This window comes from Pseudoalteromonas sp. GB43 (assembly GCF_054923805.1).
Genome location: NZ_JBPCHJ010000001.1, coordinates 2,893,431 through 2,951,101, shown reverse-complemented (window position 1 = coordinate 2,951,101; position 57,671 = coordinate 2,893,431). Strand labels below are relative to the sequence as shown.

Below are 57,671 nucleotides of genomic sequence, written 5' to 3'. Positions count from 1 at the left end.
TAAACGATATAACCGAAGTAGGTCAACAGCGCTTCATGTTAAATTGCAGCGATCATGCAATGGTACTGTACTATCAAGCACAAACGGATGACACCAGCGAAAAAGTGCAAATGATGGTACTTAACCATTTAATAAATCAAGATTACTTTAATGAGCTAAGAACAAAGCAACAACTCGGCTATTTAGTTGGCGCAGGCTATGCTCCGTTTAATACCCGTGCGGGTATCGCATTTTATGTGCAGTCACCTAAGCACAGTGCTGATGAGATACTTCAGCGTCACCAGCAATTTATTAATAATTATGTATCACAAGTAAACAGCATTTCTGAGCAGCAATGGTTAGATACCAAAGCGGGTCTTGTCACACATATTGCTGAAAAAGATAAAAATTTACGCTTACGCTCGCAACGTTTATGGTTGGCAATCGGTAATCGCGATACTGAATTTAATATGCAACGGCAGCTTTTAGAGGCACTTGATAAGTTAAGCCTTGCTCAAATGCAGCAGTATATTACCGAAACCTTTAGTGAAAACAGGCCAAGAATAGAACTTTTAAGTGAGCCAAAGGCCAAAAAGCAGCCAAAAACAACCCTTTCTTCGCATTCTCTTTGACTCGAACGCGAGCTTAGATTAGATTAATTGTTGCGAATTAAAGTAATGCATTAATGACAAAAATAATAAAAATGATTTCTGCTTTTTTAACAATAAGTATGGCTGGGGTTTTTTCTGCATCTGCCAGCCCCATAGAGCTTGAACAGAGCACATTGTTGCTTATTCCAAGTGCTATCATGATGCTGTTATTGCCATACTTATTATTCATAATTTTTAAACTAAAACGCTCTCGACAGCAACTTCGTATCTCAGAACATCGTTTAAAAAGTACCGTAGAAGGTAGTGGTGACACCCTCTGGGACTGGAATATTAAAACCGGCGAGGTGCTACGAATTAATGATAAATACACTTCAGATACAAATAGTAGCAGCGGCTTTCCCCCTAATCGCGAATTAATTCACCCACACGACTTACAACACGTCGAAACAGCTCTTAAAAAACACTTCGCCGAGCATACCGCTTTTTTTGAAGCGAGTTACCGCATTAAAGACAGCTTTGGTCGTTGGCACTGGGTACTAGATCGCGGCAAGATCATCGAAAAAGACGCAAACCTCAACCCTTTGCGTATGACTGGCACTGTAAGAGATATTTCTCAGCTGAAATCAACAGAAGCACGTTTAAACCTATTCGCTAAATGCGTTGAGTCGCTAACTGACGCCATCGCTATTTACGATAAAAACTTCAAATTGGTTGACTTAAACCCAAGTTTTTTAACACTGTTTGGTGGAACACGAGAGCAATACTTAAAGAAAGATTTTACCTTAAATGGCTATGACCAAAGCTATGTAGATGAAATTAAAGCCACCGTAAAAGCGACAGAACACTGGCAGCAAGAGGTAAAACTTCGCAATGCGAAAAGACAGCTGTTACCAATTGAAATTTCAATTGATGAAATCAAAAATGAGCACAACCAAATATGTAACTACGTAGTTGTTTTTTCAGATGAAACTGAGCGTAAAAAAGCAGAATCACAATTACATAACTTATCAAACCGTGACCGTACAACGGGCTTACCTAACCGAAACTTGTTTTTCACCAATCTGAAAAAGCTCGCTAAGCAAGATAATCATCACGCTTTGTTAGTGTTTGACCTAGATAACTTTAAGAAGATTAACGACTCTCTGGGTCACCAACTTGGTGATAGCTTATTGTCTAAGCTTGCGATGCGCTTGAATAAGTTAACCCGCGAAAAAGATGTGTTTTATCGTCTTGGCGGGGATGAGTTTGCGCTCGTAATGTCGGGCACCAACGATATTCATACTATCACTCGCATGGCTAAACTCTTTTTAGCCGCAATTGCTACACCTTTTAATATGGCAGGCCATGAACTAGTGATCACCTCAAGTGTCGGTATTGTGCTGTTTCCTGAAGATGGTAATACCCCCGAGTTATTACTTAAAAATGCGGATACAGCCATGTATCACGCTAAGAAAAAAGGTAATAGCTATCTGTTTTTCAACGACACAATGAACCGTGAAGCGGTTAAACGCTTACAAATCGAAAATTTAATGCGTTACGGTCTAAAAGAAGACCACTTTGAAGTGTACTACCAGCCAAAAATGAATATTCGTACAGGTAAACTAGATGGTATGGAAGCCTTGGTACGCTTCATTACCCCGAAAAAAGGTGTAATTAGTCCAGGTGTGTTTATTCCTATTGCTGAAGAAACTGGGCAAATTATCGAAATTGGTGAAGTTGTTTTAAACAAAGCATGCCGCGATGTAAAGGCGTGGATTGACCAAGGGTTATTCAACGGTCGTGTTGCAGTGAACTTATCCGCTAAACAGTTCAGCTTGCCCGATTTAACCACCCGTATTGATGTGATTTTGCAAAAGAATGAACTGCCCTCTTACTTCCTTGAACTTGAGATCACCGAAGGTACGGTTATGGACGACCCAAACGAAGCTATTTCTGTCATGCGCTCACTCAGTGCCCGAGGTATTCACCTTGCAATGGATGACTTTGGTACAGGCTACTCATCGTTAGCTTATCTAAAACAGTTCCCGCTTAATACTTTGAAAGTTGATAAAGCCTTTATTGACGACATGCAAACAGAACGTGGCCGGAATATGGTCGACTCGATTGTAACCATTGCTCATAACCTTGATTTACATGTGGTTGCAGAAGGCGTTGAACAAGCCGAACAAGTCATGATGTTAGAGCAGTTAAAATGTCAGACGGTACAAGGTTACTATTACTCAAAGCCACTATCACAGCCAGAATTTACCGCCTTCTTACAAAAGCAACTCGATAAATCTGCGCCGAGCCTACTAAAAACAGCAAAAGCTTAAGGTCGCCAGCCACACGATTGATGACCAACGTGACGCACAAATGCGCGGCGGTAGTGCATGTTAAATAAACACCAAGCAACAGGACCAAGCACACCGCCTAACAGCATCCAGCGCTTTACCGGCATTCCTTTAGACAGAGACTCTAAATACATCACCAAAATAAATACACAACTCAAAAAGATAAATAACACACAGCACCTCATAAAAATCAGCGGCAGTGTACATAATTTCAGCAAGCTTTAAAACTTCACTCATGCTATAACCTCTATAAGGCTTATTTATACTGGCCTTTATGTTACAAAGCTTTACTTTCTAGGCTGTTGAAATGATGTACAAAAAGCAACCTCACTGTTATTATCGATGCGTGCTATCAGCACAAAGGAATATAAAAAATAATTATGAGGAATCGTTATGTCTGAAGAATCAGCTAACATCTATGAAGCACCAGAAGCTGAGCTTACTCAGCAAAACAACGGTGGTAATAAACCTATTTTAAACTTTGACCGCTTCTCTGCTTGGGGCGTGTTCTTTTTATGCCTTTTCACATTTGGTATCTATAGTGTTTATTGGTTAGTGAGCCGAACTAATAAAGCCAATGCATTAGCAGAAAACCAGATAAGCCAAGGCTTAGTTTATGGCTATGTTGCTTTGTACATTGTGAATATTGTGTTGTCTTTTGCAGGAGTTTCACCTGAAATTGGTGGTATTGTGTCACTGATTTCGTTTGTTGTTGCCATTGTATTAATTTTCTCTCTTCGTACATCGATTAAAGAGTTAATTAATGAAGGTAGCAATGAACCAGTTCATTTAGGTGGTATTTTAACGTTTTTCTTTAACGTTATTTATTTCCAATACAAAATTAACGAAGCTATTGATAATCAAAAATAATCGTTTCGTTATTTAATAAAAAAGGCATTGAATTCAATGCCTTTTTTATTGCCGGTTGGTATTACAATGCCCCGGAGTGCTTCACATTTAAATAGGTGTTAAGCACATGCGGCAGTAGCTGCTCAGGGTTACAGTCTATGGCTATCACCCCCTGTTTTTTTAGCTTCGCCATATTGGCTTTATGTGAATTTAGTAGTGCTAATGCTGCACAGTAACTGGTTGCATCTTCGTACTTTTCAATAGGCTCATCGAGCACCTCATTTACAGCACGGTTATTAATATTAATAAGTGCCACTAAGTGGTGTTTTTGTAATAGCTTAATTGCAGGCATTAACTCATCAATGCTTTGCTCATCAAGGGTGGTAACTAATAACACTAAAGAGCGCTTACTGCGCTTGGCGATTAATTGGTTTACAGCCACTAAATAGTCACTGCTGCTCTTATCTGGGTATAGATCATAAAAGTGATTCATTACCCGTGATACATTCTGCGCACCCTTTACATCAGGTAACCAACGCAGATTTTGGTTAAAGCTTTGCATGCTAAACCAATCACCTTGCTTTAAAACTGTGTGCGACAGCAGTAATAATGCATTTAAAGCATGATCAAAGTGGCTGCCTTCATTAGCTTCAATGGCCATTTTTTTAGAAGCGTCTAGCATCACTATGACATGTTGATTTTGCTCTTCTTGATACTCACGAGAAATGAGTTTTCGGCGCTTACTGGTCGCTTGCCAGTCTATCTGTCTAACACTATCACCTTGGCGATATTCGCGTAATTGCTGAAATTCGATACCATCACCGCGCTTTTTAGTGAGCTTTAAGCCTGAAATAGGCTTATTCACTACGCCATTTAAATGCTGCTTTGAAGTCACACGGCTAAAATCGGGATACACTTTTAGTTGAATCGCTTGCGCAGCTAGCCAGTTTGTTTGCCAAGGTCAAATGGCGACCCAACTCTAAGTTCAATGGCACTGATCTGCGCATCGCCTCGCTTGTGAGCGCGTAATGTAAAGCTCTGCTTTGCTTGTTGCATTGCATCAATAAACACCGTTTGCTGTGGCTTTTGCAGCTCAATTGCATTGCTCAAATGAACACTGACATCTAGCATGGTCGCATGCTTCGCTTTGTTTTTAATCACTATCTGCAAGGGTTGGCGTCGATACAAAGCCATGTTGAGGTTCGTTTGTGCGCTTACTTCAAGTAAAGGCTCTGACTTTGCCGCCATATAATCGAAAAATGCGACCAATAAAGGCACTAGGAGCAAGGCCGTTAACACTAAGCTGTCAACCGATGCAATGGCACAGACAAACAACAATAACAGCAACAAAGCTGTTAATTGTACTAAGCGTTTTGCAGGTCTATGCTTGATGCGATTCATGAGCGCGGCGCTTCAACACTGGCTAAAATGGCATTGATCACTTCATCAAATGACACTCCTTCCAGCTCCAGATCAGCCGATAAAATTAATCGGTGCCTTAAAATATTCACTGACACTGACTTCACGTCATCTGGGGTTACAAAGTCACGACCATTCATTAATGCCATTACTTTTGCGGCTTTAATAATATTAATTGAGGCACGTAACCCTGCACCGTGCAACACGCCCTGCCAAGTTCGTGAACTACGCACGATATCAACGGCATAATTAAGTATTTGTTCATCGACTAAGATATCTGCACAAAGCTGTTTAATTTCCGCAATACGCTTAGCATCTAATACTGCTGGCAGCTGCTCTACTTTGGTTTCATTAGACACAATTTGTGTATTCAGTTTTAAAAGCTCAACTTCCGATTCATGAGAAGGAAAACCAAGCTCAACTTTCATCATAAAGCGGTCTAATTCAGCCTCTGGCAGTGGATACGTCCCCTCTTGATCTAATGGGTTTTGAGTCGCTAATACCATAAACGGTGAATCAATAGATAATGACTCCCCATCAATGGTGATTTGTTGCTCTTGCATCACCTCAAGAAGGGCTGATTGCGTTTTTGCGGGTGCACGGTTGATTTCATCAGCCAGTAAAATATTAGTAAATGCTGGGCCTTTTTTGATATTAAATTCACCTGATTTCATATCATACAAACTATGGCCAACAACATCTGAAGGCATTAAATCCGGTGTAAACTGCACTCGCGAAAAATCTACATTTAAGCTTTTTGCTAATGCTCTAACCAGTAGCGTTTTGCCAAGCCCTGGAACCCCTTCAAGTAACACATGACCACCCGCAAAGAGTACCGTAAGCACATCTTCAACAATGGCATCTTGACCGACTAACACACGCGAAATGTTATGCTTTACTTGTTTTACTGCATCAGCTGCCTCAACTAAGCTCATGCGATTAGTGTCTAATTCCGTGCTCATAAGGCATTCCTTAATTGTTTAAATCGTTTTATATATTCTGTTCGTTGTTCTTTTGACTCAGGCAACTTGCTAGCAAGCAACTCTGCCACCTGTTGTTTTTCAAAATGAGTTAAATTAGCGATGATCTGCGCCTGTTTTTCAGCACTAAGCATTTTAAAATTAGGTACTCGCGACTCAACTTTGGCGTAAAAATCTTTTTCTAGAGCAGTAAATAACACGGCTTCGTGACCATGCTCAGAATAAAAGTTTGCTACTGCTCGAATATGCTGATTAAAGCTGGTTTTTACATCGAAGTCAGGAGCATAAGAGCGGCCGATGCGACTACTGATATGCCATACTGCAAGCACAATTAATAACAGCAACGTCACCACACATTGCCAGCTCCAGTGCCATAATTTGGCAAACCAATTTGGGTAAGTCAGGTAAGGTACATAGGTTACTTTTTTAGCCCCTTTACTTAACCAAAGTAATAAGCTGCCATGATCAAGGTGGCGAAGTCGGTAATTAGTAAAAGGTAACAGCGATGGCATCACAATGACTCGACCTTGACCAAACGCAAAGTCACACATTAGGGTGTTACCGTTATCATTATTAGTACTCACACCGGGGCAGTTTTCAATAAAAAAGGCACGGCTTAGCTCAAGATCAAGCTGAGTGTTTTCATCAATTGAGAGCGTACTATTTTTATGCCCCTCTTTGAGCATTGCAAAATCATATTCAAACACATCTTCTTGGCTTTCTACATTAATACCAAGCTGACTAAAAAATACGGTGCTATCAATTGCCAGCTCATCACGTTGCCTGTTTAATACATAAATCAAGCGTCCGCCTTCAGCGACCCAATCAGCCAGCTGTACATCTAACAGGTAAGAATCAGCAAGCACTGCCTCATCTAAAATTAAGATACTTTGTGGGTCTATGTTTAACTCATCACTTTGAGCTTGCTCTGCCAAGCGCTTGTTTTTATTCCAATCGATACCATTGGCTTTAAGTAGCCGTTGAGCCATCGTAAAGTTATCTTTTGCGACATCACTATGAAAGCCAATCTCTATTTCTTTTTTCTGCCAATCTAAAGAGGCAATACCCGCAATAACAAATAAGCTAAACAATACGAGCGCCGCAATAAGCACAACCTTAAGCTTCATGGGCTTGCTCCTTAGTCTCTGCTGTCATAGCTGTAATTTGCTCAATCAGCTCGATAAAGTCGATATCAGGGGTTTTATGGCCCCAAGCGACCGTGACCCACGCAGAAAATAAGCGAGCAAAAATTGCTTGCCCTTGATTTGGCACCCTAGCATCAATTGCACGTTTACATTCGCGCTCAGTCATCGAGCGGTGTAAGCGCACTTCATGTCGTTGCTGCGCCCAACTCAGCGCATGATGAAGCAAATACGCCAGCGCCAAGCGGTGCTGCCCTTGCTCAAAACACTGCTTTGCAGCAGCAATTAAATCAGTAGGTAAATCCTTACTTTTAATTTCTGCAAATAAGGTTGGAATCACTGGCTGTTCATTCACTTTACTGCGCTCAGGCAAGCTTAAGTTGGCAAAAAAGCCACGCTTTTGCATCAGGTAATACACTAGCCAAATAACTAATAAGCCGACCAATACCCAAACTAACACGCCAAACACTTCACCAATGGCAGTAAATACATCGATAAGCCAAGACCAGTCACTATCTGATGAACTCGCTTTTGCTTCGATATTTGGCACCCACGTAGTCTCAGTTTCGATGACATTAGGCTCATTATAAAGAGCAGTAACTTGCTCTTTTACCGCTTGCTTATCGATTTGCTCTGCATAGCTTGTTGATGGTTGCAGCGTAAATGTTGTCAGCAGAAGAAGTGCTACAGCACTGACTACGCCTGCAAGACGGGTGCGAATATTTTTAAATGCCAGCTCGATATCCCAGCCCTCTAGTTCAACACGGCGGTGTAAATAAGCAAGGAAACCGCCAGTAACAAAAAGCGGCGCCACTAATGAAATACTGAAGATATAAATAAAGTTAAACGCTATCTCAACCCAGATTGGCGCTTCAAAAATTTGGTACATGGCTTCTTGTGCAGAGAATGAATGGGGCACAAGTGCAATTGTCAGTGCCGATATTCCCATCAATAAGATAAACTCAAAATGTACACAAAACAGCATCCACAATGTCTGCTTAGGCTTATTTGAAGCAAACAACACCTGCTTACGTTTGGTTTTGCGCTCACCTGATAGTCGCTCAAGTTGCTCTACGGGGGCTAAAAATGCTCTGTTTGGGCTGAGCCTAAAAACGGTTAAATGCGCAAGCATATCAGCGATTTTTAACTGCTTGAGTAACTTTAAGCTACTCATTATGCTGACTGGCTGATTGAAAACCGCTTTTGACATGTAATCAAGTAATGGTCGCTCAAATACAGGTTTAAGCCACCAAACAACAAAGCCGCCTATGCCCCAGTTTACTAGAAAGCCAACAATTAAAAATACGGGCACGGCAATCATCATCAAATACAAAGAGACCAATGCGACAGCATGCTGCTTAACTAGCAACACTGTTAAATCAAAGGTTTCGTAAGCACTGCGCTTGCGAGGATTGAAGCTAAGACGATTAAGCTCCATAGCGCATTCCCCTGTACAAGCGAAAAATGACATAAGCCCAACAGCCGCTGCCAACTAAATATTTAACTTCGTTAGCAATATCACGGGGTGACCAAAATGCTTCGATAAAAGCGGCAATGACTAACATCAAAAATGCGCCAACAATCAGTGGAAGCGCTTTTTGAGCAGCCTGTTTCATCGCATATGCGCGGGTATACTGCCCAGGGTTTAACAAGCCATAACCTATTTGACACCCAGCCGCTGAGGCAATGATGATAGCGGTTAACTCAAACGAGCCATGGGTTATTACAAACGAAAAAAACGGCCCTTCAAATCCAACATTGACAATGTGAGCCGCAACGGCACCAAAATAAAAACTATTGAACAACAAGAAAAAAGCAGCACCAACACAGAACAGAACACCACCTGCAAACATCTGAAATGCAATGCCAATATTATTGTAGATATAGACCCCGAACATCATCAGATCTTGTGATGCGCCGCGCTCAGCCGATTGAACGCTACCACTTGGGTTATACATTTGTTCGATATTAAGCACTGTACCTTGCCCTAAAAATGTATAAGCGGCATCAGGGTCAATTGTCACCCAAATAAAAGCAACTAAGGCCAATCCCCAAAATGCCAATAAGTTAATGCCAAGCATTAAACGATTTTCATACAGTGCACGTGGAAATGCCGTGCGGGCCACATGCCATATTTCAGAAAATTGATTGCTTCGAGATAAATAAAGGCGCTTTTGTCCTAATTGCACCAGCCTGTTTATTTGCTCAATCAACACTGGGCTGTATTGACGACTTTGCGCAATGGCTAAATCATTACAGACTTTGCGATACAAGTTAGGGAAATTAACAGGTAAAGACTTTGCACTATTTTGCTCGCAAAGCGCTTCAAACTCATCCCAACTGACACTATTTGATTTTACAAATTGAGTTTGCTTCATTGCTTACCCTCCTGCTGCGGGTAATCGTTATCGTGTTGAACTTGACCTGCAAAGTGGCGTGCGTAACTAACAAGCTGCGCCTCAATTTCATGCTCTGCGGCAGAAAAAGGAGTAGCTAAAATAGCTGCCAACTCACGACGCCTTGCATCAGATAGTTCATCATGACGCTCTGCAAAAGCAAGCACCGCTAATTGCTCTTCGGTGGTTAAGCTAATGGAAGGAATATGCACTTCTCCTTGTGATAATTCAGGTCGCGTTGCTAACTCATCATCGTAAATAACCATAGTGCCTGCAGCCCAATCACCAATGCGTTTAAAACGGTTGTTAAACAACATAACCACAAGGCCTAAGAAATAGCCTATAGGTAGCATATCGGCTGGGCGTAGTAAGTTACGCACTACAATTTGCGAAAAGCTTGCTGGTAAACCATTGTCTTGCACAACACGGATTTTAAGGCGTTTTTTACCCGGCGTTTGACCACTTTCCATTTCAAACAGGATGTTATAGCCCCATGAAATTAAAAAGTAAGCAATTAAGATAAGCCCCTGCCCTGCATCACCAAAGAAGGCCAATACAGTACCAACAGCAAGTAGAACCAAACTACGGATAATAAAATCGATAATGTAGGCATAGCTACGGGCAACAACGCCAGTGGGAGTAATGGCGATATCAACGCCTTCAGGGAGTTTGATGTATTCTCTGTTTTCCAATCCGTGGTTCAACATTAATCTACTACTGATAATTATTATTGTTTTCGTAAGCCGATAATAATGCGCGTTTTTCGTTCCTTTTTCAATGAATTTTGTAATGAGCGAGTTACTAATAAAGCAAAAAACCGGCAAAAAGCCGGTTCTCTAATGGACCACAGAGTTATTTTTCTGCGCGTCCCATAAATTTTTGTTCAACGGTGTTGATACGAATACGGTCACCTGTTGAAATATGCTCAGGAACTTGAATCGTTAAACCCGTTGTTAAACGTGCTGGCTTTGAACGTGCACTTGCTGAAGCGCCTTTGATTGAAGGGTCTGTTTCTTCAACAACAAGCTCAACACTTGATGGTAAATCTAAGCCAACTGGTGAGCCATCAATCACAATCACGTGAAGGCCTTGAGTTTCTTCATTAACGAATAAAATCTCTTCGCTGATCGCTTCTTTATTAAGGTTATATGGCGTGTAGTCTTCATTATCCATGAAAACATACTCTTCACCATCAATGTAAGAGAACATTGCTTCGCGACGAATGAGATCAGCAAGCTTTAACATATCGCTGTCTTTAAATGTTTCATCAACTTTACCGCCTGTTACCACATCGTATAAACGCATGCGGTATAAACTGCCACCAGCACGACCTTGTGGTACAGAACGTTGAATATCTTTAACTACTAAAACACGGCCGTTATGCTCGATAGCGGCGCCTTTTTTAACTTCACTTGCCTTAGGCATGGGTGTATTCCTATCGTTTTTTGATGACAGAAATTTACCACGTAATAGCTTTTGTTCAATAAAAATTTACAGTTTAATCTCAGAGCCTTTATTTATATTATTTTTCAGCAAATTATAACGATAGTTGTCTCCAAACTACGAAAAAGCTGCTATGTTTATAACTACGAAAAATGACTTCAAGGATTGGATCATGAATCAACACACAGTACACGAGTATTTAATGAAAAAGCCATTGGTGATGATCACCCAACCATTTGGCCAAGATGTCGACGTTTACAAGGTGAATCATAAAATGTTTGCTACCCTTGCCGAGGGCAAAGAAGGTCAAACTGACGATGAGGGAAACCTTGTATGGTGGCTAAATCTGAAATGCGATCCAGATGAAGCCCAAGCACTGCGTGATATTTTCCCGTCGGTGATCCCGGGTTATCACATGAACAAACGTTTATGGAATACGGTTATTTTAGATGGCACCGTACCACAGGGAGAGATTGAACGAATGATTGATAATTCGTTTGATTTAGTGATTGCGAATATGCCAGAAAAAGACAGAAAAGCAATTGAGCTTCATCTGTAAAATTGCGCACTGATCACGCTCTGTGATCAGTGCAACTTAAATGAAAATGATGATCGGTATACAAAACACCGCCAATAGCATACGCATCTAGTTGCTTATCGACTAACTGAAAACCACATTTCTCAAGTACTTTTTCTGAACCGATATTACCCTCGGTGACAACCGCTTTAAATTCACGCACAGCATGTTCTGATTTGGCGTAATCAAGCACCGCTTGCAAAGACTCTGTGGCATAGCCACGACCATGAAAGTTAGGCAGTAGCAAATAACCAACTTCTTGACTATCTGGCACTGTTGATGAAGTAAACCCCGTCACACCCACCTCTTTACCCGTACTGGTTTCAACAATAACTAAACAAAGTGGTGAATTCGAATTTGGCTGCCAAGGCTTTAAACGCTCATTAAACTTTGCTCGTAGTTGCGCCTCTGAGGGCTTATCGAAGCACTTCTCTATCACTTGAGCATCATTATGCAAAGTATAAAACAGCGGCCAGTCATCGGCATTTAACAGCCTTAATGTTAATCGCGCAGTGGTGAGAGTCATGGTGATTAATCGCTTTGTAAATAAACCTAGTTATAACAAACCAACTTGGTGAGTTAAATACCACTTATGGCCAATATAGAAGAAAAGCCCACATTTTTTAGACTTAACTTAGTTATACTTCAAAGCCAAAATGACTCCCGTCCGGGAGCTCAACATCAAGTCTTAAGGTACCCCCAGCAGCTTCAACATAGCGCTTTAATGATGATAATCTAACGTCACGACCTGGTTTCTCCATGTCAGATATCGTTGGCTGCTTGACGCCAAGCTCTTTCGCCATCTCACCTTGTGTTAGTTTCATATGTTCACGAAGCTCTGCTAAATGAATATTAAGAAGCATATCTGACGCCGCTTTCTTAGCTTTGGCTACCACTTCTGGTTTTTCATTCGCCAATAACTTTTCCAGTGTTCTAGCCATTATATTTACCTCTTTTCTAACTTATCTAGGTGAGCCGAATATTCACTATCAGCTATCGGGATCATTTGCTCATAAAACCTTTTTTCATTTGAGTTTTTATTACCCGCACAGAGAACAATCGCTTTTCGGTTTGGATCAAAAGCAAAAAAAGCACGTATCGGAATCCCTTTACTTTGAATCCTTAACTCCTTCATATTACTAAAACAAGAACCATACACTGTATCTGCATAAGGTCTTGCTAGCATAGGACCTCGCTCCTGAAGAACCAATAAACACGCAAGTACATTAGTTCGGTCTGTGTCATCTAAGGCGTCAAACCAATTATCGAATCTGTCGGTTGTTTCAACTAACCACATATGAGTCCTCCTTGACCATAGATTTAAATCTATATAGATAATAACCTATAGTCAAGATTTAATCCGCTCAACTTCTAACCAAGTTCGAACCAATAAAAAAGCCCCGCTCAATGAGCAGGGCTTTTAAAATTAACTAATTTAAAGAATTAGCTTTTAGTCGTTTCTTTATCATCTTCTTCTGACGCTTGCTCGCCTTCAACCACTTCTTTGGTTACTTCAACCGGATCGACAGGCTTAGCTTCAGCTACAGCCGGCTCTTCGCTTTCTGCTTGGTAAAAACGACCACCCTTTTCAGCCATTGCTTTTAACGTATCGCAAGGTGTGAAAATTGGGTTGTAGTTAGCAAAAGTCGCCATTTCTGAGCTCACTTGTGCTGCACCCAGTTTATCCATATAGCTAAATGGACCGCCTAAGAATGGTGGGAAACCAATACCAAAAATAGCACCAATATCACCATCACGCGGGCTTGCAATAATGCCATCATCTAAACAGCGCACCGCTTCATTTAGCATTTGCGCAACACAACGTTTAGCAATTTCGCTCTTGTTTAAACGAGGTGATGGCGTAACACCAAGTAGCTCGTAAACTGACTCATCCACTTTTTTATCTTTCTTGTCGTAAAGATAAAAACCACGGCCAGTCTTACGACCTAAACGCTTAGAATCGATTAAGCGATTAAAGGCATCAGGTGCTTTAAAGCGCTCGCCCAATTCTTTTTCAAGGATTGGCGCAATTTTAGAACCGATATCAATCCCTACTTCATCAAGTAACGCTAAGGTCCAACAGGGAAACCAAACTCAACCAATGCTTGATCAATCTTTTCAATTGGCTCACCTGCAAGCAGTAAATTAGCCGCTTCATTGACATAAGGCGCTAAGATACGGTTTACATAGAAACCAGCCATATCTTTAACCACAATTGGTGTTTTACCTTGCTTACGGGCAAAGTTAACAACGCGTGCGATAGTTTCTTCAGACGTACCAGCGTGTGGAATGATCTCAACAAGTGGCATTTTCTCAACAGGTGAGAAGTAATGCAGACCAATTACATTTTCGGGGCGCGCTGCATCAGCAGCAATTTGTGCAATTGGTAATGATGAGGTATTACTTGCAAAAATCGTGTTGTCTTGGCATTCACGTTCTACATCAGCCACCATACCTTGCTTTAAAGCAAGATCTTCAAACACCGCTTCGATAACGATATCAATGTGTTTAAAGCCACTGTAATCGGTGGTACCGGTAATGCGGTTCATGGTTTGTTGTAGATCAGCTTTAGATAAAATACGACGTTTTTGCTTTTTATCCAAAATCTTGTAGCTGTAGTTCATGGCATTGCTGATGCCCTTTTCAGCCACATCTTTAATGCGCACTGGAACACCCGCTTTTACAGCACTAACATGGGCAATACCCGCGCCCATGAGGCCGCCACCTAATACTGCCGCTTTAGCGATCGCTGGTGCATCATCATTACGCCACTCTTTTTTCATTTCAGTGGTTGCAAAGAAAATACCGCGTAATGCTTTTGACTCATCACTCATTACCAGCGTGGCAAAACCTTCAGCTTCAGTTTTGTATGCTTTTAACTGATCAAGTTCAACACTTGCACGAACCGCTTTAATAATGGCTAAAGGTGCTGGGTAATGACCACCTGTTTTCTTCAGCACGTTTTCTTGTGCTTTTTTGAAAATAATATTGCGGCCAAATGGGTTCGACTCAAGTAATTGGCTTAAACGATCTAACTTAGGTTTAGTAACCTTCGCCTTACCTTTCAGAGCAAACTCTTTAGCAACGTCAAGTAATACACTGTGTGGTACACAGTCATTTACTAAGCCTGTTTTCTTCGCTTGCTTAGCACGCACTTGCTTACCTGTAAGCATCCACTCAAGTGCTTTTTGCAAGCCAACTAATTTAGGTAAACGTTGAGTACCACCACCACCAGGTAATAAGCCTAACTGTACTTCTGGCAAACCAAGCTTAGTGATATCGCTGTCTGAACACACGCGATAATCACACGCTAAAGCAAACTCTAAACCGCCGCCCAATGCAGCACCATGAATAGCACTTACTGTTGGGAAAGGCAGCTTTTTCATATCGAAAAATGCTTGCTGACACATTTCGCTTAACGCTAATGCATCTTCACGACTATTGGCGCTATCAAGCATTTTAATATCAGCACCGGCGATAAAGTTATCGCTTTTACCACTGATAAATACCATGCCTTTTACTGCTTGCGCTTGTGCGTCTTTGAGTAAGGTTTTTAAATCTTCTGCAAAACTGCTGCGCAGGGTGTTCATTTTCTCACCCGGCACATCAATGGTTACAACGGCTACGCCGTCATCTGCCACTGATAAACTAAATACTGAATCTGTCATTACGCACTCTCCAATACAAAGGCTGCGCCTAAGCCACCCGCTGCACACGCAGTCGTAAGCGCTAAGCCGCCACCGCGACGATTAAGTTCATGTAAGCTTTGCGTGATCAGGCGCGCACCTGTTGCCGCAAATGGGTGACCATATGCAAGTGAGCCACCTAATACATTGAACTTGTCCATGTTAATTTCGCCGATCGCTTTGCTGCGACCTAGCTTTTCTTGTGCAAATTTATCTGACGCAAACATCTTCATATTAGCCAGTGTTTGCGCTGCAAATGCTTCGTGCATTTCGATTAAATCTAAATCAGCTAATGTGATACCTGCTCTATCTAGGGCAATTGGCGTTGAGTGCGCCGGACCCATTAGCATATCTTCATGTACACCAATTGCTGAGAAAGCAAAGCTACGTACATAACCTAGAATGTCGTAACCCAATGCTTTAGCTTTACTCTCGCTCATCATTAATACCGCAGCCGCCCCATCAGTTAATGGCGTTGCGTTAGCTGCAGTCACTGATCCGTGCTGACGGTCAAATACTGGTTTTAATTTCGCGTAGCCTTCAACGGTTGAGTTATGACGAATGTTATTGTCTTGCTCAATAAAGCTCTTATAAGGTGCAACATGGGCAGTCATTACTTCATCTTTAAGTTTACCATCAGCCCACGCCTGACTTGCAAGGGTGTGCGAACGATGTGCTAAGGCATCTTGATCTTCACGGCTGATGCTATGTGTTTTCGCCATTTGCTCTGCTGTTTGACCCATAGATAAACCAGTAGAGTACTCAGCGACCGCAGGCGGAACAGGAAGTAAATCTTTTAAACGTAATTTAGAGAAAATCTTTAATCGCTGACCAAGCGTACGTGCTTTGTTTAAATCAACAAGGCTGCCCGCTAATTTTTTACTAACCCCAATAGGTAATACAGACGATGAGTCAGCACCACCAGCGATACCTACTTGCACTGAGCCTGCCATAATTGACTCGGCTACGTTAGCAATGGCTTGGAAACTTGTTGCACACGCACGCGAAACAGAATAAGCATCAACAGAAACAGGCATACCCGTACCTAATACGATTTCACGGGCAATATTTGGCGCTTCTGGCATTTGCACTACTTGTCCAAATACAAGTTGGTCAATTTCAGATTTATCAAAGTTAAGTCGTTCAAGCATTTCGTTGACAACTAACTTACCCATATCAAGGGCTGGTACATGATGGAATGCTGTGGCTTGCTTTGCGAATGGCGTTCGCATACGTCGCTAACGATAGCGATACGATCGCCTTTTGCTGTTTTAAGTATATTTTGCTCAGACATTTATGCTCTCCCGCTGACAGGTCTGACCTGTTTGTTTTTCCTGATTCTAAAACAACCCGTGTACGAATGCCAATAGTAAGTTTTCAACCATAGGCTTTTTTCGGCCTATTTACAAAAAAACACCGTATTTATATGGTAGGCTAAAAATCCTTAAAAAATAACGAACTATTTGAGGATTTTGTGTCTAACACTTGTGTTATAACTTTTGAATCCTTATAACTTGTTAATAGCGCCCCACCACGGTACCGCGCAAATAATTTATCGGTACTGAATATAACGCATTGGCGCATAACAAAAACAATTTTTGACTCACGCTTTTAGGACAGTCTTTTTATTATGGCAGTTAACGCATTTTCACAATTAAAATCATATCTAGACACGCAAATTATCGGCCAACCACAATTAACTCAAGCACTGTTAATCGCAATTTTGGCAGATGGCCACTTATTAGTTGAAGGCCCTCCGGGTCTTGCGAAAACGCGTGCAGTCAATGCCTTAGCGAAAGGCGTTGAAGGCAGTTTCCAACGTGTACAATTTACCCCAGACTTATTACCTGCAGATGTAACTGGTACCGATATTTATCGCCAGCAAACCAGTGAGTTCGTATTTGAAAAAGGCCCATTATTTCATAACCTAATTTTGGCAGATGAAATAAACCGTGCTCCTGCTAAAGTGCAATCAGCCCTACTAGAAGCCATGGCTGAACGCCAAGTAACGGTCGGTAAAAACACCTACCCACTGTCTGATTCTTTTTATGGTTATGGCAACCCAAAACCCGCTAGAACAAGAAGGCACTTACCCACTACCAGAAGCTCAGCTTGACCGCTTTTTATTGCATTTAAGCATTGATTACCCGGGTGCTGAACACGAATTAGATATCCTACGCCTAACTCGTGGCGAGGCTATTTCTGACAAGCAAGCAACGACACAGCAAATTAGTCAAAGTGAGCTATTTGCTGCCCGTAAAGCGATATTAGGTTTGTATTTAGCTGAGCCGCTTGAGAAATACCTAGTACAATTAATTGTTGCCACTCGTGAAGCAGCTGAGCTTGATGAGCAACTTGGTCGCTGGATTGAATATGGCGCAAGCCCACGTGCAACCATTGCCCTTGATAAGTGTGCCCGCGCGCATGCTTGGCTTGAAGGCCGTGACTTTGTTGCCCCAGATGATATTCAAGCAGTGCTGCATAATGTATTGCGTCACCGTATTATCTTAAGTTACGAAGCACAGGCCGATGGCATCGGTAAAGATGATGTGATCAGCCGTATTTTAGAATTGGTGGCAGTGCCATAAGCTATGTCAAGCCAATTTGATCCAGCGGCGTGGTTAGCAGCGAGTCATAGTCAAGGCGTTAATTTATCACTCAAAGAGTTGATGTATTACAAAGCCAAAGCTCGTTTGCTAGAACTTGCGCCCAAAGTAAAAATCAAAAACAGCTTGGCTGGGCAATACCTTGCGCCTCACAAGGGGCGTGGTATGGAGTTTGCCGAGGTGCGCCATTACCAAGCCGGTGATGACATACGCTCTATCGACTGGCGTGTTACTGCACGGACTGGCGAAACCCACACTAAGCTGTTTCAAGAAGAAAAAGAACGCCCTGTTTTTGTCTTTACCGACTTTTCTAACTCGATGCTGTTTGGCTCAAAGTTACTGTTGAAGTCAGTGCAAGCGGCGCACATCAGCGCACTGGTTGCTTGGTCGGCGTGTCAACGAGGTGATCGCATCGGTGGTTTGGTGTTTAATCAGCAAGGTCATCACGAATTAAAACCGACCTCTCGAGAAAAAGCCGTGTTAAAGCTGTGTCACAACTTATGTGATATTCACAGCCAGGCTCTGACTAATATCGACCAAACAGCCACCAGCTTATTTAGCGAAAACCTTAAACGCCTTAATCATTTAGCAAAACCTGGGAGCTTGGTTTATATCGTCTCGGATTTTAGTGCCCTTGATGAAGCCAGTTTCAAACAACTTGAAATGCTGAGCAGGCACTGTGAATTGATTGGCTGCCATATTAGCGATCCGTTCGAGCACCAGCTACCTGCTTTTAAACAAACGGTGACCGTGTCGGCGAATGGCCAAGAGCTTGCTTTACCGCTAATGGATAAGCAATTTCGCGAGCGCTTTGCTAAGTCTGCCGAAGCGTCGTTTTCTAATAGATTAAAACGCTTACAAAAATCTGGGCTTAGTTTAATTTCATTCAGTGCAGCCACGCCTCTTGAGCTGCAATTAGTGAGAAAGTAACAATGCAAAAAAATCCGCTAGATGGCTTACATGATGTCATTGCACCGACCGAGGTTGCATGGTGTCACTTGCTCCAATTTGGTGGCTAATTATCGCCTTAGTTGGTTCGTTATTAATTATCGGCTTAGTGCTTTTATATAAAAACCAGCAATTTAAAAAAGCCAAAAAACAAGCCATTAAGATAAGTAAAACCCTTAGTGATGATGACGCGCAAGAGCTACACATTATTTTAAAACGCTTAACTCGTCATTATTACAGCAGTCAGCTTGCTTCTCAGCCTTTGGCTAAGTGGTCAGAAAGTTTATCTAAACTCAGTGGCGACAACTTTAGTTACGATGAACTTATGCCGCTTTATCAACAACAAAGTAATAATGCTGAGCTCGGGGCTAAATTACGCAGTGCTATTAGCAACTTTAAACTCAAGGAGCCAATTAATGTTTGAGTTTAGTTGGCCATGGTGTTTTGTGCTTTTACCCCTACCTTGGTTATTAAGCCGCTTTATGCCGTTAAAGCAACAAGGGCAGTTACGTTTACGTATTCCTGGCTTTGCTAAGCTCGGCTTAAATAATCAAGCAGTACAGCAACACAGCCGAAAAGTTTCATTGCTTGAATGGGCTGTTTGGATCTCTTTAGTTGTCGCCATTGCAAACCCAACTTGGCTTGATGAACCTATCACACTGCCTAATGAAGGCCGCGATATTATGCTGGCGGTGGATTTATCTGGCTCGATGACAGAGCAAGATATGGCCTACCAGAATCAATATGTTGATAGGCTTACCATGGTAAAAGCTGTACTCAGTGACTTTATTGAACAGCGTCAAGGTGACCGCCTTGGTCTTATCTTATTTGGTGATACCGCATTTTTACAAACGCCTCTTACTCGTGATGTTAAAACCGTGAGCCAAATGCTCAGCGAAGCGCAAATCGGCCTAGTAGGTAGAGCAACAGCCATTGGTGATGCATTAGGTTTATCTGTAAAGCGTTTTGCTAATAAAGATGAAAGTAACCGTATCGTTGTACTATTAACCGATGGTCAAAACACCGCGGGTAACCTTGATCCAGAAGATGCCCTGCTGTTAGCCCGCGAAGAAGGCATTAAAGTGTATACCATAGGTGTTGGCTCAGATAGTAAACGTGGCTTTAGCCTGTTTAATATGGGTGGTATGAGTGGTGGTAACTTAGATGAAAGCCTACTCAAGCGTATTGCCGAGCAAACTGGCGGCTTATACTTTAGAGCAAAAGATGTGGCTGGTTTACAGCAAATTTATCAAGAGCTCGATAAGCTTGAGCCAATTAGTAGCGATGAACAAACGTTCCGCCCACAAATTTCATTGTTTTATATTCCACTGCTTGTGGCGCTAGGCTTAATAAGCATAGCAATGCTCGTCAGTTTTATTCGCCAATTTAAGCAGGAGAGCTAGTATGGATTTTGAATTTATTCGCCCTGCCCTACTTTGGTTATTAATCCCCGCGCTGATTATTTTTAGTGTGCTGTTGGTACGCAACAAAAAAAGCGCCCCCGCTGATTTAATCGCGCCCCATTTGGCGCAGTTTGTAATGAGCGACAATCATAAAAAACAAAGCCAACCGCTTTGGCTAGTTGCTGTATTTACTCTGTTAGCCATCGTTTTTGCAGCAGGTCCAAGCTTTGAAAAGAAACAAGTTCCGGTGTTTCAAGCAAAGAATGCGCGAGTTATTGTGATGGATATGTCGTACTCCATGTTCAGTACCGACATCGCACCAAGCCGATTAGTTCAAGCTCGCTTTAAAGCACTCGACATGATTGAGCTTTTCAAAGAAGGTGATACGGCATTAGTGGCTTATGCAGGCTCTGCATTTACTATTTCGCCGCTAACCAATGACGCTAGCACCTTGGCTAACCTTATCCCAAGCCTGAGCCCTGATATCATGCCGAGCAAAGGTTCGAATGTTATTGAAGGCCTAGAAAAAGCCGATGATTTACTTAAACAAGCTGGCTATTTAGATGGTGATATTATTTTAGTCACCGATGGGGTTGATAGCCTAGATCAAGAAGATATTAGCCGCTTTACCGCTCAGTCTAGTTATCGTTTAAATGTCTATGGCGTCGGCACAGAGCAAGGTGCGCCGATTAAGCTACCAGAAGGTGGCTTTTTAAAAGATATGCAAGGACAGATTGTTATTCCGACGCTTAATGTTAGCCGCTTAAGTTCGCTTGCGCGCAACAGCGGTGGCAAATTCGCACTGTATCAAACCAGTAATCAAGATATCCAAACATTTGCCCCCACTGCCAATGCAGAAGTACTCAAAGATGAGAAACAAAGCCAAGCATTATGGCGAGTTGATGCCGGTATTTACGGCCTGATTATTTTATTGCCGTTAGCGCTCTTTTTAATTCGCCGTAGCAGCTTAGTGCTTGGCTTTTTGTTTGTTATGCTCCTACCTCAGCAACAGGTTTACGCCGCTGAATTACCAGACGTATTTAAAAACCAAGACCAACGTGCTCTTAATGCCTATCAGCAAAATCAATTTGAACAAGCCGCCCAAGCACAAAACACACAACTTAAAGGCGCCGCTCTTTATCAGCAAGGTAATTACCAAGCTGCTATGGATGCGTTTAGTGAAGATAAATCTGCAACGGGTTTGTATAACTACGGAAATGCCCTTGCTAAGGTCCGGTGAGCTAGAGCAAGCCATAGAAGCGTATAAGCAAGCCCAACAACTTAAAAATGACTTCACTGAGGCAAAAGAAAACCAAGCCCTCGTAGAACAGCTATTGCAGCAGCAAGAGCAACAACAGCAGCAACAAGATCAACAGCAAAACAATGATCAACAAAACTCTGATGGCCAGCAAGATAACCAGCAAAAGCAACAGGGTGAAAATTCACAGCAAGGTGAAAACTCTGAGCAGAGTGAGCAGCAAGATGGCCAACAACCGTCAGAGCAAGGTGAGCAATCAGATCAAAAAGGTGAGCAAAGCGAGTCTAATAGTGACCAGCAAAACAAACCTGAAATGGAATCTGAAAAAGACACGTCGTCACAATCTGGAGAACAACAGCCAGAGCAAGCTCCCGAGCAACAAGAGGCCCAGCCACAGCCATCGCAAAGCGATGAACAAGCTAAACAGCAAGCAGAGCAACAGGCTATGCAAGCACAAGCTGCTGAACTGACCAATGAAGAGAAAGAAAAAGCCCAGCAACTTAACCAGCTGCTGCGTAAAGTTCCCGATGATCCAGCGATCTTATTAAGAAATAAAATGCAATTAGAAGCACAAAAACGAAACTACCAACGTCGTCCACGAGGAGCCGAAAAATCATGGTAATGCGATTATTATGTTGTTTATTGCTAATCGCGGCAGCGCCGCTTTGGGCTGCCACCCAGCTACAGGCAAGTGTTGATAAAAACCCTGTCCTTGCTGGTGAGTTTTTTGTTTTAACCATCTCAGCAGACGACTCTATTAACAGCGAGCAACCAGACACTTCGGTGCTATTAAAAGACTTTGTTGTTGGGCCAACCAGTGTTAGCTCGCGCACTAATATTATTAATGGTGAAATCAGTAAGCAAACTAACTGGTCTGTAAAGCTGATGACCCGCAAAGAAGGCACTTATACCATCCCTGCCTTTACTGTTGCCGGTGTCAGTTCAAAACCGATTGAGCTAACGGTAGCTAAGCGCAGTCAAACCTCAGAACAAAATAAAGAAGCCTTCATTAAAACAAGCATCAAGCCAACTAGCTTATACGTGCAAGAAGCCGGTGTTTATACGGTTAAATTGTATTTAGACAACAACAAAGAATTGCTGGATGGCAACTTAACTACGCCAGAAATGGAAAACGCTGAGCTAACCCCAATTAACAAACAATCTGAAGACTATGAGTTAATTGATGGCAAACGCTATTTAGTGATCACCCGTGAGTACTTAGTGCAGCCACAAAAAAGTGGCGTAAATACTATTACGGCACCTGTGTTCAATGGCCGTATTCGTCAAAACTATCGCCAAATGGCTGTCTCAGCGATGGGCGAAGATGTTGATGTTGAAATCAAGCCAATCCCAGATAACTACACAGGTGCATGGCTACCAAGCGAACTGGTTAACCTTGATGAGCAATGGCAACCAAAAGACGACACCGTTGAAGTTGGCACCCCTATCACTCGCACCATTACTTTAACTGCATTGGGGGTTACTAAAGAGCAACTTCCTGATATCGATATGCCGCAGGTGCAAGGTTTTAGAAGTTACCCTGATGAAAAAGAGAGTAATCATCTGGTACGTGATGGCCGTGTTATCTCACAACAAACGGCTTCTTATGCTTTATTACCGCAAACACCGGGCACTTACACATTGCCTGAAATCAAGCTGCCTTGGTTTAATACTAAAATCAATCGTATTAGCTATGCGACCATACCAGCTCGTACATTAACCGTTGTGCCAAGTACAAATCCACTCACACCAACAGCTCCTGCTATCGCAGAGCCGCAAACCGCAAGCTCCAATGAGCTGAGTGATACGCCAACTAATGTACAAACCGTTACGCAAGTTACAACCCCTGTGTGGCTTATTATCGTGGCAATTGTCGGCTATGGGCTTTGGTTAATCACCTTAGTGCTTTACATTAAAAAGCGCCCTCAACAGTCGGCAGCTGAGCCATTACCTACCAGTGGTTCATCAGCATCGTTGAATGAGCTTAAGCAATTTGCAAAGCAAAACAATAGCTCAGGGTTTTATAACGCATTGAACCTTTATGCAAAACAGCAGACAGGTAAAAATGCAGCGGCCATAGAGTGTTTACTAGCATCGCTGAAAAATACACAACTTAATGATGAAATTGCTAAATTACGCACTAAACTTTATAGTTCAGCAGATGAACAGGTTGATTTAAGTTTAATCGTCAGTTTGCTAAGCCAAGCGGCAAAGCAAACGAAATCGACAAGTAATGCTACTGAATTAAAAAATCTTTACGATTAACCATAATCTAATAGGTTGAAAATAAACGGCTAATCTTGAATTAGCCGTTTTTTTAAGAAAAAAATAATAATCTCAGAAAGTTTTTTTCTGATAGGCAGGTCTTAGTTACTATGACAGAAAAACAAAAGCGATATGAAGCGCTGGTTCATGTCTACCACAGTGAGCTTTTTCGCTTTGCGTATTGGTTGTGTCGTGATCAGAACATTGCTGAAGACTTAGTGCAGGAAACCTTCCTGAGGGCTTGGCGTGCCTTGGATTCACTGCAAGACCAACAAGCAGTTAAACCTTGGCTGTTGACTATTTTGCGCCGCGAGAATGCACGCCGTTTTGAACGTAAACAATTTGATTACGCCGATGTTGAAAACGACACCCTTGTAGATGAACAAAGTTCAACCCTTGATGCTGAAATGGAACAAACAGTGATTCAACGACAAATAGGAAAGTTATCACAAGAATATCGAGAACCATTGCTGCTGCAAGTGGTAATGGGTTGCTCTGGCGATGAAATCGCCGAGATCCTCGATTTAAATAAAAATACTGTCATGACACGACTTTTTCGTGCCAGAAACCAGCTTAAAGAGGCTTTAAGCAGTGATGATGACCAACTTAGAGGAGCATCAAATTAATGGATGAACTCGAGTTTCGCCGCCGCATCCTCGCCGAGCCAAGCACTATTGATAAGGAACTTGAAGCGTTTGCCGAGCAGGACACAGATAAACAGGCGTTTATTGATGATGTACGTGCCTTTGACGATGAACTAAGCAAAGCACTTAACATCCCCGTGCCTGAAAATTTAGCACAGCGAATTATTGATAATACATATAGTTCTGAAGCAGAAAGCGCTGAGCAACCGCTAGACACCATTGTTGAGGCTAAGTCACGCTTTGCCTTTAATCGACTGTATTTAGCCGCTGCAGCGTCATTTTTAGTGGCAATTAGTGTGTTCTTTGTCAGTAACAAACAACATACGTTATACAGTGTGGGTGAGCATGCCTTTGCGCACCTTTACCATGAAATTGGCTCGCTAGATAAACATGAGGCAATAGATCTTGCTTCGGTAAACGAAAAGTTTGCCACCATTGGCGGTCACTTAGATGAGCTACCAGGTAAAGTAACCTATTTAATGTTTTGTGATTTTCAGGGTAAAAAAGGCCTACACTTGGTATTTGAGTCAGATTTTGGCCCAATGACGGTATTCATTGTGCCTTCTGACGAGCAACCATTTGGCACCGGCTCTGATGATTTCAATGATGAGCGTTTCGCAGGTCACATCAACCGAGGCGATCGGGCTGATACTATCTTAATCGCGAGTATTGGTGCGCCACTTGATAGCTACAATAACATGATCAATGACGCCATTCGCTGGCTGCACTAATACCTACTCGTAGTAACACATATTACAGGCATAAAAAAACCGCAGTCACTGCGGTTTTTTTATCGCTATAAAGCAAGTTACTTACAAACGTCTGCTACTGCATTTGCAAAGTAATCAATGTTTGCATCACTGATACCAGCTACGTTTACACGGCTAGAACCAACAATGTAGATTGAATACTCTTTTTGTAAGCGCTCGATTTGCTCTTTATTAATACCTAAGAATGAGAACATACCATTTTGACGGTCAATAAATGAGAAGTCTTGCTCAATGCCTTTCGCAGCTAAGCTTTCTTTGATTAAAGTGCGCAAACCATTAATACGATTACGCATTTCATCAAGCTCGTCATGCCACATTTGCGTCAGCTCAGTGCTACCTAAAATCGTGCTAACAATATCAGCACCATGCGCAGGCGGCATTGAATAGATGCTACGTACAACACTTAATAATACAGAGTTAGAGATATCAGCAGTCGCTGCATCTTTAGCGATGATTGAACATGCACCGATACGCTCGCGGTATAAACCGAAGTTTTTCGAACAAGAAGAACAGATGATTAGCTCATCTACCGCAGCTGCTAATTTACGAAGACCCGCTGCGTCTTCTTCAAGGCTTGAACCAAAACCTTGGTAAGCAATATCAACCAGTGGCGTGAAACCAACTTCAACAGCAAGATCTGCAACTGTGCTCCATTGCTCAGCATTTAAATCCATACCGCTTGGGTTGTGACAACATGCGTGGAATAACACCACATCACCTTTAGGCACTTGCTTAAGGGTATTAATCATGTCATCAAATAAAAGGTCTTTATTTTCATAATCGTAGTAAGGGTATTCTTTTACTGTTAAGCCCGCCGCTTCAAATAAGCTAATGTGGTTTGCCCACGTTGGCGTAGTTACCCATACTGTCGCATCTTTGTTGCAACGTTTGATAAATTCTGCTGCAACACGTAATGCACCTGTACCACCTGGTGCTTGTGCCGTGCGAACACGATTAGCTAAAAGTGCTGGATGCTCACCCAGTAATAAGTTTTCCATTTTTTGGCAGTAATCTAGGTTGCCTGCCAAGCCAATGTACGATTTACTGGTTTCGTTTTCTAAACGAAACGCTTCCGCTTTTTTAACCGCTTTTAATACCGGCGTATTGCCTTGCTCATCCTTATAAACACCTACACCCAAATCGATTTTCTTTGGGTTTGTATCTTGTTTAAAGGCCGCCATTAGGCCAAGAATAGGATCTGTTGGTAATGGTTTTAATTCTGAGAACATTGACTATCTCTTTTTATAGGGGTTAGCGTTGCCACTAGCTTAACATAAAAACCCAGCCTGATTACTAGTTAAATTAGACCAAGAGTTGAGGAATTTTAATACAACAAGCCACAAGTAATGCGAGGGTCTGCTGATCAAGAAATCATTATTAAATGCTTCCGCATCTATAATACCTAAGCATTCATTTTTGTCTGATAACAGCGGTAGACAGGTCTCTGCTTTCACTTTAGGGTCGCAAGTATAATACTCTCCACCTTGGGCAAGATAATCAGCAACGTTATTGATCACACGACCTTGCTTAGAAAGTGCCACTTGAACATTGTTACTGCCTTTAGCAAATGCTTCAGTTAGCGGGAATAATGGACGGCTCGGTGCACCATGATAAACCAGCTTTAATAACTGAGAACCTTCTTCAGTATTGGTTGCTTGATAAATACCAAACCAATCAACGTGAGTCTGGGCAACAACAAAATCAATAATTTGTTGAAGCTTAGCCAGCTTTTCAGTATTGGTAGCATCCTCTGCAACATAGTCGTTTAATTTGAATGGTTCATCTTGTAAGTAACCAAATAAACTACACGCACCACCCTCGCCTAGCTCAGGAATTTGGTATTCCCAGCGCACTGCAGGTAAAGCTGACTGTGCAAGGTAATGTTCAAGGTTTGATAATTGCTCAACAACCAAGCTTTCTGGTAAATCAAGTTGAGCAGTCGATAAGTAGTTAGAAATCATTTAGCCATCCAAACATCTATAATGCCGAGATGATAACATGCGATTTTACTGTGAGCTAGTACTGCTTGCTGTTAATTGATAATAAATTTCGACCTGATTGCCAGCACTATTAAATGTGACGCCAGTCGCAATTTCGCTCAGCAAACATAAACCTCTGCCATGCTCTCGCACTAAGTTTTGTTGCTCAGAATCTTGTTTGTTAAATCCATGTCCCGAGTCACAAATTGTAAAATACAAAGCATACTCTTCAGGGCTATAGCGGATATCAATGATAATTAATGCATCGGTTAAATTAGCTAATGCTTTTTCTCGTTGTTGATAATAAATTAAAAAACCATCGTCATGATTTTTCACATCAGAGTCTAGTCCTAAAACACCATGATCAAGCGCATTATTATAAGCCTCAGATAAGATAAGAAAAATATTGGCTCGGTGAGCGTTTAAACCTGGTACCCGACTGATTACATTAACAACCTCTAAAACAGGATCAGTGCTTTTAATCTGCTTTGAATTTAAGCTTAAAGAGAAGTTAAATGGCAATTCAGAATAAGGTTCTACCATTTGTTCAGGTTCAGGCACCGGCAAACAATTTAACAACACTAAACTTAAATCGTCTTGCTGCTCGTTACCTTGTGCAAAACGCTTAACTATTTCGAGCACTTGATGACAGGAAATGTTATCTCTAGAGGCAAGCACATCCTTAAACCGTTTTTCTCCAAAATAAACTTCTCTTGGATTAATCGTTTCAATAATTCCGTCAGTCGCCATAACGATTCGTGATGTAGTTTCAACCTCTGTATGGATCAAAGCGCGCTCAAATTCATCATCCTCTAAAATTCCCAACGCCATATGTTGAGATTCTAATGTACGAATTATATTTCCCTGCTGATCGATGATATAGGTGTCTGGCAGACCACCTAACCATGCAGAAACACTTTTACCTGTATTGCTAAGCTCTAGAATAGTTGCCGCACAAAACATATGCCCAGGTAATAACTTCGCCAATACTGAGTTAATCTCAGCTGCAATGTCACTTACCGACATGCCCTTACTTACCATCGTATAAAAGACTCTAGATGCCGGTAATGCACCAACAGCAGCAGCTAAGCCATGACCAGTAAAGTCTCCTAGCATACAATACAAGCTGCCAATTGGACTTTGCCCAACCAAGAACATGTCGCCATTAAACATAGCGGCAGGCGATAAATGAAAATCTAAATGGGTAGGGAATGACTGTTGGTTTTCAAGCGCGTTATTAAAAATGTGCTCGACAATTTCATGCTCACGTTCAACTTGATTTTGATGGTACTCAAGTTGTAAATTCTGCTCTCTTGCTTTTTGACTTAGGTTGCGAATGCGGCTGTGTGCTTTAATTTTCGCATTTAAGATTACCTCTTGGAATGGCTTGTGTAAAAAGTCATCCCCACCGACCGCTAAGCAGCGTTCAAAACTTGCTTCGTCTTCTAAAGAGGTTATAAAAATAATAGGTAAGTAAACTTGGCTGTAGCGCTCTTTTATAATTGCAGCTGTTTCAAAGCCGTCCATTACTGGCATAATGACATCAAGCAGTACGATGTCTATCTTTTGTTCGTCAAGAAGACTTAAAGCAACAAGTCCATTTTCGGCAGTGAAAACCCGGTAGCCTTGTTGCTCTAACATCACAGTTAATAAACGACGATTTAGCTCTAAATCATCGACTACCAATATATTAAGCATCAATCGATATCAAATTTTTTATCAAAACGAGATATTTGTAAGATTTTCTTTAATTGAGGCTGACAGTTACTTATTTGTATTGTATCAACTTTGCCCGTTAGGTTTTTTTTCATATTGAGCAACATACCTAATGCTGAACTGTCCATATAATCAGTTTCTCTAAGGTCAATAACGACTTTATTGATATTGCTGTTTAAGTCGGCGTATGCCTGACGAAAAGATTGCACCAAATTAAAATCAAACTTTCCTTTTATCTGTACGGTTAAAATAGCGCCATCAGCAGATGTACTGCGCGTCAAACTCATAATAAACTCCTATTTAACAAATCTTTCCGAAGACTTATCTAAATATAACTGCTTAGAACAAATAAGCCAAAAAATAAAACACTTAGGATTAAATTTGTTATCATTTATCTAAGCTTCTACAACGAGATCCACTATGAGCGAAAATAATCTAGTTTACTCAACTTCTACAGGGCGCATTGAACAACCCAAAGAAAGTAAACCTGCACAAAGTAAAATGTTTAAAGATGGTTTTTTACGAATCGAACGCCAAACAAAAGGTCGAAAAGGTAAAGGTGTGATGTTAGTGGTTGGTATTGATAGCCAACAACATGACTTAAAAAAATTAGCCAAAACCATTAAAAGTAAGATGGGTCAAGGCGGTGCAGTAAAAGAGGGTATCATCGAAGTTCAAGGTGATGACAGAGATAAGCTAAAAGCGATTCTCGAAGCGCTGAAATTCAAAGTAAAAATAGCAGGGGGTTAACTTCCCCCCTACTTTATTAATCATTCTTGATTAAATCTAGTGACTGTAAATGCTCATATAACTTAGGTAATTCAGCCTCACTCACAGGCGGACTGAAGTAATACCCTTGCACAACAAAGCAGTTATTATTTTGTAAAAACTCAATTTGCTCTTTAGTTTCGACCCCTTCAGCAACAACGTTAAGCTTAAGTTTTTGTGCCATTGCGATAATCGCAGCAGTGATCTCCATATCATTACTGTCTTCAGGGATATCTTTCACAAAAGAGCGGTCAACTTTTAAAATATCGACTGGGAAGCGTTTCAAATAACTCAGTGACGAGTATCCGGTACCAAAATCATCAATTGAAATTGAAACGCCAAGTGCTTTTAGTTGATGCAGTTGTAAGATTGCCGCCTCAACATGTCCCATTAACATACTTTCAGTCAATTCTAAGTGAATGCGTTTTGGTTCAACTCCTGTTTGCTTGATGATTTTATCAAGCGTCGACACCAAATTAGCATCTTTAAATTGACGTGCTGATAAGTTGATTGAAATATTATTTTTTAAGTCTTGGCTTGCTAAACGTGCAGCAAACTCACACGCTTCTTGCAATATCCACGCTCCAAGCTCAACAATCAAACCTGTAGCTTCAGCAATAGGAATGAATTTAGTTGGCGGTATCATGCCTTCATTTGGATGGAACCACCGTATGAGTGCTTCATAGCCAACAACTTGATTCTTGCGACAATCTACTTGTGGCTGATAGTAAACCTGGAACTGCCCCTCACGAATACCTGTACGTAACTCATTTTCAATAAACAAGCGTTCATTGGCAGCAGCATTAAGCTCTTGGCTATAAAAGTGGTAAGTATTACGCCCTTTCGCTTTTGCTTCATACATAGCAAGGTCAGCATGCTTCAGTAGCTGATCTTCCTCTTGGCTATCAAATGGTGCCATCGTGATACCAATACTGGCACTAATTATCACTTCATTGTTACCTAGTTTGATAGGCTCATTAAGAGTACGTTGAATGGTATTCGCCACTTCCATGGCGTGAGTTTGATGCTCAATACCACTTAGCAGGACTGCGAACTCATCACCACCTAAACGTGCAATGGTATCTTCGGTGCGTAAACGCTTTTTCAAACGATTAGCAACTTCAACTAATAACTGATCGCCTGCATCGTGACCTAGCGTATCGTTGATACGCTTAAATTCATCTAAGTCAAAGTAAAATAAAGCAAATGCATAATGACCACGTTCAGCAAGTGCCATAGACTTGCGTAGCTGCATTCTAAAGAAAGTACGGTTTGCAAGCCCTGTTAATGTATCAAAATAGGCAAGCTGTTCCATTTTTCGCTGACTTTCTTTCACAAACGAAATATCTTGAGCTGAAGCCACGTAACTGGTGATTTCCCCCCCTTCTTCGCGGATTGGAGAAATACTCAATGAAACCCATACAGATTGACGCTCATTACCCTGTAATAAAGTATCTCCTCGCCAATAGTTACGGCTACGTAGGTCGATATCAATATCGTCAACTAAAATCGCCATTTCTTGAGAGATAATATTCATCAATGGTGAGCCAATAAAGTGGCGTTCCTCGAAACCCGTCATCTCAACCATTTTCGGGTTCACGTATTTGATTTCAAAGTCTTGATTAGTGATCACAACGCCTGTACCTGAGAAGGCAACTGCTTTGGATAATCGGTTCGCTGCTTTTTCAGCTATTTCTTTTTCGCTAATGCGCTGATTTAAACCATCGATTAATTTACGAATTTCTATTGCCATGTCTCTAAAAGAGCCATTAAGCGTGCCTATTTCGTCTTTGTTCACTTTAGGAAATTCAGTTTGAAATTGCCCTTTGCCAAAACTAACAACCGCATTTACCAAAGAGTGAATACGACGCAGTACTAATTGATAAAGTGCTTGATGCAATAACAAAGCAACTAAAATAGCGTACAGGATAAACAAGCCAAAGAACTTTACTTTTAGCTCTTCAAGCGCAGAAAGTGCCGACGAGCGCTTTTTATAAATACCAATATACCAATTAAGGTTCTCGACTTTGCGGATATTGATAATATGGGTTTCACCATCTTGTACAAATGAATTTGCAGACTCTGGTAATTTTAAGCGAATGGTTTCAGACACTAATTTTTGTAGATCAGGATTAACAAAATCTTCAGTCAGTAACTTTTTACCTTCACGGCCATATTGCTCAAGCGTTGTTTTATCTAAATCAGGATGAGCTAAAAGCTGACCTTTCGCATCAAACACTAATAAATGTTGCTCACGATCGCCAATAGGCAGCTGTGCCAATAAGGTTTCAAGCGCAATATCACTACCAGTGACACCAAAAAATTCGTTATCAAGATAGATTGGCACAAGCACGCTTACTACCCACTTATGCCAAATAGTATCGTAATACACCTTTGACCATACAGCTTCTCGGCTCGGGTTTGTTGCAGCTTGTGCGTAATTAAATGTCTCGCCTTTGGTAAAGTCAAAATCGCCCGGTACATTGAGCGCCCAATTAGGTGGAGCAATACGTATAAAGTTATCTTTAGTGATTAAATAAAAATTAAAAAAGTCTTGGATAAGCGTTGGTGAGACAATTTTCCATAGCGACTCAGAATCGTTAATCAGCTGCTTATAAAAATTAGAGTACTGGTCTTGTGGAATAAATGAAGCTGATAAACCATCCTCAGAAGTGCTGCGAATACTGCCATCAACTGCAAACTTTATATCTGCGCTGCGGTTATTTTGTAGATGTGACTCATTATGCAGTAGCTGACTACTAACGACATTGTTAGCTTGCTCTGCAATATTTATTTTGGTGTTAATTAAGCGATTGAATTGACGACTCAAGCGTTCACTCGAATGCTTTAAAAGTTCGTGCTCTTCAAAAACAAGCTGTTTTTCTTCTGATTTAAGCATTAAAGCTGCAGCGCAAATACCTGCAATTAAACAAATAGCAGAGATTAACAGCGACAATTTCATACTTAATGAATTCACCCCAAACCGGGATGGCGGTCGTCGATACACCACAGGACTACCTTATTAATAATTGTTATTATTTATTATGCAAAAACAAATATACCAGATTCATTTTTAGATTTATAAATTTTTTATGAAGATTAATGAAATTTCTGAGGAATCTTTCGCTTTGTCCAAAATAGCATGTTTATGCAGTTGACTTTACATAGAAGTATTTTTACATTAGTCCAATGAAACAAATTATCTCTCGCACTTATTTTTCTTTTTTTAGCTTCTTTAGATAGAGGAGGCTTAACTGTTTGCGAGATAATTTCACCGAATAGCTAAAGCCTCCCTCTTGGGAGGCTTTTTTGTTTGTGCACTGTTTTGGAATGAGGAAACCAACATGAGCATTGATACATTAAATGCGTTACGACACGATATAAATGAAATCGACTCCGACTTACTTGTGTTACTGGCTAAAAGACGCCGTATAAGCCACAGCGTAGTCGAATATAAAATAGCCAATAACAAACCAATTCGTGATGAAGCTCGCGAACAAGCACTACTGGAAAAACTAATCAGTTATGGTAAGTCATTAGGTCTTGACGCTTACTACATTAATAATGTGTTTCAAACTATTCTTGAAGACTCAGTTTTAAACCAGCAAGCCATGCTGCAAAAGAGCCTCAACCCAGAAGCTATGAGCGAAAGCCATCGTGTTGCGTATTTGGGTGGGCAAGGCTCATATAGCCAACTAGCCTGCCATAAATATTTTAGCCGCCGCCCTGGCAAAGTGATTGAAATGGGTTGCTCTAGCTTTGAACAGATCACTGGTAAAGTTGAAAGTGGACAGGCTGATTTTGGCTTACTGCCAATTGAAAACACCAGCTCAGGAAGTATCAATGAAGTATTCGACTTATTACAACACGCACAAGTATCAATTGTAGGTGAAGTAACCCATAGCGTTGAGCACTGTTTATTAGCAATGCCAGGTACTGAGCTATCTCATATCAATAAAATTTTTGCTCATCCACAACCTTTTGCTCAATGTAGCCGTTTCATTCAAGGGCTAGGTGACATTCAACATGAAACCTGTGATTCAACCTTCCACGCATTGCAATCTGCGGTTGAAACAGCAAATAGCGCCGCTATCGGCTCAGCTCAAGCTGGCAAAAATGTTGGTTTAGAAGTAATTAAGTCAGGCCTTGCAAACCAAAGCGAAAACCACAGCCGCTTTATTGTTGTCGCCCGTAAGCCGCTACAAGTATCGAAACAAATTCCGACCAAAACCAGTTTAATCATGGCGACTAAACAACAAGCAGGTTCATTGGCTGATGCTTTAATGATTTTTAAACATCACCAAATTAACCTAGTAAAACTAGAATCTCGCCCCGTACCAGGAAATCCGTGGGAAGAAGTGTTTTATGTTGACCTCGAAGCAAACCTTGATGACTTACATGTTAAGCAAGCGCTTGAAGAGCTGAAAGAACACACTCAGTACACACGTGTATTAGGCTGTTACCAAAGTGAGTCTTTGCAGGCTGTTAGTGTGTAATAGCCTGCCTAGATATGACTAATGAAAAGGAGTCTGTCGACTCCTTTTTCGTATAATTTCATCTTAGATACTTGCACCCATAGCCCTGTCTAAGCATAATCTTGAAAACAATTTGAAATTGGATCTTTCATGAATTGGTTAGCAGAATTAGCAACTAAAAGAACACCTTGGTTATTACTAGCGTTTATTTCACTCGCATTTGAAGTCACAGCATTGTTTTTTCAATACAACATGGGACTTGAGCCATGCATCATGTGTATTTATCAGCGCACCGCTGTTTTAGGCTTACTTGCAGCGGGTGTGATTGGTGCGATTAACCCAAAAAGTATGGTTGTTCGCTTAGTCGCATTTGCCACTTGGGGTATCTCAGCAATTTGGGGTTACTTTATTGCTAAAGAACACATTGCAATGCAAAACAATACCGACCCGTTTGCATTTAGCTGTGCATTTGAACCTAACTTCCCAAGTTTTATGCCTTTGCATGAATGGATCCCTAGCTTCTTTGCTGCCACTGGTGATTGTGGCAATATCGATTGGCAGTTTGCTTCAATGAGCATGCCGGCATGGATGGAAGTGATTTTTGCAGCATTTTCAGTGGTATTTGTGGCTGTTTTAGTTAGCCGATTAGTGAGCAAAAAGTCGCTATAATGATTTATTTTTTTACTAGCCAAATCCCTACTTTAAAAAACTTTAAAGTAAGGCAACGCCAGCAGATTATTGCTCTTGCTTTAGCTCATTTAAGCCCGAGCAAAAAGATCATTTTATCGGTATGTAAGCTTGCCTTTTTAGCGCCATTATTTTTAGGTTTAGCTTACTTTGAAGGGTGGATGCTTATTCCTTGGTTGTTGTTAGCAGGTTTAAGTTACCCTCTTATCACAACACCTATCGAAAACATGTTCGCGTTAGCGCATTTAGACAAGGCTATCAATGAATTTAAACAGGGCGAATAACGCCCTGTATAGGTGATAACCTGCTATTTATAGTGTAATTTTCCCCTCAAGTTTAGCGAATAGCTTATCACCAATTCCTTTTACTTCTTTTAATTGTTCTAGCGACTTAAATGAGCCTTGCTTGGTGCGATGCTCGACAATCGCTTTCGCTTTTGATTCACCAATACCCGGTAATTGAGTTAGCTGCTCAATGCTGGCTTTATTAATACTCAGCTTTTGCATTTTAACTTGTGTTGCTTTGGTTGGTGTTTCGGCTGATACCTGTGTAGCAGGTAGTAATGCAAGAGTAGCGGCAAGTAAAATACTTGATAGTAATTTCATAATTTCCTCCATGACGCCCTTGTTTGGACTGATAGTTAGCGATTACCCAACACTCACTCCATCGCTTGTGTTTAACTTTGGGTAACATTTTAAATAAAGCTAATACACAAAGTATTGTCAAATTTACTAAATAAAAATTTTCTCAAGTTACTTGCAAAGTAAGGCTCGAAGCATTACTGTATATAAAAACAGTAATCTTAGCAGCGATTTTACGCTGCAATGCCAGGCTTAAATGCAGGAGAAATCATGGCTGTTGTTGTTAAATATGTTGTAGAAAGAAACGGAGTCGAGCGCATGACGTTTACTACTAAGAAAGAAGCTGATGCGTATGACAAAATGCTCGACATTGCTGAGTCATTAGAACTTATGCTTGAAAAAGTTGATGTACCATTAAGCGAGCAACAAATTGAGTCACTGGCGCTTGAAATGGCAAAAGAAAAAGACCAATTTATGGCGGTACTTAAAGGTGCAAAAGACGCTCAAGCTAAACCTAAAAAAGCAAAGTCAGACGATAACGTTGCTGATATAAAAGAAAAAGCGGCAAGCTAAACGCAAATTTAGATCATAAAAAAGGGCAACATCCGTTGCCCTTTTTTGTGTTTAATTAAAAACTACAGTGACGATTCAACTTCATCAAATAAGTCTGTAATTTCTTTTTTCGGCTCAGCCGTCATAAGGCTAACAACAACAATGGCTATTGTTGATAAAATAAAGCCAGGGACAATCTCATAAATGATTGCACTTAGTGCTTGGCCGTCCACAGTAATTGGCGCGTATATCCAAAACAGCACTGTTGCTGCACCAACGACCATGCCACTAATAGCCCCTTGTAAGTTCATGCGCTTCCAGTAAAGGCTCAGTAACACCAGTGGACCAAATGCTGCACCGAAACCAGCCCATGCATTACTTACTAAGTCTAAAATAGAGCTATTACGGTCATAAGCTAGGTAAATAGCAAATAAGGCAACTAAGATAACACTAATACGACCAACTAAAACCAATTCTTTTTGAGATGCACTACGGTTTAAGTAAATTTTGTAGAAATCTTCAGTTAAAGAGCTTGAACACACTAACAACTGTGAAGAGATGGTACTCATAATTGCTGCTAAAATTGCTGCCAATAAGAAACCGGCAATTAAAGGATGGAAGATAAGCTCAGACAACACTAAGAAAATAGTTTCTTTATCATCAATAGGCATTTGGTTTTCAAGCATATAAGCAGCACCAAATAGACCAGTTAGCACAGCACCAATTGCTGATAGCGTCATCCACGACATACCCACACGACGCATGGTTGGCATATCTTTCACTGAACGTACAGACATAAAACGCACAATAATATGTGGCTGACCAAAATAACCAAGGCCCCATGCCATTGCTGAAATAATCGCTATAGTCGAACCACCTGCAAACCAATCCATCATATTAAGTGCATGAATTTCTGATTCTTTTGGTGAGCTTAATAATAAGTCATAGCGTGCATTGGCAAGTGTATCCATAACTGGCTGATCAAGCATGGTAAACGTCGCAATTGGCACAGCCAGCAGCGAGATAAACATGATACAACCTTGTACAAAGTCAGTCAGGCTCACGGCTAAGAAGCCACCAAACAAGGTATATAACACGACGACACCTGTTGTGATGTATAGACCCATTTCGTAGCTCATATTAAATGAGTTTTCGAACAACTTACCACCTGCAACAACACCTGATGAGGTATATAAAGTAAAGAAAACAATGATTACAATCGCAGAGATAACACGCAGAATATTCTTATTATCATCAAAGCGGTTTGCGAAGTAATCAGGAATGGTGATTGAGTCATTCGCCTTTTCTGTGTAAACACGCAAGCGAGGCGCGACTAAGAAGTAGTTAGCCCAAGCACCGAGTACTAGACCAATGGCAATCCAAACCTTACTTAAACCAAACAAGTACATTGCACCTGGTATATTCATTAGCAGCCAACCACTCATGTCAGATGCGCCAGCTGAAAGCGCAGCAACACTTGGTGATAAATTACGACCACCTAGCATATAGCCTGATACATCGTCGGTAGATTGCTTATAAGCATATAGCCCAATCCCCAACATGACGATGAAGTACAATGCTAACGAAATTATCATTCCTGTTTCCAAATTAGCCTCCAAAAGTTGTTTAATGTTGGCTTTTAATCCGAATAATGACTCGCAAGTTATTTAATTTAAAGACATTATTGGGGTAAAAACCTATATCACCCACGACTATATCATGCTTACCCCCCTTAACTCCAATCAAGCAGATAAATGACAAAGCTCAATTTTTCAACTTTTATCTAACATTTTTCTTATATTTAATCGCAAGTTATAGAATTTATCTGCAAATTATCCTAGTCTTTAATTCTTAATAAAATAATAACTTTTCCTCGCAAATGAACATTTAGCTAATGCTATTTCAGGCACAATGCAATATATTGCGAGAAGTAAATGAATTAACAGATGTGGACATGTTTGGACTATGTATTTTTACGCTGCACGCCAACCTATTTTAGACAGGGATAAAAAACTAATTGGCTACGAGCTTTTATTTCGAGATGGCGTAGACAATGTTTTTCCTGATATTGATGGCGATGAAGCAACGTCACGACTTATTGAAGGCAGCCAATTTAATTTTGGTTTAGAGGATTTAACGGATAACAAACCTGCTTATATCAACTTTACTCTAGAAACCTTGCAAAAGGGTTATCCACTTTTACTTGGTAAAGAGCAGGTGGTAGTAGAGATATTAGAAACAATCCAACCAGGTAAACGTCTACTGGCATTAGTTAAAGATCTAAAAGAAAAAGGCTATATACTTGCACTTGATGATTACATTCACCAACCTGTATGGCGACACTTTTATCCTTACATCGATATTATTAAGATTGACTTTCTAACTTGTGATGTAGACTCAATAAAAGCGATCATCGAGGCTATTAAGCCGTATCCACACATAAAGTTGCTTGCTGAGAAAGTTGAAACATACGAAAAGTATCAGCTTGCCCTAGAAATGGGCTTTAGCTACTTCCAAGGGTTTTTCTTTTCAAAACCTGAGATGGTACAAAGCAAAACTTTGCCGCCATCAGAGATGGCTCTTGCCGAGCTTCTATATGAAACATCGAGTATTGATTTAAACCTCAGAAAAATCACTGAGGTGTTTGAACGTGACGTTAACTTATCTTATAAGTTGCTACGCTACTCAAACTCAGCGACTTTTTAAACGTCGCGCTGAAATCAGCACAATTAAACAAGCGCTTATTGTATTAGGAAGTGAAGAAATTAAACGTTTCTTATCACTTTTATTTGCAGCGCAAGTCGCAGCAGATAAGCCAGCCGAACTAATTCGTCTTTCATTGACCCGTGCTCGGTTTGCTGAATTATTGGCAATCAGCCACGGCAAAATGCGAGATACTGGTATGGCATTTTTAACGGGTATGATGTCGTTAATGGATGCAATCCTCGACGAAGATATGCCAAGTGTAATGAACAAGTTACCGCTGACTATTGAAATTAAAGATGCGCTACTCAAAGATGAAGGCTTATTAGCAACGTATTTAAAGCTGGTAAAATTTTATGAGCAAGCAAATTGGGAAAAAGCGAAAGAAATCCAACAACAACTTGGACTTAAACCTGAAGAAGTACCGGACGCTTACCATGATGCATTAAGTTGGTCTAATGACCAAATGAGTGTGTTTGGGGACTGATGAATACCCATCCCTTAACGATATAAAAATGCCAGCAATTGCTGGCATTTTTATTTAACACTTTTAAAGATTCTCTAAGAAGTCTTCGTCAAAGTCATCTGGTTCTTTTTCTAGTGGCGGATTACCATCATGTAGCTCATATAGTTGACGCTGGAAGTAGATATCCTTCATGAAGATATAAGGGTCTAGCGACTCATTTAATAGGCTCTCTTGTGGCATTAATGAAGCACGGGCTTCAACCGCTTTAAGTGCAAACACTAATATTGTTTGAGGTGTTGTTAGTGTTATTTCAGGTAATACGAAATTATCAACAACATCACCAGTTAGGTTTCGTGCGGTACTTGGTCCCATACCAGGGATCATCAAGTAAGCACCATCACCCACTCCCCATACACCAAGAGTTTGGCCAAAATCTTCATCGACAATTTCTAAGCCCAGCGATGAAGCAACATCAAAAAAACCGAGTAGACCTACTGTAGAGTTCACTAAAAAGCGCGCTAAGCTAATACCCATATTACCAGGCTTACCCTGCAGACCAGCATTGACCATATCCGTTGGTGCGGTGATGTTATCGGTAAAATTAACAATGCTACGTCTTACGGGTGTTGGCGTTACTGTAACGTAGCCAACAGCTGCTGGTCGAAGAATATAGGCGTCAAGCACGTCCATATTAAAATCATACATAGGACGGTTAAACGACTGTAACGGATCTCGCTCATCCGCTTTTTCTTCGGGTATTTGTGCGCATCCTGCAAGCACTACAAAAAAGATAAAAAATATACTGTGCCTAAACATCGGCTATCCTTACGGTATTAACTCATTAATTAGCAACGCGTACTCTTTAACGTTCGCACGTTCTAAAATACCCGACTTGCCTTCCAACTCGCCGCTAGAAGTTACCACAGTTGCATCTTTTGATAAACGCGCAGTTAAAATAATTTTATCGACACTTGATAAATTCAGACCTTCAACCATTGCATTCGAATCACTCAATGTCACTGTTAGCGGAAAGCTGTATTCCGTCATTTTTACCACAGCTAATGGCATCTGTGGATCACTGGCTGCTTTTGCAAAAACAAACAAGGTGCCGTTTTGTGGCTGCGAATCTGCTAGAGCTGAGTCTAAATCAACTGTGATGCGAATTTCACTGTGTGAAGCTTTTGCAATTTCTGTATTTGTAACTTGCTGCTGATTATTTAAGTGAGCATCAATTTCAGCAATACGCTCTGCAATCATGCTATAACGCGGATCATTTTGCTGCATACTTGCAAGCAGTACTTCAAACGCAGTTTTAGCTTGCAGCCAATCCTTGCGCTCATAAGCAATCAGAGCTAACAATGAGATTGCATCAATATTAGTCGGCTCTGCTTTTAACACTCTCGATAACATCGTTGCTGCACGTGACATATTCGCATCACTGCCTTCCATTAGCAGAACTTGCGAGTAGCTGATCAGCACTTGCTTGTTATCCGGGTTCATTTTTAGCACTTTATCAAATGACTGCATCGCCATATCAAATTCATTTAATGACATCGCAACACGACCTAGCAGCATCCACGCCACTTCATCATCACCACTTTGATCAAGCTTGGTACGCAATGCTAAAGCAAATGCTTGCAACTCATTCGGTGTCAATGGCTCACCATCTTGCATTACGGCACGTTCACCATACGACTTAAGGTTTGCCATCGCGTCATGCCAGCCTTTTATTTGCTGCTGACTACCCGTGTAACCGTAAAAGATAGCCGTTAAAACAATTAAAAAGCCAGCGCCAGTAAGGGCAAAAATACGGTTGTTACCTTTACTATTTAGCGCTTTTTCTGGAGACAGCTCATTGAGCAAACGACGTTTTTGTTCGATAACTGATTCGTCGTGCATTTGTGCATCAATACGTTGGTTATCTAAGTCTGTTTTAAGCTCATCTAAACGTTGATGATAAATTCGGATTAACTCCGAGTTTGCATTGTGATCAAGGCGTTGAATACGTTCGCGTTTAAAAAAAGGAACGACAACAAATAGCAATGCAACCAGCGTGAGTAAAACAAAAGAAGCCCACATTAATGCCATCTAGCTTTGCTCCTGACGTTGATTTTGTTCAATTAACTTTGCAAGTAGTGCCTCGTCTTGCTCTGTCCATGTTTGTTTTACCGATGCCTTACGTTGGCGTAAAACAATAAACCCAAAGCCAAGTACCACAATCAATACTGGCAATACCCATAATACTAAGGTTGCGGGTGTTACGGGTGGATCGTAATGTACGAAGTAGCCATAACGGTCAATCATATAATCGATGACTTCATCTTTAGTTTTGCCATCTTTTACCAGCGCTAACACTTTGTCGCGTAAGTCTTTGGCTACAACCGCGTCTGAATCGGCAATGTTCTGGTTTTGACATTTAGGGCAACGCAGCTCTTTGGTAAGCTCACTGAAGCGTACAGCTTGCTCTTTGTCATCAAATTGATACTTGTCTTGCTCTGCAAATGCACTAAACGTGATAAGCAAACTTGCTAAAAAAATCACGAGTCTCATTACTGTAACTCCTGCATTAACGGTGCGAATTTGGCTCGCCACACACGCGGATTAATATCGCCGGTATGGTGCAGCAAAATGGTGCCTTGCTTATCAACTAAGAAGGTCTCTGGCGCGCCAGACACCCCTAAATCAAGGGCCAATGTGCGCTTTAAATCTAAGATATTGAATTGATATGGGTCGCCAGCACGATTAAGCATACTGGTAACGTCTTCGCGTAGTGCGTTAATATCAAACTGGCCATCAAAGTCAGGGTCGTAGCCTTGCTCGTAGTATAAGCCAACAATCTTAACGCCCTGCTCTCTAAGCTCAGTTAAATAGCCCAACTCAGCTAAACAGGTCGGGCACCATGTGCCCCACACATTGAGTAAGTAAACTTCACCTTTTAAATCACTATCTGTCCAACGCGTTGACTCATCCATCAAGTCTGGCAAGTTGAAAGCTGGCATAGCCTGCCCAATACGCCCTGTTTGCAGCTCACGCGGGTTAGCAAACAAGCCTTGATATAAAAACACACACAGTAAAACGAAAACCAGTAAAGGTGCTAGTGCGAGTAGTTTACGGTTCATGCTGATGCCTCCTGCTTAGTCGATTTTTGGCGATAGCGTTTATCACCAAGCACTAAAAAGCCTGCCAGTGAAATCAAGATACCACCGAGCCACATCCAACGAACATAAGGCTTATGGTAAATACGTAACGACCACGCACCTTGGCTTAATTGCTCACCCAGTGCTAGGTATAAGTCACGCGTAAAGCCAGCATCAACAGCTGCTTCTGTCATAAACTGCATGCCAATGTCATAACGGCGTTTTTCAGCATGTAAAACGGTTACTTGTTTATCATTTTTCAGCACAGTGACAACCCCAGCATGGCCGCTATAGTTAGCGCCGCGAATAGACTTAACACCATCAAAACGGTACTGGTATTCATTTAAAGCCACAGTGTCACCCGGCTTCATTGATACATCACGCTCTACTGAATAAGCAGAGGTTAACGTTACACCTGCAATCACGAACGCTAAACCAACGTGACCTAATACCATCGCCCAATAGCTTAGTCCTAAACGTTTAAAGCCTTCGCCTAAGGTTTTGTGAATAGTTACTTTTGCCGTTAAATCAACCAGAGTAGTAACAACAATCCATACCGCTAGCGCAGTTGCAATAAAGGTAATTGGCGCAATTACATCGTAACTTGAATATAACCACGCTGCCGTAGCCACGAGACTGACAACAGCCGATAGTGCAAATTTGTTTTGCAACATTGACCATTTATTTTGTTTCCAGCGTAACAGCGGACCCATACCCATTAAAATGGCAAACGGTACCAGTAAAATAGCAAACATCTTATTGAAGAACGGCTCACCAATCGAAATGCTACCTAAGCCAAGTTCTTTGTGGATCATTGGCAGTAATGTACCTAGCAATACAATCAGTGTTGCCACAACTAAGAAAATATTATTTAACCAAAGCGCAACTTCACGTGAGGCAAACTTATAACGACTTTCACTTTTCACCTGCGAAACACGCAGTGCATAAAGCGATAAACCACCACCAACTACAATGGCTAAGAATGCTAAAATAAACATACCGCGGTTAGGATCTGAGGCAAAAGCATGCACAGATACAATGATACCCGAGCGAACAATAAAGGTACCCAGTAAGCTTAACGAGAATGCTGCAATAGCCAGTAATACGGTCCACGACTTAAATACACCACGCTTTTCGGTGGTTGATAATGAGTGCAGCAATGCGGTTGTCACAAGCCATGGCATTAATGATGCGTTTTCAACGGGATCCCAGAACCACCAGCCGCCCCAGCCAAGTTCTGAGTATGCCCACCAACTACCAATGGTAATACCAAGTGTTAAAAAGCCCCATGCTGTCATAGTCCAAGGACGAGACCACTTAGCCCAAGTATTATCAAGCTTACCAGTAAGTAACGCTGCAATAGCGAATGAGAATGACACAGATAAACCTACATAGCCCATATAAAGCAATGGCGGGTGAATAATCATACCTGGGTCTTGCAATAACGGATTTAAATCGCGACCTTCAACAGGGAAATACGGTAATAAGCGCTCAAATGGGCTCGACATTAACAAGGTGTATAACATAAAGCCAACACCTAAAAAGCCTAGTACACCAAGTACACGAGCACGTAATACCCAAGGTAATGATTGCGAGCGCATAGCTACTACGGCTGTCCAACCCGCTTGCATCACTAACCAAAGTAATATCGCCCCTTCATGACCACCCCATGTCGAGGTTATTTTGTAGTACCAAGGTAAGGTGCTACTTGAATGATAAGCAACATACGAAACAGTAAAGTCGTCGGTTAAACTAGCATAAACAAGTGCCGCAAAAGAAAAAAGCACAAATACGAACTGTCCAATTGCCAGTGATGGGGCGGCACGCATTAAACGTAAATTGCCGGTATGCGCCCCCCACATAGGAAAAATACACAATAGAACACTGAGCACCATGACCAGTGTTAAAGAAAAATAACCGAGTTCTGGGATCATATTAATTGCCGTTATCTAAGTTATACGTCGGTTTTTCGTGCTTGATACCCTTCACTGCTTCAGCAACTTCTGCAGGCATGTATTCTTCATCATGCTTTGCAAGTACTTCAAAGGCATCAATTTCATTGGCTTTAACTAACACGCCCTGCGCCACAATCCCTTGGCCTTCACGGAATAAGTCCGGTAAAATCCCTTGATAATTAATTGTCACCATAGGGCCTTTATCAATCAGTTTGAAGCTTACCTTTAAGCTTGATTCGTCACGAACAACTGAGCCTGGTACAACCATGCCACCAATACGTAACTTTTGACCAATATGCGGTTTTTCTTTATTTGGTCCCTTACCATCAACAAGTTCACTTGGGGTATAGAATAAATTGATGTTTTCTTGCAGTGCATACAGCACTAAACCAATCGTTGCACCCACACCAAAAATAATGGCTACAACTGCTAATAAACGTTTTTTACGTCTTGGATTCATTGCCCTGCCTCTTGCTTCGCTTTCTTAATGCGCTCTTCACGTTGTGCTTGCTGCTTTACTGAAGAGAAAATACGTTTTGTATCGTTTAACGAACTAAATAAAATACCAAGTAAAATTAATGCACAGCTACCAAAAGACAACCATACATAAAAGCCATAGCCACCCATGGCAATAAAATCTGCAAAAGAATCAAACTGCATGATTAACCTCGCTCAACCATATCACGCACCCAAGGGCGATGCTTTTCACGTTGGAGAATTTCGTTTTTAAGACGGATTAACGTCACCACACCAACAAAACCTGCAAATGCAACAATGTTAACCATTAATGGCCAAAACATGCTTGGATCAATAGCCTTAGTATCAAACTTTGTAATGGTTGCACCTTGATGCAAGGTATTCCACCACTCCACCGAGAAGTGAATAATCGGTAAGTTGATAACCCCAACAATGGCTAAGATACAAGCAGCACGCCCCGCTGCTTTTTTATCTTCAAAAGCATGATAAAGCGATAACACACCAAGGTATAAAAATAACAGAATTAACTCAGAGGTAAGACGTGCATCCCACACCCACCATGCGCCCCACATAGGTTTACCCCATGCTGCACCGGTAATTAATGCTATCGCTGTCACACATGCCCCGACAGGTGCAATTGCAATCACTGCAAGTTCTGCATTACGTAATTGCCATACTAGTGCGATCACTGCTGCAATCGCCATAGAAGAGTAAGCGCCCATAGATAAAATAGCTGAAGGCACATGGATAAAAATAATTCGGTAGCTGTCTTTTTGTTGGTAATCGGCTGGGGCATAAGCAAGCCCCCAGACCCATCCAACAATCATACAAACCACCGTAACGACGGCGAAATAAGGCAGTAAGGTGTTACACAATTGGTAAGCACGATCTGCTTTTGCGTAGGGATGTAACCACTTCCACATATTAACTTACACTCACTTTCAATGCTGACGATATGGCAATTGGCGCCGCTATAATCGCTACGATTAGCATGGCACCAAGGATTGCAAGCTGTCCGCTATAGGCAAGCTCCATAGAGCTGGTATCAATAGCCGAGGTTGCAAAAATTAGTACAGGGATATACAAAGGTAAAACAAGCAAACTCATTAAAATGCCGCCTTTTTGTAGTCCCACAGTGAGTCCAGCGCCAATTGCGCCAATGAAGCTAAGCAATGGCGTACCTAACAATAAGGTCAGAACGGTTGCTAAAAGCGCTGAACTTTCTAAATTCAATAACAAAGCAAATACCGGAGTCATTAACACTAAAGGCAGCCCCGTGATCACCCAATGCGCTGCCACTTTTGCAAGGACTGTTAACGGTAATGGGTATGATGATGCAATTAATTGCTCTAATGTTCCGTCGTGATAATCATCACGAAATAGCTTATCTATAATTTAACATGGTTGAGAGTAACGCAGCGACCCAAATAATGCCCGGCGCCATACGTGCAAGTAGACCTGGTTCAGGGCCAATTGCTAACGGAAAAAGTGTAATAACAATAAGAAAAAACAAGATAGGGTTAACGATTTCAGCACGCTGACGAAACGCTAATTTAAGGTCTTTAGAAAAAACCGCAGAGAATAATTGCCAATACGAATGCTGTTTTACCATCAGTGGCGATACTCCAAAGTCACTGTTTGTAGGTCACTAAAATGTGTCGTTAAGTCTTGGTGGGTAGTTAAAAGAATCGCGCCACCAGCATTTAGGTGCTCAACAAAGCGTTCTTGTAAAAATGCAACGCCGCTTTTATCAAGGGCCGTAAATGGCTCATCAAGGATCCATAGTTTGGCACTATTCAGCCACAGTCTTACTAAAGCGACACGGCGCTGTTGCCCTGCTGACAACATACGAACAGGCACATCTTCAAGACCCACTAAGCCAATTTTAGCTAGGATCGGATACAAGTCTTGTTTGCTATCGTAGCCATTAATTTTTAGCCAAAATGCGACATTCTCAAGGGCGGTAAGCTGTGTATTTACACCCGTTTTATGGCCGATGAATAATAACTCTTGTGCATATTCATCATAGTATTTTGTAATCGAGCGTTCTTGGAACAAAATATCGCCTTCATCCGCCATAGCGAAACCCGCGATAATACGCAATAATGATGTTTTACCAGCCCCATTCGGACCAGCTAATTGCATAATTTGTCCCGATTTCAAGCTGAAATTAAGATCCGCAAACAAACAACGATCTTGCTTGATGCAGGTGACGGCCTTAATGTGTAACAAGATGACGATTCTCTATACCCAAAATTAGGCGTTAGTCTACCATAATGATAGGGTAATACGAATATTGCTTTAAAACGATTAACTTATATTTGATCTAAAATAATGAATAAACAAAGCCAGTTGACTCTCAGCACTCAGCTTAATCTAGACCCAAAAGCAATCAGCAGTGCATCACAGCAATCACCTAATGATGCCTTGAAAATGCTGGCTGAGCAGAACCTAACTGCCCGTAATATCGTGATTGGTAAGCACAGTGTGCAAATGGACGTGCTAATCAATAACTCATGGCAAACATTACGCTTATCAACAGAGCAAGAAAATCTTAAAACTGAGCGTTTTTTAGCGGCCAATATTCAATTAAGTAGTGATGGTAAACAACTGAGTATTACACCAGTACCGCTGACGATTACACTTGGCAAAAGCCAGCAATTACAAGCACTACTGAACTTGCTAACGCAAGGGAGTGCAAATACAAATATGCCGCACCTTGCTCAGATTGCGCCAAGTAAACCTTTACTACAACTACCGGCATTAAAAGCTGAGTTTGCTCTTAATAATAGTCTCGCTGCTCTTTTAAAAGCTGAAGCACCACTTAAAGCCATTTTGCTGCCTGCTACCAACCAACAAAATAGCTTTAATTTAAACATTATTAATCGCTTTGGGGATTCACTCCATCAGCAAAGTGTTAGCCAACAAAAAGTAGCTGAGTTGGTGGCTAAGCTAACCCCTGAAATGAATTTGAAATTGGCAGGGCAACAAGTACAGTTAAGCGTTGCAAACAAGCAAAGTAATGAATTAACTTTACCGCTACCTACAATATCGCCAAAACAAGCTAAGCAAATTCAAGCCCAGTGGCAATTTCATCCTCATGAATTAAAACTAACCCCCCAGCAAGTTAAAAATACTGTTGAACTTATAAATAAAGCGCCTGTGCAACAAATACTGTTAAAGAACTCGCTGTCAGAGACATTCAATCAAGCATTAAAAAGCCAAGCTGTTGAGCCTAAGAAAACGTTGTTAGCACCATCGAGCAGCTCACATTCACCCATTAGCTCTTGGCTAAAAGACAGTTTTGCTGATTTAAAAACGCGTATTAGTGATGCAGTACGCTATTTTGAAAAGCTCCCTGCTACCAGCAAAGCCGCTGTTAACCAGTCAACCCATCAGCTGATTGAAAGCAAAAATACGATTAGCCAACTAGGTTTTAATGCTCAAAAAATTGATATAGTAAAGTTTGCCGCTGCTCAACAAAGCACGCCAAAACTTACTTCGTCTCAAGTGCTGCAAAAAGAAAGTATACCAGTTTCAGCAAATACGCCATTACCTGCGACTAAACACACAGAGCCATTAACCGAAAGTCAGCCTGCAAAGCAAGTTAGCTTACCCGTGAGTTATAACAAGGCTCCACCTTTAATACAGTTACTACAACGGATAAAAGTCAGTTTAGAGCCGCTTGTTAGCGCACAAAATCAAGCGACTCAGTTGGCTACAAACCATAGCAAAGCACAACACCCTGTATTGAGCATAGACAATGCTATGCAAAAAGCACCTGCAGACAACAAGTCAATTAACAGTTCTGTTAATACACTAAACTCTGACAAAGTTGCATCTGAACAGCTTGCCCCAGTTAAAAGTAGCCTCGCTAATTCAGTACTGAAAAAGATGAGTGAGCAAACTAAACAGCATAACTTCGTGACTCGAGCACCCAATGAGCAAACCGTAGGGTTACAAAAAGTTGTTCAACAGCAAACTCAATTACACGCCCCCTTCTTAGCAACAAAAGAGCCGAACTTGAGTCAGCCATTATTGCCGATAAGGCCAATCGAAGCCACGCTGATTGCTAAGCTATTACCGCTCCCTGAAAGTAAACCGTTAGCAAGTATGCCTCTGCCAGTGCAATTAACAGAGAAACTTGTAGCCCTAAGTGAGCAAAACACATCGTCTTCGGTAGATTTAAACAGGCTCGTTAATCAAGCATTTAATCGCATGATCTCGAGTCAAAACATGCACCCTACAACGATTGAACGAGAGCTTTTAAGTATCCTCAGGCCAACAGCACTGCCAAGTCAAACTCAGCAGGCAAGCTTTAGCCAAGGGTTAGAACAACTAGCAGTGGCTTCACTTGCCGCGCCAATTATTAATCAAGCACCAACCAACCTTAGTTTTAATAATCAAACCGGTCTTGATGCCTTACTGCAAGTGTTAGTGCCCAACTTTAAAGCCGTTAACGGCAATAAATTACTCGAGCAACTACAGCAGCCTGCGATGCAAGCCATGGCGGCTGAAGCCTCGCAACTGAAAAACACTCTAGCTCAGGTGCAAACAACGCCTATCAATCAGCAACAAGATAACAGTGCTTTAGCGCAGTTTTTCTTACCGATGAAATTACCTCCTGAAACAGGGCAAACAGAAATCAGCTTAGGACAATATAAAAAGCCAAGTAAAAATAAACTCGAAGCAAAGAATGTCTGGTTTGTGCGATTGAACTTTGATTATGCTCAGCTTGGCAAGTTACAAATTACCGCAGAGGTGATGGATAAAGCAGTTGATTGCCAATTGCTCGCTTCTTCACAAGAAGTGACAGCGCTTGCTCATCCGCATTTAGAAACGCTGCGCCATAAATTAGCAGGTCATGGTTTAAATGTAGGTGAGTTAAACTTGCAACAAGGGACATCAAACCACCAAGCTTTTTATAAATCCCATGCGATTATTAACATTAAGGTGTAATTTTTATGAGTGAACAAGCGGTGCATAAATCAGCAATTGGCTTACTCTACGAAGCGGGTAGCTCACCACGAGTAAGCAGTAAAGGCTTTGGTGAATTGGCTGAAGAAATCGTCAAACTTGCTGAGCAAAAAGGCATTTTGATACATCAAGATGCGGACTTAGCTCAAACCTTATCGCATCTTGAGCTAGGTGAAGAAATCCCGAAAGAGCTCTATTATGTTATTGCCGAATTAATTGCTTTTTCGTACGTATTGCGTGGTAAGTTTCCACCGGGATGGCAAGACTTTCAAGGTAAGCTCAACATCAAAGCTTAGCTCAAATAAAAAAGCGCCTATTCGGCGCCTTTTTGTTTATGAAGTGACATGAGTAGTTCAGCTTCGGCTCTGGGTAATTCGCATTCACGAATTATTTCTTCTAAATCAGCGCCTAGCTCAACCATTTTAACCGCTCGCGAATAAATTTTCGCATTCGGATCATGATATTTTTGTGCATCTTGTAGCTGTTCAAGCTCTTTACTTTTTTCTTCAACAGCAACAACGCGTTTGCCAATACTCAGAATGCCGGCTCGCATCTCAGCCACTTCGCTACGTAAAATACTCAATTGCTGTTGAGCTTCTTGTAACTGCTTTTGCTTGGCTTGAATCGCCGCCGCTTGCTTATTGTTATTGACAAAAATAAGCCCCAAACACACTAATACAAGTAAGATTGAGGCACCAAACAAAGAGTATAACAGCATATAATTTCCAAACGCTTATAGTGCGCTTAGCTCGTCCCACTCATCGTCATTTAATAATTTATTAAGATCAACCAAGATCAGTAACTCACCATCACGGTTAGATACACCTTGGATAAACTTAGCACTTTCTTCTGTGCCAATATTTGGCGCACTGTCAATTTCAGAGCTACGTAGGTAAACCACTTCAGCAACACTATCGACTAAAATACCGATCACTTGCTTTTCAGCTTCAATGATAACGATACGAGAGTTATCAGTGACCTCAGCACCCATTAAACCAAAACGTGCACGCGTGTCGATCACAGTAACAACATTACCACGTAAGTTAATAATACCTAACACATAAGAAGGCGCACCTGGCACAGGAGCAATTTCGGTATAGCGAAGTACTTCTTGTACTTGCATTACGTTAATGCCGTACGTTTCTTCTTCAAGTTTAAAGGTTACCCACTGTAACACTTCATCGTTGCTATCAGCGTTTTTATTTGCTGACAGTAGTCTTTCTTCACTCATGCTATTACTCCGTAAAAATAGTTACTGCTCACGGCTGTCTAAGCCCTGCTCTAGCAATTGATTTAAATTTTCAACGTCAATCAAGGCGCACATTTTCTCTTTGATAACACCTGCAAGCCAATACGCTTACCTGATTTTGCTCGCCATTTTACATCTTCTTTACGAAGCGTAATATTATTTACGAGCTTTTCAGCCAATAATCCCCATTGACTGTCACCTAAGGTGATTAAATACTGATAATCTAATGATTGTTCTAATTTTTCATCATACTTTTCTGGCATAACCCAACGTGCAGTATCAACAACATTTAGTTTTTCTTCACGGTTTAGCATGACACCTTTAAACCATTTTGGTTTACCAAATAATTGGTTAACCTCTGCCAGCTGATGAATTCCCCCTAATGCTTTTAACGGTACAGCAAGGGTTAACCCTGCAACCTCAAAGAATAATGCCTGAAATTCACCATCAAAATAGTCTTCTTGACGATCAGACGAGGTTTTTGCAACCAGTTCAGCTTTAGGTTCTGCGACTATATCTTTGATATTAGCTTGGTTCTCGGTTTTCTCAAGCTCTTTAGTCGGTTCTGGGGGTGGTAAAACAGGTTCTGGAGTAGGCTGAACGTCTGTCAGCTTTTCTTCTGTCTTAGTTTCAGGCTCTTTAACCTGCTCCAGCAGCTTTGCGACTGGCTCAAGATTTTGGTCAGTAGGCTCATCTTCACACAACAAAGCGCCCAAATATTGGGTCATCACTTTTTCATTGGCAAATAAATGCTTACTCATCTTTAACCTTGTGCAACTAAGTAATCAAGCAGGGCACGATAGGCAAAAACGCCACGCGAACGCGGGCAAAATTGAATCGGCACTTGCTGTGCTAAACTAGCATCTCTAAACTTTGTATCGACAGGAACCACGCCTGACCATACTTTATCTTTGTAATTATCCTGCAGAGTCTTGTAAGCTTCAAGTGATGCTTTAGTACGTTTATCGTACATTGTAGGAATAATTGTATATTGGTACTGTTTTGCTTGCGATGTTTGCATCAGCTCCATCGTACGCATCATACGATCAAGCCCTTTTAAGGCCAAAAATTCTGTTTGTACTGGTACTAAAATTCGCTCACTAGCTGCAAGAGCATTGACCATCAAAACACCTAAAACAGGCGGGCAATCAATAATTGCATAGTCATAATGGTCGCTAATTTTGGCAAGCGCTTTTTTTAGTATTAAGCCCATGCCATTTTTATTGCCCATGCTTCTATCAAGCGTCGCGATTGCCATCGTCGCAGGTAAGATATCTAGGTTTTCAAGTGTTGATGGACATAGAGCCTGCAAAATTTCTTCACTGGTCATGCTGTTACCACGCGCGAAAATATCATACACGCTGACTTCTAAGTCTTCTGAATCTATACCAAAATAATAAGTCAATGATGCATGCGGATCGGTGTCAATAAGTAACACGCGTTTTCCTTGTAAAGCGAGAATACCAGCAAGGCTAACGGCTGTTGTTGTTTTCCCTACCCCACCTTTTTGATTCGCTACGGTCCAAACTTTCACATCACACCTTATTATTGTTCATTGCGCGTGGTAATCCTAATTCCACCATGTGGTAATTGAATCACTTTAATGCTGTTATCATCGCTTGGCAACTCAATTTCTGTCGTCTGTTGCGGTTGGTTTTGTGACTCTTGTTCTGCGTTTTCTGGCTCTTGTGGTGGTAAACCATATTTAGACAACGCAACAACCACTTTGCGGTTTTCTGCGCGTCCTTGCTCAGTGTCATTACTTGCGAAAGGTGAATATTGCCCGTAACCTTCAATAGCCATACGCGCAGGGTTAATACCTAAACTCTCAAGCTCAACTAGGACAGATGTCGCCCTCGCTACAGATAGCTCCCAGTTAGAGCGAAACATCTCATTACGAATACCTTCGTTATCGGTATAACCACGCACACGAATGTAATTATCAACTGGTGCAATAATATCTTTCACTAAACTAACAACTTGTTTTGCACGCTGCTGTGCAACAGCACTGCCCGATGAAAACAACATACCAGAGCTTAATTCAATGATGAGCCAATCTTGATGAAGCTCTAAACTTGCTTCGCCATCACGAATTTCATCAATGAGCGCAGACTGTAATTTAGTAAGTAAGCTGTCGAGAGGCTTGCCGAGATGTTTTTTCTCAATATTGCTGGTTTCGCTTTGCCCATCGAGTAATTCAGGGCCTTGCTCATCTTTACGAATGCTCTCACCGTATAGAATGTCGTTCTCAGGGCTGACTCTGTCAGTTAGTATGCCTGTGCCGTTAACCCCAGTGCCAACCTGTTGTTGCTGACGAGCAGACTTTTCAAACACCTGCTCTAGTGAATCTGAGAGAATTTGAAAATCTTCATTTTTACTAATTGCGATAGCATACATGACCACAAAAAAAGCAAACATGATGGTCATATAATCGGCATAAGAGACAAGCCAGCGTTCAGTATGTTGGTTTTTTGACGTGTTATGACGCAGACGACGGCGCATCATAATAAATTACTCGTCAACTAAGCTTGGGCGCTCTACACGGTACGCCTCAAGTTTTAGTTCGATATTTAGTGGGCTTTCACCTTGCGAAATAGCAATAATGCCTTCAGCAAGTAGTTCATGATACAGCATTTTTTGTTCCACTTGCTGCTTAAGTTTATTCGCCATTGGCAAGAATAATAAGTTCGCTATAACCAACACCATAAATCGTGGCAATAAACGCTGTAGCAACACCGGCACCCAGTTTTTCAGGATCCGTTATAAATTGCATAGCCTGAATCAAACCGAGTACTGCACCTAAAATACCGATTGTAGGGCTATAACCGCCCATAGCTTCATAAACTCGGCTTACCTCGAGTAAGCGTTCGCGTTCAAGCATTAAATCAATTTCAAGCGTATCTCTAAGCTTTTGCTCATCAATCCCATCAACAAGTAGACTCAAGCCCTTTGCCGCATACGGGTCTGAGTGCGACAGCGCTTCCGACTCAAGGGCTAAGTAACCTTCTTGACGTGCTTTATGTGACCAACGCTTTACTTGCTCGATGGCTGCATCAATATCGTGATACGGCGGAAAAAACACCCAATGACTGATCTTAAGTGTTTTAGTAAAAACACTTGCTGGGGTCTGAAGCATGACAGCCCCAAGCGTACCACCAAGCACGATGATAAGCGCAGGACCATTAAACAGTGCAGAAACAACCCCGCCCTCTAATGCATAACCAAAGGCGATGGCACTTACTGCGACAATTAAGCCAAGGAAAGACAGTTTATCCACAACCAGTCTCACGCGTTAAACGATTCGCAACATCTGCGAGCGCTAAGCTTTCACTCGCCAAGCCGGCATTAGCAACAGCTTGTGGCATACCATACACCACACTGGTTTTTTCATCTTGCGCCCAAATAGTCGCACCGACTTGCTTAAGCATACGCGCACCATCACGGCCATCTGCGCCCATGCCCGTTAATACTACAGCTAGCACATCACCGCCGAAGGTTTTTGCAGCACTTGCAAAAGTCACATCAACACTCGGCTTGTAAGTAATACGCGGACTATCGTCTTCAAATACTCGCAGAGTGCGAGAACCACCACGCCCCTCTATTAGCATTTGTTGGCCACCTGGCGCTAAGTAAGCGGTGCCAGGCACTAAACGGTCACCATTTTGCGCTTCTTTCACATTGATTTTGCATAAGCCATTTAGCCTTGCAGCAAAAGCTGGCGTAAACGCAGCTGGCATATGCTGAATAAGCAAAATAGGATGTGGGAAATTAGCTGGCAGCTGAGTCAAAATTGTTTGCAGTGCCACAGGTCCACCGGTTGATGTACCGATAGCAACCAATTGATATTTCTTGCCCGAAGCGCGAATATTACTCGTATTCGATGACGATGCAGCCGGCGAACTTGCAGCAGCAGGACGACTAAAACTGCGATCAGGCTGGACAATACCGCTACTGCTTGTAGCGCCACTACTTCTTAGTGTAGGAGTCGGAGTTGATCTCGAAATAGGTGCTGGGCGCGAGAAACGAGAAATGCGACGGCGACCAATTTCTTTTACTTTATTTTGTAAAAGCGCGATTGCATCTTCATTATTGCGTGCAATGTCTTCGAACTTTTTCGGTAAAAAATCAGGTTCCAGCATCCAATGCATCTAGGGTTGCTGTTGCGCCATCACGGGTGAGTGATGAGAACATTAAAATAGGAGTCGGTGTTGCTGCCATTATTTCTTTCACGGCACTAATGCCATCAAGAACCGGCATTTCAACATCCATAGTAATTACATCAGGTTTTAATTCACGGGCTTTATCGACCGCTTCACGACCGTTTACGGCAAAACCAATTACTTGAATATTGCTGTCTTGCTCTAAAATTTCGCTGACTCTGCGGCGAAAAAAGCTTGAATCATCAACAACTAATACTTTGACTGCCATTGGCACTCTCTTGTTTTATATCACTTAAAGTGCAGTTAAACGCTGCACTTTATTATTTATTATTAGCCAACGTAGTGTTTAAGCATGCTAGGTACGTCGAGGATCAATGCAATCCCACCATCAGAAGTAATTGTCGCACCAGCCATGCCTGGCGTACCTTGCAATAAGGCATCTAAAGGTTTGATAACAACTTCTTCCTGGCCAATTAACGAGTCAACCACAAAGCCCACTTGTTTAGTACCGATTTGCACAATAACTACGTGACCTTCAGCTTTACGCTCTTGGCGGTTGGCACCTTTTACTAACCAATGTTGTAAATAGAAAAGCGGGATTGCTTTTTCACGCACAATTATTGTCAGTTGACCATCAACGACATTAGTTTTAGTTAAATCAAGATGGAAAATTTCACTCACACCAGCAAGTGGTAAAGCAAATGTTTGCTCGCCAACAATAACCATAAGAGTCGGTAAAATAGCCAGTGTTAATGGCACCTTGATTTCTAATACAGTACCTACACCCAGCTCTGACTGAATATTGACAGAGCCATTTAACTGGGTGATTTTTGTTTTTACTACATCCATGCCGACGCCGCGGCCTGAAATATCAGATATCTCTTCTTTGGTTGAGAAACCAGGCGCAAAAATTAAGTTGTAAGCTTCGGTATCCGACAAGCGGCTTGCTTGGTCGTGATCAATCACACCTTTGCTGATAGCAATTTTTTTCAACTTCTCAGCATCCATACCTGCACCATCATCACGAATGGTCAATAAGATATGATCGCCTTCTTGCGAAGCAGAAAGAGTGACTGTACCGGTACGTGGTTTACCCGCGGCTTCACGCACATCTGGCATTTCAATACCATGGTCAACCGAGTTACGAACTAAATGCACGAGCGGATCGGCAAGCGCTTCTACTAAGTTTTTATCTAAATCGGTTTCTTCACCAACCAGCTGCAGGTTAATGTCTTTTTTCAAGCTGCGAGCTAAGTCACGCACAACGCGTGGGAAGCGGCCAAATACTTTCTTAATTGGCTGCATGCGGGTTTTCATCACCGCACCTTGCAGGTCTGCAGTTACCACATCTAAATTAGAGATGGCTTTACCCATTGATTCGCTGTTACTGTTATTTGCAAGGCTAACCAAACGGTTGCGTACTAATACCAGCTCACCCACCATGTTCATGATTTCGTCCAAGCGCTTGGTATCAACACGAACCGTTGTTTCAGCTTGTGGTGGTGGCGCTTTTTTCGGTGCAGCAGAAGCTGCTGGTGCTTTTGCAGGAGCTGGAGCCGGTTTAGGTGCAGCTGCGGCAGGCTTAGGAGTAGGTGCCGGTTTTGATGCTGCTGGCTGTGCCGGTTTTGCAGGTTCAGCTTTAGGTGGTTCAGGCGCTTTTTCTGGCGCAGCCGTTTCTAAAGACTGTGGAGCTGTACCTTTACCATGTAATTCATCAAGCAACGCCTCAAACTCGTCATCGCTAATTTCATCGTCTGAGTCACTGCTTGTAGTATCTACTGCTGGCGCTTGAGGAGTTGGTTGTGCAGATTTTACTGTTTCAGGTTTGGCTATATTTTCTTGTTTTACTTCACCAAAATTACCAACACCATGTAATTCGTCTAATAAACTGTCGAATTCATCATCGGTGATGTCATCACTATCACTGCTAATAGCTTCAGGAGCAGCCGCTGCTGGCCCTTGACCTTTACCATGTAATTCATCGAGGAGGCTTTCAAACTCATCTTCAGTAATTTCATCAATATTCTGTGGTTCTGCCTTACTATCAGCAAGACCGCCGCCATCAAACAACATATCAAACGCAAATGGATCATCTTCATCAATATTGTCTGCTGCCGTGTTAGCTGTTACTTCAGGTGCATCAACAACAGCCTCTTCAACAGCAGGTTCTTCAGGTGCAACTGCTACATCGTCTGCTACTGATACATCTTCACCTGCAAGCTCTTCCGCTGTAGGGGGTTGGCTTAATTTATGAAGAACGTCTAGAAGCGCAGGATTTGCAGGCTCTGGTTGCTCACGATTTTGAATCGTTGCGAACATTTCGTTGATGGTATCCAGAGCTTGTAAAATAACATCCATAAGCTCAGGAGTGACACTGCGAACACCTTGGCGTAATAAATCGAAAACATTCTCTGCACCGTGACACGCATCAACAAGTTCAGTCATGCTTAAAAAGCCTGCACCGCCTTTGACAGTGTGGAAGC

The 57,671-nt window shown here is 41.6% G+C and carries 48 protein-coding genes and 11 pseudogenes (2 of these 59 cut by a window edge); 20 read left to right on the top strand and 39 right to left on the bottom strand.

The window, feature by feature from the left end:
• Together ACRWSG_RS14020 and ACRWSG_RS14015 are read left to right on the top strand one after the other, a co-directional pair.
• Window positions 1–611: pseudogene (locus tag ACRWSG_RS14020) on the top strand (insulinase family protein) (it extends 2,111 nt beyond the left edge of the window).
• A gap of 176 nt (window positions 612–787) precedes the next feature.
• The gene (locus tag ACRWSG_RS14015) at window positions 788–2,902 is read left to right on the top strand and encodes a sensor domain-containing protein (protein ID WP_371352126.1); all 2,115 of its coding nucleotides are present in this window, start codon (window positions 788–790) and stop codon (window positions 2,900–2,902) included.
• Here the strand turns inward: ACRWSG_RS14015 and ACRWSG_RS14010 are convergent.
• The gene (locus ACRWSG_RS14010) at window positions 2,899–3,105 is read right to left on the bottom strand and encodes a hypothetical protein (protein WP_228482643.1); all 207 of its coding nucleotides are present in this window, start codon (window positions 3,103–3,105) and stop codon (window positions 2,899–2,901) included. The genes ACRWSG_RS14015 and ACRWSG_RS14010 overlap by 4 nt on opposite strands.
• A gap of 208 nt (window positions 3,106–3,313) precedes the next feature.
• On the opposite strand from ACRWSG_RS14010, the gene ACRWSG_RS14005 reads away from it, so the two are divergent.
• The gene (locus tag ACRWSG_RS14005) at window positions 3,314–3,790 is read left to right on the top strand and encodes a DUF4234 domain-containing protein (RefSeq protein ID WP_138599010.1); all 477 of its coding nucleotides are present in this window, start codon (window positions 3,314–3,316) and stop codon (window positions 3,788–3,790) included.
• Between the two features lie 61 nt (window positions 3,791–3,851).
• On the opposite strand, the gene ACRWSG_RS14000 is transcribed toward ACRWSG_RS14005, so the two are convergent.
• The 8 genes from ACRWSG_RS14000 to efpL all read right to left on the bottom strand — a co-directional run bounded on the left by ACRWSG_RS14000 (window position 3,852) and on the right by efpL (window position 11,131).
• Window positions 3,852–4,685 (bottom strand): DUF58 domain-containing protein, encoded by an 834-nt coding sequence (locus ACRWSG_RS14000; RefSeq protein ID WP_462166560.1) that lies wholly within the window; start codon window positions 4,683–4,685, stop codon window positions 3,852–3,854.
• A 23-nt stretch (window positions 4,686–4,708) separates the two neighbouring features.
• Window positions 4,709–5,170: a hypothetical protein gene (locus tag ACRWSG_RS13995; protein WP_462166558.1), complete on the bottom strand. Its 462-nt coding sequence runs from the start codon at window positions 5,168–5,170 to the stop codon at window positions 4,709–4,711.
• Complete coding sequence (locus ACRWSG_RS13990) at window positions 5,167–6,150, bottom strand: AAA family ATPase (protein WP_054553208.1); 984 nt, start codon at window positions 6,148–6,150, stop codon at window positions 5,167–5,169. The genes ACRWSG_RS13995 and ACRWSG_RS13990 overlap by 4 nt, the downstream gene beginning before the upstream one ends.
• On the bottom strand, window positions 6,147–7,295 hold the full coding sequence (locus ACRWSG_RS13985; protein ID WP_462166557.1) for a DUF4350 domain-containing protein: 1,149 nt from the start codon (window positions 7,293–7,295) through the stop codon (window positions 6,147–6,149). The genes ACRWSG_RS13990 and ACRWSG_RS13985 overlap by 4 nt, the downstream gene beginning before the upstream one ends.
• Window positions 7,285–8,748, bottom strand: coding sequence for a hypothetical protein (locus ACRWSG_RS13980; RefSeq protein WP_462166556.1), 1,464 nt, complete (start codon window positions 8,746–8,748; stop codon window positions 7,285–7,287). The genes ACRWSG_RS13985 and ACRWSG_RS13980 overlap by 11 nt, the downstream gene beginning before the upstream one ends.
• Window positions 8,738–9,688: a stage II sporulation protein M gene (locus ACRWSG_RS13975; RefSeq protein WP_054553211.1), complete on the bottom strand. Its 951-nt coding sequence runs from the start codon at window positions 9,686–9,688 to the stop codon at window positions 8,738–8,740. The genes ACRWSG_RS13980 and ACRWSG_RS13975 overlap by 11 nt, the downstream gene beginning before the upstream one ends.
• Window positions 9,685–10,413 carry an RDD family protein gene (locus ACRWSG_RS13970; RefSeq protein WP_462166554.1) on the bottom strand — a complete coding sequence of 243 codons (729 nt, stop codon included), beginning with the start codon at window positions 10,411–10,413 and terminating at the stop codon, window positions 9,685–9,687. The genes ACRWSG_RS13975 and ACRWSG_RS13970 overlap by 4 nt, the downstream gene beginning before the upstream one ends.
• A 145-nt stretch (window positions 10,414–10,558) precedes the next feature.
• The gene (efpL, locus tag ACRWSG_RS13965; RefSeq protein WP_054553213.1) at window positions 10,559–11,131 is read right to left on the bottom strand and encodes an elongation factor P-like protein EfpL; all 573 of its coding nucleotides are present in this window, start codon (window positions 11,129–11,131) and stop codon (window positions 10,559–10,561) included.
• 190 nt (window positions 11,132–11,321) lie between these two features.
• On the opposite strand from efpL, the gene ACRWSG_RS13960 reads away from it, so the two are divergent.
• On the top strand, window positions 11,322–11,708 hold the full coding sequence (locus tag ACRWSG_RS13960) for an MmcQ/YjbR family DNA-binding protein (RefSeq protein ID WP_462166553.1): 387 nt from the start codon (window positions 11,322–11,324) through the stop codon (window positions 11,706–11,708).
• A 13-nt stretch (window positions 11,709–11,721) separates the two neighbouring features.
• Here the strand turns inward: ACRWSG_RS13960 and ACRWSG_RS13955 are convergent, their stop codons facing one another.
• The 5 genes and pseudogenes from ACRWSG_RS13955 to fadI all read right to left on the bottom strand — a co-directional run bounded on the left by ACRWSG_RS13955 (window position 11,722) and on the right by fadI (window position 16,706).
• Entirely contained in the window at window positions 11,722–12,252 is a 531-nt protein-coding gene (locus ACRWSG_RS13955; RefSeq protein WP_054553215.1) for a GNAT family N-acetyltransferase, read from the bottom strand.
• A 112-nt stretch (window positions 12,253–12,364) separates the two neighbouring features.
• Window positions 12,365–12,667 (bottom strand): helix-turn-helix domain-containing protein, encoded by a 303-nt coding sequence (locus ACRWSG_RS13950; RefSeq protein WP_054553216.1) that lies wholly within the window; start codon window positions 12,665–12,667, stop codon window positions 12,365–12,367.
• Window positions 12,668–12,672: 5 nt separating this feature from the next.
• Window positions 12,673–13,023 carry a type II toxin-antitoxin system RelE/ParE family toxin gene (locus ACRWSG_RS13945; RefSeq protein WP_058586352.1) on the bottom strand — a complete coding sequence of 117 codons (351 nt, stop codon included), beginning with the start codon at window positions 13,021–13,023 and terminating at the stop codon, window positions 12,673–12,675.
• A 146-nt stretch (window positions 13,024–13,169) separates the two neighbouring features.
• A pseudogene (gene fadJ, locus ACRWSG_RS13940) lies at window positions 13,170–15,394 on the bottom strand (fatty acid oxidation complex subunit alpha FadJ).
• Window positions 15,394–16,706: pseudogene (fadI, locus tag ACRWSG_RS13935) on the bottom strand (acetyl-CoA C-acyltransferase FadI). The pseudogenes fadJ and fadI overlap by 1 nt, the downstream one beginning before the upstream one ends.
• 336 nt (window positions 16,707–17,042) lie before the next feature.
• Here fadI and ACRWSG_RS13930 point away from each other — a divergent pair.
• The 8 genes and pseudogenes from ACRWSG_RS13930 (at window position 17,043) to ACRWSG_RS13895 (ending at window position 25,267) form a co-directional block, all read left to right on the top strand.
• Window positions 17,043–18,000 (top strand): annotated as a pseudogene (locus ACRWSG_RS13930) (AAA family ATPase).
• Between the two features lie 3 nt (window positions 18,001–18,003).
• On the top strand, window positions 18,004–18,948 hold the full coding sequence (locus ACRWSG_RS13925) for a DUF58 domain-containing protein (protein ID WP_462166552.1): 945 nt from the start codon (window positions 18,004–18,006) through the stop codon (window positions 18,946–18,948).
• 58 nt (window positions 18,949–19,006) lie between these two features.
• The gene (locus ACRWSG_RS13920; protein ID WP_462166551.1) at window positions 19,007–19,390 is read left to right on the top strand and encodes a DUF4381 family protein; all 384 of its coding nucleotides are present in this window, start codon (window positions 19,007–19,009) and stop codon (window positions 19,388–19,390) included.
• Window positions 19,383–20,369, top strand: a complete 987-nt coding sequence (locus tag ACRWSG_RS13915; protein WP_462166549.1) for a vWA domain-containing protein — start codon at window positions 19,383–19,385, stop codon at window positions 20,367–20,369. Before ACRWSG_RS13920 ends, ACRWSG_RS13915 begins: the two co-directional genes overlap by 8 nt.
• A 1-nt stretch (window position 20,370) precedes the next feature.
• Window positions 20,371–22,249 (top strand): annotated as a pseudogene (locus ACRWSG_RS13910) (vWA domain-containing protein).
• Window positions 22,243–23,892, top strand: coding sequence for a BatD family protein (locus tag ACRWSG_RS13905; protein WP_462166548.1), 1,650 nt, complete (start codon window positions 22,243–22,245; stop codon window positions 23,890–23,892). The pseudogene ACRWSG_RS13910 and the gene ACRWSG_RS13905 overlap by 7 nt, the downstream one beginning before the upstream one ends.
• A gap of 77 nt (window positions 23,893–23,969) precedes the next feature.
• A pseudogene (locus ACRWSG_RS13900) lies at window positions 23,970–24,518 on the top strand (sigma-70 family RNA polymerase sigma factor); the annotation flags it as partial.
• Window positions 24,518–25,267 carry a DUF3379 family protein gene (locus ACRWSG_RS13895; RefSeq protein WP_138599020.1) on the top strand — a complete coding sequence of 250 codons (750 nt, stop codon included), beginning with the start codon at window positions 24,518–24,520 and terminating at the stop codon, window positions 25,265–25,267. The pseudogene ACRWSG_RS13900 and the gene ACRWSG_RS13895, both read left to right, overlap by 1 nt.
• A gap of 77 nt (window positions 25,268–25,344) precedes the next feature.
• Here the strand turns inward: ACRWSG_RS13895 and ACRWSG_RS13890 are convergent, their stop codons facing one another.
• The 4 genes and pseudogenes from ACRWSG_RS13890 to ACRWSG_RS13875 all read right to left on the bottom strand — a co-directional run bounded on the left by ACRWSG_RS13890 (window position 25,345) and on the right by ACRWSG_RS13875 (window position 29,288).
• Window positions 25,345–26,535: an amino acid aminotransferase gene (locus tag ACRWSG_RS13890; RefSeq protein ID WP_054553227.1), complete on the bottom strand. Its 1,191-nt coding sequence runs from the start codon at window positions 26,533–26,535 to the stop codon at window positions 25,345–25,347.
• Window positions 26,536–26,608: 73 nt separating this feature from the next.
• A pseudogene (locus ACRWSG_RS13885) lies at window positions 26,609–27,267 on the bottom strand (GAF domain-containing protein).
• Between the two features lie 45 nt (window positions 27,268–27,312).
• Window positions 27,313–28,983, bottom strand: coding sequence for an ATP-binding SpoIIE family protein phosphatase (locus ACRWSG_RS13880; RefSeq protein WP_462166547.1), 1,671 nt, complete (start codon window positions 28,981–28,983; stop codon window positions 27,313–27,315).
• The gene (locus ACRWSG_RS13875; protein ID WP_054553230.1) at window positions 28,983–29,288 is read right to left on the bottom strand and encodes an STAS domain-containing protein; all 306 of its coding nucleotides are present in this window, start codon (window positions 29,286–29,288) and stop codon (window positions 28,983–28,985) included. Before ACRWSG_RS13875 ends, ACRWSG_RS13880 begins: the two co-directional genes overlap by 1 nt.
• A gap of 133 nt (window positions 29,289–29,421) precedes the next feature.
• On the opposite strand from ACRWSG_RS13875, the gene ACRWSG_RS13870 reads away from it, so the two are divergent.
• Entirely contained in the window at window positions 29,422–29,751 is a 330-nt protein-coding gene (locus ACRWSG_RS13870; protein WP_054553231.1) for an SUI1 family translation initiation factor, read from the top strand.
• Between the two features lie 16 nt (window positions 29,752–29,767).
• On the opposite strand, the gene ACRWSG_RS13865 is transcribed toward ACRWSG_RS13870, so the two are convergent.
• Entirely contained in the window at window positions 29,768–32,731 is a 2,964-nt protein-coding gene (locus ACRWSG_RS13865) for a bifunctional diguanylate cyclase/phosphodiesterase (RefSeq protein WP_082389262.1), read from the bottom strand.
• A gap of 382 nt (window positions 32,732–33,113) precedes the next feature.
• On the opposite strand from ACRWSG_RS13865, the gene ACRWSG_RS13860 reads away from it, so the two are divergent.
• From ACRWSG_RS13860 to ACRWSG_RS13850, 3 genes are all read left to right on the top strand, one after another.
• Window positions 33,114–34,265 (top strand): chorismate mutase, encoded by a 1,152-nt coding sequence (locus ACRWSG_RS13860; protein ID WP_462166545.1) that lies wholly within the window; start codon window positions 33,114–33,116, stop codon window positions 34,263–34,265.
• Between the two features lie 129 nt (window positions 34,266–34,394).
• Entirely contained in the window at window positions 34,395–34,913 is a 519-nt protein-coding gene (gene dsbB, locus ACRWSG_RS13855) for a disulfide bond formation protein DsbB (RefSeq protein WP_138618583.1), read from the top strand.
• A complete protein-coding gene (locus ACRWSG_RS13850) occupies window positions 34,913–35,215 on the top strand; it encodes a DUF6170 family protein (protein WP_054553234.1) in 303 nt (100 codons plus the stop codon). The genes dsbB and ACRWSG_RS13850 overlap by 1 nt, the downstream gene beginning before the upstream one ends.
• A gap of 27 nt (window positions 35,216–35,242) precedes the next feature.
• Here ACRWSG_RS13850 and ACRWSG_RS13845 read toward each other — a convergent pair whose 3' ends face one another.
• Window positions 35,243–35,536 (bottom strand): ComEA family DNA-binding protein, encoded by a 294-nt coding sequence (locus tag ACRWSG_RS13845; protein WP_054553235.1) that lies wholly within the window; start codon window positions 35,534–35,536, stop codon window positions 35,243–35,245.
• A 246-nt stretch (window positions 35,537–35,782) separates the two neighbouring features.
• Between ACRWSG_RS13845 and ACRWSG_RS13840 the strand changes: the two genes are divergently transcribed.
• Entirely contained in the window at window positions 35,783–36,085 is a 303-nt protein-coding gene (locus ACRWSG_RS13840) for a YebG family protein (protein ID WP_294410653.1), read from the top strand.
• A 62-nt stretch (window positions 36,086–36,147) separates the two neighbouring features.
• On the opposite strand, the gene putP is transcribed toward ACRWSG_RS13840, so the two are convergent.
• The gene (putP, locus tag ACRWSG_RS13835) at window positions 36,148–37,659 is read right to left on the bottom strand and encodes a sodium/proline symporter PutP (protein WP_462166544.1); all 1,512 of its coding nucleotides are present in this window, start codon (window positions 37,657–37,659) and stop codon (window positions 36,148–36,150) included.
• Window positions 37,660–38,029: 370 nt separating this feature from the next.
• On the opposite strand from putP, the pseudogene ACRWSG_RS13830 reads away from it, so the two are divergent.
• Window positions 38,030–39,254, top strand: a pseudogene (locus tag ACRWSG_RS13830) (EAL and HDOD domain-containing protein).
• Window positions 39,255–39,317: 63 nt separating this feature from the next.
• On the opposite strand, the gene ACRWSG_RS13825 reads toward ACRWSG_RS13830, so the two are convergent.
• The 10 genes and pseudogenes from ACRWSG_RS13825 to ccmA all read right to left on the bottom strand — a co-directional run bounded on the left by ACRWSG_RS13825 (window position 39,318) and on the right by ccmA (window position 47,034).
• Complete coding sequence (locus ACRWSG_RS13825; RefSeq protein WP_138599025.1) at window positions 39,318–40,049, bottom strand: MlaA family lipoprotein; 732 nt, start codon at window positions 40,047–40,049, stop codon at window positions 39,318–39,320.
• 9 nt (window positions 40,050–40,058) lie between these two features.
• Window positions 40,059–41,321 carry a c-type cytochrome biogenesis protein CcmI gene (ccmI, locus tag ACRWSG_RS13820; protein WP_462166543.1) on the bottom strand — a complete coding sequence of 421 codons (1,263 nt, stop codon included), beginning with the start codon at window positions 41,319–41,321 and terminating at the stop codon, window positions 40,059–40,061.
• Window positions 41,322–41,783 carry a cytochrome c-type biogenesis protein gene (locus ACRWSG_RS13815; RefSeq protein ID WP_138599027.1) on the bottom strand — a complete coding sequence of 154 codons (462 nt, stop codon included), beginning with the start codon at window positions 41,781–41,783 and terminating at the stop codon, window positions 41,322–41,324.
• On the bottom strand, window positions 41,783–42,352 hold the full coding sequence (locus tag ACRWSG_RS13810; protein WP_138599028.1) for a DsbE family thiol:disulfide interchange protein: 570 nt from the start codon (window positions 42,350–42,352) through the stop codon (window positions 41,783–41,785). The genes ACRWSG_RS13815 and ACRWSG_RS13810 overlap by 1 nt, the downstream gene beginning before the upstream one ends.
• A complete protein-coding gene (locus ACRWSG_RS13805; protein ID WP_462166542.1) occupies window positions 42,349–44,304 on the bottom strand; it encodes a heme lyase CcmF/NrfE family subunit in 1,956 nt (651 codons plus the stop codon). Before ACRWSG_RS13805 ends, ACRWSG_RS13810 begins: the two co-directional genes overlap by 4 nt.
• Window position 44,305: 1 nt before the next feature.
• Complete coding sequence (gene ccmE, locus ACRWSG_RS13800; RefSeq protein WP_054553243.1) at window positions 44,306–44,785, bottom strand: cytochrome c maturation protein CcmE; 480 nt, start codon at window positions 44,783–44,785, stop codon at window positions 44,306–44,308.
• Window positions 44,782–44,985, bottom strand: coding sequence for a heme exporter protein CcmD (ccmD, locus tag ACRWSG_RS13795; RefSeq protein WP_054553244.1), 204 nt, complete (start codon window positions 44,983–44,985; stop codon window positions 44,782–44,784). Before ccmD ends, ccmE begins: the two co-directional genes overlap by 4 nt.
• 2 nt (window positions 44,986–44,987) lie before the next feature.
• Window positions 44,988–45,725: a heme ABC transporter permease gene (locus tag ACRWSG_RS13790; protein WP_054553245.1), complete on the bottom strand. Its 738-nt coding sequence runs from the start codon at window positions 45,723–45,725 to the stop codon at window positions 44,988–44,990.
• Between the two features lies 1 nt (window position 45,726).
• A pseudogene (gene ccmB, locus ACRWSG_RS13785) lies at window positions 45,727–46,414 on the bottom strand (heme exporter protein CcmB).
• Window positions 46,414–47,034, bottom strand: coding sequence for a cytochrome c biogenesis heme-transporting ATPase CcmA (ccmA, locus tag ACRWSG_RS13780; protein ID WP_462166541.1), 621 nt, complete (start codon window positions 47,032–47,034; stop codon window positions 46,414–46,416). The pseudogene ccmB and the gene ccmA overlap by 1 nt, the downstream one beginning before the upstream one ends.
• 102 nt (window positions 47,035–47,136) lie before the next feature.
• On the opposite strand from ccmA, the gene fliK reads away from it, so the two are divergent.
• A complete protein-coding gene (gene fliK / locus ACRWSG_RS13775) occupies window positions 47,137–49,761 on the top strand; it encodes a flagellar hook-length control protein FliK (protein ID WP_462166539.1) in 2,625 nt (874 codons plus the stop codon).
• A gap of 5 nt (window positions 49,762–49,766) precedes the next feature.
• The gene (locus tag ACRWSG_RS13770; protein ID WP_235377545.1) at window positions 49,767–50,075 is read left to right on the top strand and encodes an EscU/YscU/HrcU family type III secretion system export apparatus switch protein; all 309 of its coding nucleotides are present in this window, start codon (window positions 49,767–49,769) and stop codon (window positions 50,073–50,075) included.
• Between the two features lie 17 nt (window positions 50,076–50,092).
• On the opposite strand, the gene ACRWSG_RS13765 is transcribed toward ACRWSG_RS13770, so the two are convergent.
• The 8 genes and pseudogenes from ACRWSG_RS13765 to ACRWSG_RS13730 all read right to left on the bottom strand — a co-directional run.
• Complete coding sequence (locus tag ACRWSG_RS13765) at window positions 50,093–50,497, bottom strand: DUF2802 domain-containing protein (protein WP_462166538.1); 405 nt, start codon at window positions 50,495–50,497, stop codon at window positions 50,093–50,095.
• A 15-nt stretch (window positions 50,498–50,512) separates the two neighbouring features.
• Window positions 50,513–51,010: a chemotaxis protein CheW gene (locus ACRWSG_RS13760; protein ID WP_054553251.1), complete on the bottom strand. Its 498-nt coding sequence runs from the start codon at window positions 51,008–51,010 to the stop codon at window positions 50,513–50,515.
• 80 nt (window positions 51,011–51,090) lie between these two features.
• On the bottom strand, window positions 51,091–51,789 hold the full coding sequence (locus ACRWSG_RS13755) for a chemotaxis protein CheW (RefSeq protein WP_462166537.1): 699 nt from the start codon (window positions 51,787–51,789) through the stop codon (window positions 51,091–51,093).
• Between the two features lie 2 nt (window positions 51,790–51,791).
• Window positions 51,792–52,562, bottom strand: coding sequence for a ParA family protein (locus tag ACRWSG_RS13750; protein WP_462166536.1), 771 nt, complete (start codon window positions 52,560–52,562; stop codon window positions 51,792–51,794).
• Window positions 52,563–52,573: 11 nt separating this feature from the next.
• On the bottom strand, window positions 52,574–53,533 hold the full coding sequence (locus tag ACRWSG_RS13745) for a flagellar motor protein MotB (protein WP_138599031.1): 960 nt from the start codon (window positions 53,531–53,533) through the stop codon (window positions 52,574–52,576).
• A gap of 6 nt (window positions 53,534–53,539) precedes the next feature.
• Window positions 53,540–54,305 (bottom strand): annotated as a pseudogene (locus tag ACRWSG_RS13740) (flagellar motor protein).
• Window positions 54,298–55,456 (bottom strand): annotated as a pseudogene (locus tag ACRWSG_RS13735) (protein-glutamate methylesterase/protein-glutamine glutaminase). The pseudogenes ACRWSG_RS13740 and ACRWSG_RS13735 overlap by 8 nt, the downstream one beginning before the upstream one ends.
• A gap of 62 nt (window positions 55,457–55,518) precedes the next feature.
• A protein-coding gene (locus ACRWSG_RS13730; protein ID WP_462166535.1) for a chemotaxis protein CheA crosses the window boundary here: on the bottom strand, window positions 55,519–57,671 show its 3' portion. It continues 139 nt past the right edge of the window; 2,153 of the gene's 2,292 nt are visible here — the last part of the coding sequence; its start codon lies off the right edge, out of view — the gene reads right to left on this strand; its stop codon occupies window positions 55,519–55,521.

Coding starts and splice junctions, on each gene's coding strand:
- ACRWSG_RS14015 (WP_371352126.1), top strand. CDS start 788: ATGATGCTGTTATTGCCATACTTATTATTCATAATTTTTAAACTAAAA.
- ACRWSG_RS14010 (WP_228482643.1), bottom strand. CDS start 3,105: ATGAGGTGCTGTGTGTTATTTATCTTTTTGAGTTGTGTATTTATTTTG.
- ACRWSG_RS14005 (WP_138599010.1), top strand. CDS start 3,314: ATGTCTGAAGAATCAGCTAACATCTATGAAGCACCAGAAGCTGAGCTT.
- ACRWSG_RS13995 (WP_462166558.1), bottom strand. CDS start 5,170: ATGAATCGCATCAAGCATAGACCTGCAAAACGCTTAGTACAATTAACA.
- ACRWSG_RS13990 (WP_054553208.1), bottom strand. CDS start 6,150: ATGAGCACGGAATTAGACACTAATCGCATGAGCTTAGTTGAGGCAGCT.
- ACRWSG_RS13985 (WP_462166557.1), bottom strand. CDS start 7,295: ATGAAGCTTAAGGTTGTGCTTATTGCGGCGCTCGTATTGTTTAGCTTA.
- ACRWSG_RS13980 (WP_462166556.1), bottom strand. CDS start 8,748: ATGGAGCTTAATCGTCTTAGCTTCAATCCTCGCAAGCGCAGTGCTTAC.
- ACRWSG_RS13975 (WP_054553211.1), bottom strand. CDS start 9,688: ATGAAGCAAACTCAATTTGTAAAATCAAATAGTGTCAGTTGGGATGAG.
- ACRWSG_RS13970 (WP_462166554.1), bottom strand. CDS start 10,413: ATGTTGAACCACGGATTGGAAAACAGAGAATACATCAAACTCCCTGAA.
- efpL (WP_054553213.1), bottom strand. CDS start 11,131: ATGCCTAAGGCAAGTGAAGTTAAAAAAGGCGCCGCTATCGAGCATAAC.
- ACRWSG_RS13960 (WP_462166553.1), top strand. CDS start 11,322: ATGAATCAACACACAGTACACGAGTATTTAATGAAAAAGCCATTGGTG.
- ACRWSG_RS13955 (WP_054553215.1), bottom strand. CDS start 12,252: ATGACTCTCACCACTGCGCGATTAACATTAAGGCTGTTAAATGCCGAT.
- ACRWSG_RS13950 (WP_054553216.1), bottom strand. CDS start 12,667: ATGGCTAGAACACTGGAAAAGTTATTGGCGAATGAAAAACCAGAAGTG.
- ACRWSG_RS13945 (WP_058586352.1), bottom strand. CDS start 13,023: ATGTGGTTAGTTGAAACAACCGACAGATTCGATAATTGGTTTGACGCC.
- ACRWSG_RS13925 (WP_462166552.1), top strand. CDS start 18,004: ATGTCAAGCCAATTTGATCCAGCGGCGTGGTTAGCAGCGAGTCATAGT.
- ACRWSG_RS13920 (WP_462166551.1), top strand. CDS start 19,007: ATGGTGTCACTTGCTCCAATTTGGTGGCTAATTATCGCCTTAGTTGGT.
- ACRWSG_RS13915 (WP_462166549.1), top strand. CDS start 19,383: ATGTTTGAGTTTAGTTGGCCATGGTGTTTTGTGCTTTTACCCCTACCT.
- ACRWSG_RS13905 (WP_462166548.1), top strand. CDS start 22,243: ATGGTAATGCGATTATTATGTTGTTTATTGCTAATCGCGGCAGCGCCG.
- ACRWSG_RS13895 (WP_138599020.1), top strand. CDS start 24,518: ATGGATGAACTCGAGTTTCGCCGCCGCATCCTCGCCGAGCCAAGCACT.
- ACRWSG_RS13890 (WP_054553227.1), bottom strand. CDS start 26,535: ATGTTCTCAGAATTAAAACCATTACCAACAGATCCTATTCTTGGCCTA.
- ACRWSG_RS13880 (WP_462166547.1), bottom strand. CDS start 28,983: ATGCTTAATATATTGGTAGTCGATGATTTAGAGCTAAATCGTCGTTTA.
- ACRWSG_RS13875 (WP_054553230.1), bottom strand. CDS start 29,288: ATGAGTTTGACGCGCAGTACATCTGCTGATGGCGCTATTTTAACCGTA.
- ACRWSG_RS13870 (WP_054553231.1), top strand. CDS start 29,422: ATGAGCGAAAATAATCTAGTTTACTCAACTTCTACAGGGCGCATTGAA.
- ACRWSG_RS13865 (WP_082389262.1), bottom strand. CDS start 32,731: ATGAAATTGTCGCTGTTAATCTCTGCTATTTGTTTAATTGCAGGTATT.
- ACRWSG_RS13860 (WP_462166545.1), top strand. CDS start 33,114: ATGAGCATTGATACATTAAATGCGTTACGACACGATATAAATGAAATC.
- dsbB (WP_138618583.1), top strand. CDS start 34,395: ATGAATTGGTTAGCAGAATTAGCAACTAAAAGAACACCTTGGTTATTA.
- ACRWSG_RS13850 (WP_054553234.1), top strand. CDS start 34,913: ATGATTTATTTTTTTACTAGCCAAATCCCTACTTTAAAAAACTTTAAA.
- ACRWSG_RS13845 (WP_054553235.1), bottom strand. CDS start 35,536: ATGAAATTACTATCAAGTATTTTACTTGCCGCTACTCTTGCATTACTA.
- ACRWSG_RS13840 (WP_294410653.1), top strand. CDS start 35,783: ATGGCTGTTGTTGTTAAATATGTTGTAGAAAGAAACGGAGTCGAGCGC.
- putP (WP_462166544.1), bottom strand. CDS start 37,659: ATGATAATTTCGTTAGCATTGTACTTCATCGTCATGTTGGGGATTGGG.
- ACRWSG_RS13825 (WP_138599025.1), bottom strand. CDS start 40,049: ATGTTTAGGCACAGTATATTTTTTATCTTTTTTGTAGTGCTTGCAGGA.
- ccmI (WP_462166543.1), bottom strand. CDS start 41,321: ATGGCATTAATGTGGGCTTCTTTTGTTTTACTCACGCTGGTTGCATTG.
- ACRWSG_RS13815 (WP_138599027.1), bottom strand. CDS start 41,783: ATGAGACTCGTGATTTTTTTAGCAAGTTTGCTTATCACGTTTAGTGCA.
- ACRWSG_RS13810 (WP_138599028.1), bottom strand. CDS start 42,352: ATGAACCGTAAACTACTCGCACTAGCACCTTTACTGGTTTTCGTTTTA.
- ACRWSG_RS13805 (WP_462166542.1), bottom strand. CDS start 44,304: ATGATCCCAGAACTCGGTTATTTTTCTTTAACACTGGTCATGGTGCTC.
- ccmE (WP_054553243.1), bottom strand. CDS start 44,785: ATGAATCCAAGACGTAAAAAACGTTTATTAGCAGTTGTAGCCATTATT.
- ccmD (WP_054553244.1), bottom strand. CDS start 44,985: ATGCAGTTTGATTCTTTTGCAGATTTTATTGCCATGGGTGGCTATGGC.
- ACRWSG_RS13790 (WP_054553245.1), bottom strand. CDS start 45,725: ATGTGGAAGTGGTTACATCCCTACGCAAAAGCAGATCGTGCTTACCAA.
- fliK (WP_462166539.1), top strand. CDS start 47,137: ATGAATAAACAAAGCCAGTTGACTCTCAGCACTCAGCTTAATCTAGAC.
- ACRWSG_RS13770 (WP_235377545.1), top strand. CDS start 49,767: ATGAGTGAACAAGCGGTGCATAAATCAGCAATTGGCTTACTCTACGAA.
- ACRWSG_RS13765 (WP_462166538.1), bottom strand. CDS start 50,497: ATGCTGTTATACTCTTTGTTTGGTGCCTCAATCTTACTTGTATTAGTG.
- ACRWSG_RS13760 (WP_054553251.1), bottom strand. CDS start 51,010: ATGAGTGAAGAAAGACTACTGTCAGCAAATAAAAACGCTGATAGCAAC.
- ACRWSG_RS13755 (WP_462166537.1), bottom strand. CDS start 51,789: ATGAGTAAGCATTTATTTGCCAATGAAAAAGTGATGACCCAATATTTG.
- ACRWSG_RS13745 (WP_138599031.1), bottom strand. CDS start 53,533: ATGATGCGCCGTCGTCTGCGTCATAACACGTCAAAAAACCAACATACT.